The sequence below is a fragment of the Streptomyces sp. bgisy159 genome (genome assembly GCF_965341775.1).
Taxonomy (GTDB): domain Bacteria; phylum Actinomycetota; class Actinomycetes; order Streptomycetales; family Streptomycetaceae; genus Streptomyces.
In genome coordinates this window covers 1-57,671 of record NZ_CBDQZH010000010.1, presented here as the reverse complement: position 1 = coordinate 57,671, position 57,671 = coordinate 1, and the positions used below count along the sequence as shown (strand labels likewise).

At 73.6% G+C, this 57,671-nt stretch carries 47 protein-coding genes (1 of these 47 running past the window's edge); 9 read left to right on the top strand and 38 right to left on the bottom strand.

The annotated features are described in order from the left end of the window. Both ACSLTV_RS12600 and ACSLTV_RS12595 read left to right on the top strand, forming a co-directional pair. Positions 1 to 199, top strand: the 3' portion of a protein-coding gene (locus ACSLTV_RS12600; protein WP_432137010.1) for a TusE/DsrC/DsvC family sulfur relay protein. It extends 119 nt beyond the left edge of the window; the window shows 199 of its 318 coding nt (coding positions 120-318); the start codon falls outside the window, past its left edge; its stop codon occupies positions 197 to 199. A gap of 29 nt (positions 200 to 228) precedes the next feature. Continuing rightward, positions 229 to 702, top strand: coding sequence for a DsrE/DsrF/DrsH-like family protein (locus ACSLTV_RS12595; RefSeq protein ID WP_432137011.1), 474 nt, complete (start codon positions 229 to 231; stop codon positions 700 to 702). A 1-nt stretch (position 703) separates the two neighbouring features. On the opposite strand, the gene ACSLTV_RS12590 is transcribed toward ACSLTV_RS12595, so the two are convergent. The 13 genes from ACSLTV_RS12590 to ACSLTV_RS12530 all read right to left on the bottom strand — a co-directional run bounded on the left by ACSLTV_RS12590 (position 704) and on the right by ACSLTV_RS12530 (position 14,417). Beyond that, positions 704 to 1,564 carry a sulfite exporter TauE/SafE family protein gene (locus ACSLTV_RS12590; protein WP_432156239.1) on the bottom strand — a complete coding sequence of 287 codons (861 nt, stop codon included), beginning with the start codon at positions 1,562 to 1,564 and terminating at the stop codon, positions 704 to 706. Beyond that, entirely contained in the window at positions 1,561 to 2,142 is a 582-nt protein-coding gene (locus ACSLTV_RS12585) for a rhodanese-like domain-containing protein (RefSeq protein ID WP_432137013.1), read from the bottom strand. The genes ACSLTV_RS12590 and ACSLTV_RS12585 overlap by 4 nt, the downstream gene beginning before the upstream one ends. Positions 2,143 to 2,278: 136 nt before the next feature. Further along, positions 2,279 to 3,661 carry a rhodanese-like domain-containing protein gene (locus ACSLTV_RS12580; protein ID WP_432137014.1) on the bottom strand — a complete coding sequence of 461 codons (1,383 nt, stop codon included), beginning with the start codon at positions 3,659 to 3,661 and terminating at the stop codon, positions 2,279 to 2,281. 128 nt (positions 3,662 to 3,789) lie between these two features. Next, positions 3,790 to 5,019 carry an FAD-dependent oxidoreductase gene (locus ACSLTV_RS12575; protein WP_432137015.1) on the bottom strand — a complete coding sequence of 410 codons (1,230 nt, stop codon included), beginning with the start codon at positions 5,017 to 5,019 and terminating at the stop codon, positions 3,790 to 3,792. A gap of 52 nt (positions 5,020 to 5,071) precedes the next feature. Next, positions 5,072 to 5,398: a rhodanese-like domain-containing protein gene (locus tag ACSLTV_RS12570; RefSeq protein ID WP_432137016.1), complete on the bottom strand. Its 327-nt coding sequence runs from the start codon at positions 5,396 to 5,398 to the stop codon at positions 5,072 to 5,074. Between the two features lie 174 nt (positions 5,399 to 5,572). Continuing rightward, positions 5,573 to 7,873: a beta-L-arabinofuranosidase domain-containing protein gene (locus tag ACSLTV_RS12565; RefSeq protein ID WP_432137017.1), complete on the bottom strand. Its 2,301-nt coding sequence runs from the start codon at positions 7,871 to 7,873 to the stop codon at positions 5,573 to 5,575. Positions 7,874 to 8,010: 137 nt separating this feature from the next. After that, complete coding sequence (locus ACSLTV_RS12560) at positions 8,011 to 9,759, bottom strand: ABC transporter ATP-binding protein (RefSeq protein ID WP_435612174.1); 1,749 nt, start codon at positions 9,757 to 9,759, stop codon at positions 8,011 to 8,013. Positions 9,760 to 9,926: 167 nt separating this feature from the next. Beyond that, entirely contained in the window at positions 9,927 to 10,364 is a 438-nt protein-coding gene (locus ACSLTV_RS12555) for a lasso peptide biosynthesis B2 protein (RefSeq protein WP_432137018.1), read from the bottom strand. Continuing rightward, positions 10,361 to 10,615: a lasso peptide biosynthesis PqqD family chaperone gene (locus tag ACSLTV_RS12550; protein WP_432137019.1), complete on the bottom strand. Its 255-nt coding sequence runs from the start codon at positions 10,613 to 10,615 to the stop codon at positions 10,361 to 10,363. The genes ACSLTV_RS12555 and ACSLTV_RS12550 overlap by 4 nt, the downstream gene beginning before the upstream one ends. A gap of 31 nt (positions 10,616 to 10,646) precedes the next feature. After that, on the bottom strand, positions 10,647 to 12,485 hold the full coding sequence (locus ACSLTV_RS12545) for a lasso peptide isopeptide bond-forming cyclase (protein ID WP_435612121.1): 1,839 nt from the start codon (positions 12,483 to 12,485) through the stop codon (positions 10,647 to 10,649). A 25-nt stretch (positions 12,486 to 12,510) separates the two neighbouring features. Beyond that, on the bottom strand, positions 12,511 to 12,621 hold the full coding sequence (locus ACSLTV_RS12540; RefSeq protein WP_019759430.1) for a keywimysin-related RiPP: 111 nt from the start codon (positions 12,619 to 12,621) through the stop codon (positions 12,511 to 12,513). 489 nt (positions 12,622 to 13,110) lie between these two features. Next, entirely contained in the window at positions 13,111 to 13,623 is a 513-nt protein-coding gene (locus ACSLTV_RS12535) for a hypothetical protein (RefSeq protein WP_432137021.1), read from the bottom strand. 263 nt (positions 13,624 to 13,886) lie between these two features. Then, positions 13,887 to 14,417: an SRPBCC family protein gene (locus ACSLTV_RS12530; protein WP_435612120.1), complete on the bottom strand. Its 531-nt coding sequence runs from the start codon at positions 14,415 to 14,417 to the stop codon at positions 13,887 to 13,889. A gap of 335 nt (positions 14,418 to 14,752) precedes the next feature. Between ACSLTV_RS12530 and ACSLTV_RS12525 the strand changes: the two genes are divergently transcribed. Further along, entirely contained in the window at positions 14,753 to 15,439 is a 687-nt protein-coding gene (locus ACSLTV_RS12525; RefSeq protein ID WP_432137023.1) for a phosphatase PAP2 family protein, read from the top strand. Positions 15,440 to 15,658: 219 nt separating this feature from the next. Here the strand turns inward: ACSLTV_RS12525 and ACSLTV_RS12520 are convergent, their stop codons facing one another. From ACSLTV_RS12520 to ACSLTV_RS12415, 22 genes are all read right to left on the bottom strand, one after another. Next, positions 15,659 to 16,990, bottom strand: a complete 1,332-nt coding sequence (locus tag ACSLTV_RS12520; RefSeq protein WP_432156235.1) for a glutamate-1-semialdehyde 2,1-aminomutase — start codon at positions 16,988 to 16,990, stop codon at positions 15,659 to 15,661. A gap of 5 nt (positions 16,991 to 16,995) precedes the next feature. Further along, the gene (locus ACSLTV_RS12515; RefSeq protein ID WP_432137025.1) at positions 16,996 to 17,547 is read right to left on the bottom strand and encodes a dTDP-4-dehydrorhamnose 3,5-epimerase family protein; all 552 of its coding nucleotides are present in this window, start codon (positions 17,545 to 17,547) and stop codon (positions 16,996 to 16,998) included. Next, positions 17,544 to 18,767, bottom strand: coding sequence for a polysaccharide pyruvyl transferase family protein (locus ACSLTV_RS12510; protein WP_432137026.1), 1,224 nt, complete (start codon positions 18,765 to 18,767; stop codon positions 17,544 to 17,546). Before ACSLTV_RS12510 ends, ACSLTV_RS12515 begins: the two co-directional genes overlap by 4 nt. Next, positions 18,764 to 19,711, bottom strand: a complete 948-nt coding sequence (locus ACSLTV_RS12505; RefSeq protein ID WP_432137027.1) for a glycosyltransferase family 2 protein — start codon at positions 19,709 to 19,711, stop codon at positions 18,764 to 18,766. Before ACSLTV_RS12505 ends, ACSLTV_RS12510 begins: the two co-directional genes overlap by 4 nt. Further along, positions 19,708 to 21,015 carry a hypothetical protein gene (locus ACSLTV_RS12500; RefSeq protein ID WP_435612119.1) on the bottom strand — a complete coding sequence of 436 codons (1,308 nt, stop codon included), beginning with the start codon at positions 21,013 to 21,015 and terminating at the stop codon, positions 19,708 to 19,710. The genes ACSLTV_RS12505 and ACSLTV_RS12500 overlap by 4 nt, the downstream gene beginning before the upstream one ends. Continuing rightward, complete coding sequence (locus ACSLTV_RS12495; RefSeq protein WP_435612173.1) at positions 21,012 to 22,265, bottom strand: DUF4910 domain-containing protein; 1,254 nt, start codon at positions 22,263 to 22,265, stop codon at positions 21,012 to 21,014. The genes ACSLTV_RS12500 and ACSLTV_RS12495 overlap by 4 nt, the downstream gene beginning before the upstream one ends. A gap of 50 nt (positions 22,266 to 22,315) precedes the next feature. Continuing rightward, on the bottom strand, positions 22,316 to 23,341 hold the full coding sequence (locus ACSLTV_RS12490; protein ID WP_432137029.1) for an NAD-dependent epimerase/dehydratase family protein: 1,026 nt from the start codon (positions 23,339 to 23,341) through the stop codon (positions 22,316 to 22,318). Positions 23,342 to 23,344: 3 nt separating this feature from the next. Next, positions 23,345 to 23,992, bottom strand: coding sequence for a PIG-L deacetylase family protein (locus tag ACSLTV_RS12485; protein WP_432137030.1), 648 nt, complete (start codon positions 23,990 to 23,992; stop codon positions 23,345 to 23,347). After that, positions 23,989 to 24,783, bottom strand: coding sequence for a sugar phosphate nucleotidyltransferase (locus tag ACSLTV_RS12480; protein WP_432137031.1), 795 nt, complete (start codon positions 24,781 to 24,783; stop codon positions 23,989 to 23,991). Before ACSLTV_RS12480 ends, ACSLTV_RS12485 begins: the two co-directional genes overlap by 4 nt. Beyond that, positions 24,780 to 26,030 carry a class I SAM-dependent methyltransferase gene (locus ACSLTV_RS12475; protein WP_432137032.1) on the bottom strand — a complete coding sequence of 417 codons (1,251 nt, stop codon included), beginning with the start codon at positions 26,028 to 26,030 and terminating at the stop codon, positions 24,780 to 24,782. The genes ACSLTV_RS12480 and ACSLTV_RS12475 overlap by 4 nt, the downstream gene beginning before the upstream one ends. Further along, entirely contained in the window at positions 26,027 to 27,235 is a 1,209-nt protein-coding gene (locus ACSLTV_RS12470) for a glycosyltransferase (protein ID WP_432137033.1), read from the bottom strand. Before ACSLTV_RS12470 ends, ACSLTV_RS12475 begins: the two co-directional genes overlap by 4 nt. Before the next feature lies 1 nt (position 27,236). Beyond that, entirely contained in the window at positions 27,237 to 28,469 is a 1,233-nt protein-coding gene (locus ACSLTV_RS12465) for an O-antigen ligase domain-containing protein (protein ID WP_432137034.1), read from the bottom strand. A gap of 1 nt (position 28,470) precedes the next feature. Next, on the bottom strand, positions 28,471 to 29,991 hold the full coding sequence (locus ACSLTV_RS12460) for a right-handed parallel beta-helix repeat-containing protein (protein ID WP_432137035.1): 1,521 nt from the start codon (positions 29,989 to 29,991) through the stop codon (positions 28,471 to 28,473). 10 nt (positions 29,992 to 30,001) lie between these two features. Continuing rightward, the gene (locus ACSLTV_RS12455; protein ID WP_435612118.1) at positions 30,002 to 31,957 is read right to left on the bottom strand and encodes an alginate lyase family protein; all 1,956 of its coding nucleotides are present in this window, start codon (positions 31,955 to 31,957) and stop codon (positions 30,002 to 30,004) included. Next, positions 31,954 to 34,122 carry a bi-domain-containing oxidoreductase gene (locus ACSLTV_RS12450; protein WP_435612117.1) on the bottom strand — a complete coding sequence of 723 codons (2,169 nt, stop codon included), beginning with the start codon at positions 34,120 to 34,122 and terminating at the stop codon, positions 31,954 to 31,956. Before ACSLTV_RS12450 ends, ACSLTV_RS12455 begins: the two co-directional genes overlap by 4 nt. A gap of 32 nt (positions 34,123 to 34,154) precedes the next feature. Continuing rightward, positions 34,155 to 36,089, bottom strand: a complete 1,935-nt coding sequence (gene asnB / locus ACSLTV_RS12445; protein WP_432137038.1) for an asparagine synthase (glutamine-hydrolyzing) — start codon at positions 36,087 to 36,089, stop codon at positions 34,155 to 34,157. Positions 36,090 to 36,092: 3 nt separating this feature from the next. Continuing rightward, positions 36,093 to 37,646: a Wzz/FepE/Etk N-terminal domain-containing protein gene (locus tag ACSLTV_RS12440; RefSeq protein WP_435612116.1), complete on the bottom strand. Its 1,554-nt coding sequence runs from the start codon at positions 37,644 to 37,646 to the stop codon at positions 36,093 to 36,095. Then, a complete protein-coding gene (locus ACSLTV_RS12435; RefSeq protein WP_435612115.1) occupies positions 37,643 to 39,004 on the bottom strand; it encodes a Wzz/FepE/Etk N-terminal domain-containing protein in 1,362 nt (453 codons plus the stop codon). Before ACSLTV_RS12435 ends, ACSLTV_RS12440 begins: the two co-directional genes overlap by 4 nt. Continuing rightward, entirely contained in the window at positions 39,001 to 40,308 is a 1,308-nt protein-coding gene (locus ACSLTV_RS12430; protein WP_432156231.1) for a glycosyltransferase family 4 protein, read from the bottom strand. Before ACSLTV_RS12430 ends, ACSLTV_RS12435 begins: the two co-directional genes overlap by 4 nt. Then, positions 40,298 to 41,623, bottom strand: a complete 1,326-nt coding sequence (locus tag ACSLTV_RS12425) for a nucleotide sugar dehydrogenase (RefSeq protein ID WP_432137042.1) — start codon at positions 41,621 to 41,623, stop codon at positions 40,298 to 40,300. Before ACSLTV_RS12425 ends, ACSLTV_RS12430 begins: the two co-directional genes overlap by 11 nt. Positions 41,624 to 41,705: 82 nt before the next feature. Further along, complete coding sequence (locus ACSLTV_RS12420; protein WP_432156311.1) at positions 41,706 to 43,184, bottom strand: sugar transferase; 1,479 nt, start codon at positions 43,182 to 43,184, stop codon at positions 41,706 to 41,708. 550 nt (positions 43,185 to 43,734) lie between these two features. Continuing rightward, on the bottom strand, positions 43,735 to 44,460 hold the full coding sequence (locus ACSLTV_RS12415; RefSeq protein WP_432137043.1) for an NAD(P)-dependent oxidoreductase: 726 nt from the start codon (positions 44,458 to 44,460) through the stop codon (positions 43,735 to 43,737). A gap of 121 nt (positions 44,461 to 44,581) precedes the next feature. Here ACSLTV_RS12415 and ACSLTV_RS12410 point away from each other — a divergent pair, with 121 nt between their 5' ends. The 3 genes from ACSLTV_RS12410 to ACSLTV_RS12400 all read left to right on the top strand — a co-directional run bounded on the left by ACSLTV_RS12410 (position 44,582) and on the right by ACSLTV_RS12400 (position 47,004). Continuing rightward, on the top strand, positions 44,582 to 45,277 hold the full coding sequence (locus ACSLTV_RS12410; RefSeq protein WP_432137044.1) for a TetR/AcrR family transcriptional regulator: 696 nt from the start codon (positions 44,582 to 44,584) through the stop codon (positions 45,275 to 45,277). A 153-nt stretch (positions 45,278 to 45,430) separates the two neighbouring features. Next, positions 45,431 to 45,868 carry an NfeD family protein gene (locus tag ACSLTV_RS12405; protein ID WP_435612114.1) on the top strand — a complete coding sequence of 146 codons (438 nt, stop codon included), beginning with the start codon at positions 45,431 to 45,433 and terminating at the stop codon, positions 45,866 to 45,868. Positions 45,869 to 45,897: 29 nt separating this feature from the next. Then, positions 45,898 to 47,004: an SPFH domain-containing protein gene (locus ACSLTV_RS12400; RefSeq protein ID WP_435612113.1), complete on the top strand. Its 1,107-nt coding sequence runs from the start codon at positions 45,898 to 45,900 to the stop codon at positions 47,002 to 47,004. Positions 47,005 to 47,541: 537 nt separating this feature from the next. Here the strand turns inward: ACSLTV_RS12400 and ACSLTV_RS12395 are convergent. Beyond that, the gene (locus ACSLTV_RS12395; RefSeq protein WP_432137047.1) at positions 47,542 to 50,358 is read right to left on the bottom strand and encodes an ATP-binding protein; all 2,817 of its coding nucleotides are present in this window, start codon (positions 50,356 to 50,358) and stop codon (positions 47,542 to 47,544) included. Between the two features lie 151 nt (positions 50,359 to 50,509). Next, positions 50,510 to 51,361, bottom strand: a complete 852-nt coding sequence (locus ACSLTV_RS12390; RefSeq protein WP_432137048.1) for a response regulator transcription factor — start codon at positions 51,359 to 51,361, stop codon at positions 50,510 to 50,512. Between the two features lie 125 nt (positions 51,362 to 51,486). Between ACSLTV_RS12390 and ACSLTV_RS12385 the strand changes: the two genes are divergently transcribed. Next, a complete protein-coding gene (locus tag ACSLTV_RS12385; protein ID WP_432159086.1) occupies positions 51,487 to 53,157 on the top strand; it encodes an AMP-binding protein in 1,671 nt (556 codons plus the stop codon). Continuing rightward, the gene (locus tag ACSLTV_RS12380; protein ID WP_432137050.1) at positions 53,154 to 54,770 is read left to right on the top strand and encodes an AMP-binding protein; all 1,617 of its coding nucleotides are present in this window, start codon (positions 53,154 to 53,156) and stop codon (positions 54,768 to 54,770) included. The genes ACSLTV_RS12385 and ACSLTV_RS12380 overlap by 4 nt, the downstream gene beginning before the upstream one ends. An 18-nt stretch (positions 54,771 to 54,788) precedes the next feature. Here the strand turns inward: ACSLTV_RS12380 and ACSLTV_RS12375 are convergent, their stop codons facing one another. Further along, positions 54,789 to 55,124, bottom strand: coding sequence for a hypothetical protein (locus ACSLTV_RS12375; protein WP_432159087.1), 336 nt, complete (start codon positions 55,122 to 55,124; stop codon positions 54,789 to 54,791). A 778-nt stretch (positions 55,125 to 55,902) separates the two neighbouring features. Between ACSLTV_RS12375 and gcl the strand changes: the two genes are divergently transcribed. Beyond that, a partial coding sequence (gene gcl, locus ACSLTV_RS12370) for a glyoxylate carboligase (RefSeq protein WP_435612112.1) occupies positions 55,903 to 57,671 on the top strand: 1,769 nt, incomplete at its 3' end.

Here is a 57,671-nt window from a genome sequence, read left to right as displayed (position 1 = left end):
CACCCTCACCGAGCGGCACTGGCAGGTGATCCGCTTCATGCGCGACCAGTACGCCGAGAAGGGCACCGGCCCGACGGTCCGGGTGCTCGGCAAGACCTCCGGGGTCGGGGTGAAGGAGCTGTACCAGCTCTTCCCGAAGGGCCCGGCCAAGACGGCCGCGAAGATCGCCGGGATTCCCAAGCCGCGCGGCTGCATCTGAGCGCCGCCGCATCCGAGGAGGAGGACACCATGGCGGACACCGCCACCATCGAGAAGGTCTCGATCATCGTCTCCAAGGGCTCCCTGGAGGGCGTCTACCCGGCACTGATCATGGCCAACGGCGCCCGCGCGGAGGGCATCGAGGCCGATCTGTTCTTCACCTTCTTCGGTCTGGACGCCGTGACCAGGAGGCGCTGGGACCACATCAAGCTGGCCACCGTCGGCAACCCGGGCCTGCACCTGCCGACCCTGCTGGGCGGCCTGCCGGGCGTGCCCGACCTGGTCACCCGCTTCATGGCGCGCAAGATGGACAAGCTCGACATCCCGCCGATCCCCGAGTTCATCGAGATGATCTCCGACACCGGTGCCGGTCTCTACGCGTGCAAGGCCTCGGTCGACCTGTTCGAGCTGGACAAGGACGACCTGGTGGAACAGGTGCAGGGCATCATCACGGTCGGCGAGTTCTACGAGCACGCCGCCGGCGGCCAGATCATCTACACCTGAGTCACGAGCCTCGCCGCGCGTGAGCGGCCCGCTGCACGAACCGGGCGACCGGGACGCAGGCCGCGGCGGCGAGGCCGGCCCACAGCCAGGGACTGGCCGACAGGGCACGCAGCGGGCCGAAGCCGACCTGCTGCCCGAGCACGAAGACCCCCATGACGGCGACGAACCAGCCGAAGGCCCGGCGCAGCGCGTCCTGCGGCAGGCGCCCGGCGACGCGGCCGCCGAGCAGAGCGCCGACCACGGCGGTCACCGTGACGAGGGCGGCCAGGCCCCAGTCGATGTGCACACTGGCCAGGTAACCGGCCAGCCCGGCGAACGACTTCATGGCGATGACGAGAAGGGAGGTGCCGACGGCGACCGTCATCGGCAGCCCGCCGAGCAGGGCCAGCGCCGGGACGACCAGGAAGCCGCCGCCCGCGCCGACCAGACCGGTCACCAGCCCCACCACGATGCCGTCCAGCAGGACGTGTGCGACGGGGAGTTCGTGCGGAGCGGCCTTCCGCGGCCCGCGCCGGCCGCGGATCATGGCGACGGCGGTGGCGATCATCATCAGGGCGAACGCGATCAGCAGCACGGAGGCGGCGACGAACTCGGCCAGCCGCCCGCCCGCGTAGGCGCCGATCATGCCGGCCAGGCCGAACAGCAGCCCGGTGCGCCAGCGGACGCGTCCGGCGCGGGCGTGCGCGACCACCCCGGCGGCGCTGGTGACGCCGACGACGAACAGGGAGGTGGCGATGGCCTCCTTGGTCTCCACGCCGGCCAGGTAGACCAGCACGGGAACCGTCAGGATGGACCCGCCGCCGCCCAGGACACCCAGCGCGACCCCGACGAGCAGGGACGCGGCGACGACCAGGACGATCACGGAGCGCTCCGCAGCGCGGCCACGACACCGTCCAGGTCGGTGCGCGGGCCGCGGTTGTACGGCAGCTTCGACAGCAGCATCCCCATCGCGCAGGTGTTGGTGAGCGCGGCGACCGCCAGACCCCCGCCGACGGCCGTGCCGATCAGGTGCAGCCCCGGCACGAACACCCCCGCGACACCGCTGACCAGGACCAGCGAGCCGGCGACCAGCCGCACCTGCCGCTCCAGCTCCCAGCGCTCGGGCCCCCGGGTCAGGGCGCCGCCCGCCGCCTCCCAGGCCATCACACCGCCGTCCAGGATCCGCAGGTTGGGCAGCCCGGCCTCGGCCAGCGCCCGCTCGGCGCGGGCGGCCCGGGCGCCGGAGCGGCAGATGAGGACGACCTCCTCGTCTAGGTGGTGCCGGATCTCGTCGCGGTGCTCGCGCAGGGTGTCCAGCGGGACGTTGTACGAGCCGGGTATGTGGGCGGTGCGGAACTCGCCCGGCGTGCGCACGTCCAGCAGCCGGGGGCCCGAGCCCTGCTCGTGGAGGGTGCGCAGGGTGGCGGGGTCGAGACGCGGGGGGTCGGTCGGTGTCGTCACGGGGGTGTTCCTCGCTGTCGGACGGGCGGCAGAGGCCGGATGGGTGGCGCAGGACGGTTCGGGTGGCGCAGGGCGGCGCAGGACAGTACGGGGCGGCGGCCGGTGCTGCGGGCCGCCGCCCGGGGTGCGGGCCGGGTCAGGCGTCGGCGGTGGTGTGGACGGGCCAGGCGCCGTAGCCGCCGAGCAGGTCGGACACGTCGGCGCGGCCCTGGTGGCGCAGCAGGCTGGCGGCGATGGAGGAGCGGTGGCCGCCGGCGCAGTGCACCACCAGCGGGCGCCCGGCCGGGATCTCCCCGGCGCGGCGGGCCAGTTCGGCCAGCGGGATGTGCAGGGAGCCCTCGATGAAGCCGCCCTCGCGCTCGGCGTCGCCCCGCACGTCGAGGACCAGCGGCGCGTCGTCGCCGTCCAGCAGCATGCGCAGCTCGTCCGCCGTCAGCCGGCTGGCCTGCTCCATCTCGCCCGCCAGCGCCGGAAAGGCGCCCTCGGGTTCGCGCAGGTATCCGCCGACCCGGTCGAAGCCGATCCGGGCCAGCCGGGTGACGACCTCCTCCTCGCGGTCCTGCGGCGCCACGACCACCACCTCGTCGTCCGGGGTGACGACCATGCCGGCCTGCTCCGCGAACCGGCCGTCGGCGGGCACGTTGACCGAGCCGCGCAGATGACCGGCGGCGAACTCCTGCGGCGAGCGGGCGTCGACGACGACCGCGCCGGCCGCACGCCGCTCCATGAACTCCTCGGCGGACAGCGGCCGGGGGGCGGCGGCCGCGTCGAACAGGCCGTGCTCCTTGCGGTTGAGGATCGCGTCGTACACGAAGTAGGCGGGTGCCGTGGACTGGCCGGCGGTGACCAGTTCCACGAACCGCTCCTCGCTCATCGGCCGGCAGGCGTAGTTGGTGGCGCGCTGCTCGCCGATGGTGGACTGGCGCTGGGTGGAGAGGTTCTTGCCGCAGGCGGAGCCGGCGCCGTGCGCGGGGAAGACCCGTACCGCGTCCGGCAGGGCCATCAGCTTGTGGTGGATGCTGTCGTAGAGCATCGAGCCGAGCTCGTCGGCGGTCACTCCGAACGAGGCGAGCAGGTCGGGGCGGCCCACGTCGCCGATGAACAGGGCGTCGCCGGTGAGCACCCCGTAGGGGACGGAGTCGTCGGCGTGCTCGTGGACCACGATGCTGATCGACTCAGGGGTGTGGCCCGGGGTCTCCATGATCCGCAGCCGTACGTCGCCGAGGCTGATCACCTCTCCGTCGGCGAGCCGCCGGATCGGGTACTCCGCGTCGGCGCGCCGACCGTAGCCGATCCAGGCGCCGGTGCGGTCGGCGAGTTCCAGGTGCCCGGCGAGGAAGTCGGCGTGGAAGTGGGTGTTGAGCACGGCCTCGATGGTGAAACCGTGGGCCTCGGCGTCGGTGAGGTACTCCGAGACGTCCCGGCGCGGATCGACGACGACGGCCCTGCCGGTCGTCTCGTCGGCGATCATGTACGACGCCTGGGAGAGGCAGTCGAGGTAGTACTGGGCGAAGAACATGGTCCGGTGATCTCCCTCTCGGACGAACGGGTCTGTAATACCCCGGGGGGTATTAATGGGGGTCTGGTCCGCCCTGGGACGAGGGCGGGAGGGGCCGGTCCGGGCCGGGGGATGCCCGGACCGGCGGTTCAGATACGGCCGGTGAGCATGCCGTGCCAGTACACCGGCGGCAGCCCGTACCGCTTGAACACCCACATCGAGCGCCGTTCCTCGAACGGGTCGAGCAGCGGGAAGGTGGGCGTGGGGTTCAGGTCGTAGTCGAACTCGGCGAGCAGCATCCGGTCGCGGGCGGTCACCAGCGGGCAGGACGTGTAGCCGTCGTAACGGCGGGACGGGGAGCGGCCGTTCATCACGTCGAGCAGGTTGGCGGCGACCACCGGCGCCTGCTTGCGCACGGCCGCGCCGGTCTTGGAGGTCGGCAGGTTCGCCACGTCGCCCAGCGCGAAGACGGTGTCGTAGGAGGGGTGCCGGAGCGTGTGCTTGTCCGCGGCGACGAAGCCCTGTGCGCTGCCGGGGTCGGCGAGGGGGCCGCCCTTGATCCAGTCGGGAGCGCTCTGCGGCGGGACCGCATGCAGCAGGTCGTAGCGCACGGTCTCCTCGGTGCCGTTCGCGTGGTCGGTGATCACCAGCTCGCGGCGGTCGCCGTCGACGGCGGTCAGCTCCGAGCGCAGCCGCACCTCGATGCCGTACCGTGCCGCCACCTTCTCCAGCACCCGCGTCCAGGCGGGCACCTTGAAGAGGGCCGGGTCGGGGACGACCAGGATGATCCGGATGCGGTCGAGGACCTTCTCCCGGCGCCAGTGGTCGGCGGCCAGATAGGCGATCTTCTGCGGGGCGCCGCCGCACTTCAGCGGCGTCGCCGGGTGGGTGAAGACGGCCGTGCCGGACCGCATGCCCTTGATCAGCTCCCAGGTGCGCGGGGCGAACTCGGGTGCGTAGTTGCTGCTCACCCGGTCGTGGCCGACGGCCGCGGCCAGCCCCGGTACGCCGGCCCAGTCCAGCTGGAGGCCGGGGGCCACCACCAGGTACTCGTAGGCCAGCTCGGCGCCGCCGGACAGTGCCACCGTACGGGCCTCGGGGTCCACGGACAGGGCGCGCCGGCGGATCCAGCGCACGCCGTCGGGGATCACCGAGCCCTCGGGGCGCCGGGAGGCGCCGAGGGGGGCCTGGCCGCCGCCGACCAGGGTCCACAGCGGCTGGTACCAGTGGGTGTCGGAGGGCTCGATCAGGGTGATGTCGGTGACGCCGGCGCGGCGCAGCCGGGCCGCGACGCTGATGCCGGCGCTGCCGCCGCCGATCACGGCGACATGGTGACGGCCGGAAGCCGTCGCATCGGTGGGGTCGGGGGTGGCGGCCATGGCGGTACTCCTTCTGCCGTGGGGGGCTCGGTGGGGGCGCGGCGCGCGGCGGTCAGGCCGCGTGCTCGCGGGCGCCGGTCACGACCGGGCGGCCGTCGCGGACCCAGGCGCCGGTGCCGCCGGAGACGGAGCAGGCGTCGATGCCGCGGGCGGTCATCAGGTCGGCCGCGGTCCGGCTGCGGTTGCCGCTGGCGCAGATGACGTACACCGGCCGGTCGGCGGGCAGCTCGCCGCACCGGGCCGGCACGGTGTGCAGCGGCATCAGGCGGGCGCCCGGCACGTGCCCTGCCGTGTACTCCGCCGGCTCCCTTACGTCCACGACGACGCCCCCGCCGGCCCAGGCCGCCCCGAACGTCTCCTGCGTCACTTCACGAGCCATCTCGTTGCCTCCTCAAATACCCCCGGGGGTTTCCTGATGGCGAGGGTAGGACGACTCGCGGGCTCGCGTCAAATACCCCTGGGGGTATGAAGGGGGGCTTCCCGGCCACAGACGACGGCGCCCCCACCGGGAACGGTGGGGGCGCCGCGGGGCCGGGGCGGTGGCTGCCGGTCGTCAGCGCAGGACGCGCCACCGGTTGTCCGGTGTGCCGTCGTCCGAGTCCTGCACCACGAAGGCGCCGAGTGCGGTGGAGCCGTTCTGGACCGCGAGCAGTTTCCCGCTGTGCACGTTGCGGATCTTGTAGGTGCCGTCTCCCTGGTCGAGGAGGGTCCAGCGGTGGTCGGCGGTGCCGTTGTCCGACCATTGCAGAACGGTGGCGCCGGCGGTCGTGGACATGTTCAGCACGCCGAGCACCTTGCCGCTGTGTGCGTTGCGGAACCGGACGGCGTCCCCGTCGGGGATCATCTCCCAGTCGTGGTCGGCGGTGCCGTTGTCGCTCCACTGCAGGGCACGGCCGCCGTCGGCGGTGGACATGTCCTGGATGCCGAGGAGCAGGCCACTGGCCGCGTTGGCGAGGCGGACGGTGGCGCGGGCGCCGGTGTTCCAGTAGACGGTGTAGTTGTGGCCGTGCGCGTCGTGGAACGGCCCGAGGTTCACGGTGGTGCCGTTCGCGGTGGCGGTGAAGGCCAGCGCGGTGGCGCTGGTCCGCCGGACCGAGGCGGTGTCCAGCGACGGCGGGGCGGCGAGGGCCGTGTCGCCGTAGTCGCCGGACAGCACCACCGGCCCGTAGGTGACGGCGGCGACGTCCGGATCGTCGTTGGCCGGGCGGACGACGGTCCGCATGGGCAGGCGCACGGTGACGGTGTCGCCGGAAGTCCAGGCGCGGGTCAGTGTGGCGTAGCCGCCGGGTGTGGCCGGGATGTCCTGCGCCACGCCGTTGACGCTGACGGTGGCCCCGCCGGTCCAGCCGGGGATGCGGATGCGCAACGCCCAGGTCCCCCGGGTGTCGCCGGTGACCCGCAGGGTGGTGGTGTCGCTCGCCGGGTACGCGGTGGTCTGGGTGACGGTGATCCCGCGCTGGGTCCAGCTGAGCACCGAGGGTACGAACAGGTTCACCGTCAGGGTGGTGCCGGAGTGGAAGTAGACCGAGTCCATCAGCCGGGTGTGCATCTCCAGGCCCGTGCCCTGGCAGCACCAGAAGGAGGAGTAGTCGGTGCTCCAGGTGCCGCCGCCCCACGCCGGGCCGACCCCGCGCCGGCCGCCGGGGTTCAGGGGGGTGAAGTAGGTGACGTGACCGTGCGGGTCGGCCGGGTTCTGCTGCCCGGTCATCTGGTTCAGCCACGCCTGCTCGTAGTAGTCGAACAGCGCGGCCCGGTCCGGGGTCAGCGTGAACAGCTCCCGGGTCAGGGTCAGCATGTTGACCGTGTTGCAGCTCTCGCAGGTGTCCCGCCGCAGGTAGGACGCGATGGCGTTCGGCGCGCGGAAGTGCTCGGCCTGGCTGTTGCCGCCGATGGCGTACGTGTGGGCGGTGACGCACATCGTCCAGGCGTTGGCGGCGATGTCCCGGTAGCGGGTGGTGCCGGTGGCCTTGTACGCGCGGACGGCCCCGATCCACTTCGGCACCTGGGTGTTGGCGTGCAGACCCGCCAGCCGGTCCTGGTTCGCCGCCAGCGGGTCGAAGACCGCGGCGTGGTCGAAGCGCTGGGCGACGGTGAGCCACCGGGCGTCGCCGGTCTGCTGGTAGAGGTCGGCCAGGACGGCGTTCATGCCGCCGAACTCGGTGCCGAGGACGGCCTGCATCTGACCGGTGGAGAGCCGGCCGGTGCGCCGGTCCACCCAGCCCGCCAGCGCCAGCAGCACGTCCCGGGCCTGGCCGCTGCCGAGGTGCCGCCACACGTCCAGCAGCCCGGCCAGGGTCTTGTGGATCGTGTAGTACGGCACGTTGCCGTTGGACAGGGTCCGGTTCTCCAGGGCGGTGAAGTCGGACTCGGGATAGCCGGCGAGGTACCCGGCGCCGAAACCCGCGGCGCCGTTGTTCGCCTGGCACCTGGCCAGCTCCGCGACCATGTACAGGGCCTTGTCGCGGAACGCGGTGTCCCCGGTCACCGCGTACGACTGCGCCCAGGCGGTGAGGAAGTGGCCCTGGACGTGACTGCGGAACGGGAAGTCGGGCGCCTCCCAGCCGCCGGTGGGCGCCGCGCCCTGGGTGGACAGGCGATGGTTGGCGCGGAAGTTGTACAGCAGCCGGTCGACGTCGACGAACCGCAGATAGCTCTGCGTGCGGTTCTGGTTGTCCAGCCAGCGGCTCGCGGTCAGCCGGACCTGGCCGAGGTCGAAGGGGGAGGCCAGTACCCCGGCCTCGGACCGGGCCGGCGGCACGGCCGCCCGCGCGGTGGTGGGGCCGAGCGCCAGGGGCCCGGCGGCCGTGACCCCGGCGAGCTGGAGGAGGCGTCGTCTGCTGACGGAGGAGGACATGGCTGCACCTTCTTCGTGGGGGGCGTGCTCCTCAGGGCGTGTTCGTCATGTCGAACGTCGTTCGCAGAATCGTCGAGACCGTAGCGGTGTCAGGGATGACCCGTCAATGCGGCCGACGCGGGTGATCGCCCTCCGGATCAGGGCTGTCGAGGGGCCGGGTGTCCGCCCGGCCGCAGCATCTGACTCGCCGCCAGCTCGCGGTACAGGCCACTGGCGGCCAGCAGTTCCTCGTGGCGGCCGCCGGCGGCGATCCGGCCGTCGTGCAGGACCACGATGCGGTCGGCGTGCTGCACGGTGGACAGCCGGTGCGCGATGACCAGCAGCGCGCACTCCTCGGCGATGTCCTTCATGACGGTGGTCAGCGCCGACTCGTTGATCGCGTCCAGGTGGGACGTGGGCTCGTCCAGCAGGAGCAGCGAGGGGCGCGCCAGCAAGGCGCGGGCCAGGGCCACCCGCTGGCGTTCACCACCGGAGAGGGTGCTGCCCCGCTCGCCGACGACGGTGGCCAGGCCGGCGGGCAGCCGGTCGACGACCTCGTCCAGCCGGGCCAGCTCCACCACCCGCCGGATCTCCGCCTCCGGGGCGTCGGGGGAGGCGTAGGCGATGTTGTCGCGCAGGGTGCCGTGGACGACGTGCGCGTTCTGGTCCACGACGGCGATACGCCGGCGGCAGTCCTCACGGCTGAGGTCGGCGGCGGGCCGCCCGTCGAACGACAGGGTGCCCGCGTCCGGCTCGTAGAACCGCGCCACCAGGGCGAACACCGTGCTCTTGCCGGCCCCCGACCGGCCCACCAGGGCGACGTGCTGCCGCCGCGCCACGGTGAACGAGACATCCCGCAGGACCGGCCGGCCGGGGTCGTAGCCGAAGCGGACACCGCGTAGCGCCAGCGCAGGGGGCTCCGGGGCGGCGGTGGGACGCGCCGCGCCGGACCGAACGGCGGGCCGGCGGGGCGCGGTCGGCTCCACGGGCAGCCGGAGCGCCTCGTCGATGCGCTGATAGGCGCCCATCCCGCGCTGGATGAGCCCCACCGCCCGGAAGACCGAGGACAACGGCAGCACCAGGTACGACGCGTACAGCAGGAAGGCGACCAGGTCGCCGAGGGAACCGGCGTGCCCGCCCACGCGCAGCCCGCCCACCACCAGGACGATCAGGAAGGAGCCCTGGACGGCGAGTTCGACGGCTGGACTCATCACCGAGGCGAGCTTCGCCGTGCGCACCCCCGCACCGTAGGCCGCCTCGACGCGCGCGCCGATGCCCGCGGCCTCGCGCTCCTCGGCGCGGTGGACCCGGACCATCGGCAGGGCGCCCAGCGCGCGTTCCAGGTCGGCGGCGACCGCGCCGATCGAGCCCTGCATCTGCTCGGACGCCCGCCGGATGCCCGCCAGCAGCGAGGCGACCACCACGGTCGCCAGGGCCACGGTGACGGCGACCAGGAGCAGCAGCAGCGGATCGAGCCACGCCATCAGGACGATCGCCCCGGCGGCGACGAGACTGCCCGTCACCAGGTCGACGAGGGCCTGCGACACGACCTCCCGGAGCACGGTCGTGTCGGCCGTCACGCGGGAGACGAGGTCGCCGCCCCGGTGCCGGTCGTACTCGCGCATCTCCAGCCGGAGCAGCCGCCCCACCAGCCCGTGCCGCAGCTGCCGGACGACGCCCTCACCCGTCCGCTCCAGCAGGAAGCGGCCCACCGCCCCCGTGGCCGCCTCGGCGACGAACAGCCCGCCGAGGAGCGCGAGCAGCGACCACACGAGCTCTCCGCGGCCGCTCGCGTCGACCACCTGCCGCGCGATCAGCGGCTGGGCCAGCCCCAGGGCCGAGCCCACGAGGGTCAGGACGGCGGCCACGGCCATGGCGGCGCGGTGGCCCGCGGTGAGCCGGTACATCGTGGCCACCGCGGCCCAGGTGGAACCGCCGGTCGCGAGGTCCCGCGCGCGTCCGCGGCCCCTTGCCGGGCCGTCCCCACTCACGCCCGCGGCACCCGCCGCGGACCCGCCGACCGCGCGGCGGCCGCCGTCCGCCGCCCGCCCGTCGTCCGTCGCGGTCGTACCGCTCATCGGTGCGTGGGCCGGGACGGCGGGCCGACGGCCACCAGCCGGGCGAAGTAGCCGTCCGGCACGCCCTCGCCGACCGGGCGGCCGTCCGCCTCGATCCACGCGTGGGCGGTGAAGGGCGGCACGACACGAACCCCGGTGCACCAGGTCGGCCAGGTTCCGCCGAGCCGGCACAGCAGCGCCGCCCCGAGGGAACGCGGCAGGCAGCCCTTCGGCCCGGCGCAGTGCAGGCTGGCGGCGCACATGGCGTCGCGCGCGTCCTGGGCCTGCCCGGTGGTGGCCGGCGCGGCACCGCGCCGCAGCACGCCGAGCACGGCGCGGATGCGGCGGGGCGGCAGGAGGGCGATGCCGACGGCGGGGACGAGGACGAGGCGGGCGGCCAGCCGCCGGGTCAGCGGGACACCGGTGGGGCGTTCCAGTGCGCTGGGAGTCGTCATGAGGCGAGCCCCGAGCCGCGCAGCTGCGCCACGAGCGCCTCGACGTCCTCCAGGGCCTCCGCCCGGTCGACGTCGAACTCCCGGACCACGGCGTCGGCCGCTTCCGCCACCTCGCCGCCGGCCAGCAGCGTCCGCACCACCAGCGCGGCCGTCGGATTCAACTCCCAGTAGACGCCGTCTCGTTGGTCGAGCAGGACCGTGCCGTACTCGGTCTCGGCCGTGGCGACGTCGGCACCGAACCGCAGGGGCATGTGAGGGCCTTTCTGACGTTGGGGTGGCGGATCAGGACTGGGGGACGCGGGCGAGTCCGCGCAGCCACACCTCGGTGGCGATCGTCGAGTAGAGGATGGCGTCGGACAGCCCCCGGGTGGCGGGCCGCCGGGCGAGGCGGCGGAGTTCGGCACCGTCCACCAGGCCGAGTTGCTCCAGCCGCGAGCCCTCCCACAGGGCCAGCAGGTCCGCGCGGTGCTCCCGCAGGCCGTTGGAGGCGTCCATGGAGGCCGTGGCCTTGTTCGCCCGCCGCAGGCAGGGCTCGGGCACGACCCCGCGCATCGCCGCCGTCAGAACGGGCTTGTACCGCCAGGGCGTCACCCGGTCACCGGGACGTACCGCCAGACACGCCTCGACGACACGGTCGTCCAGGAACGGTGACGCCATCGGCAGACCGGCGCGGGCCGCCATCCGGTCCCACTGGCGCAGGATCCGGCCGCACACCCGGATCTGCTCCAGGTCGGCGTGCAGGCCGCGGTCCGGATGCAGCGGCCGCGCCGTGCCCGCGGCGTCCAGCAGCGCCTCGCGGGCCATCCGTTCGGCCTCGGGGGTCACCCAGCCGAACAGGCGCGGGGCCATGCCCCAGCCCAGGCCCGTCGCGACCGACGGGGGCAGGGGGTCCCGCAGCCGGCCGGCGGCCCGCGCGAGCCACGCCCCGTACGGCCGGGAGTCGGTGAGCGCCCGGGCGGTCCCGGCGAGCGGCCACTGCCACAGGGCCCGGAAACCCCGCAGCCGGCGCAGCGCGAACAGCGGGTGGGTGCGCAGCAGCCGGTGGTAGTAGGCCTCCGAGCACCAGGCCACGTGGTCGCCGCCGATGCCGGTCAGGTGCAGTCGGCTGCCCCGCGCGGCGAGGGCCGGCAGGTGGTGCAGGACCCGGGACCGGTCCATCACGCCGATGGTGGGCTCGTCGAGGAGGTCGTCGATGGTCAGCAGGTCCTCGTAGACCAGCGGGGAGGCGTCGGCGTCCCAGACGACGTGCTCGACGTCGGGCAGGTGCCGCACCGCCTCCTCGGCCCAGTGCAGGTCGGTGTCGGCCGGGTCGCGGCCCGGCCAGGTACTGGCCACCACGCGGGCCGGGGAGCGGTCGGCGAGGAAGCACACGCTGGTCGAGTCCAGGCCGCCGGACAGGTCGCAGCTGACGACGCCGCCCCGCGCGGTGCGGGCCCCGACGGCCTCCTCCAGGGCCGCGCGGATCAGCGGGGCCGCGTCGGTCAGCGGTCGCACCGGCTCCGGCGGGGTCCACCACCTGGTGTGGCGAGCGGTGCGCCCGTCCGCCGCGACGACCAGGGCGTCCTGCGGGGGCACGGCGGTGACCGCACGCCACACGGACCTCTCGGACAGCGGGTACGGGGCCGGCCACAGCAGCCGCACGGCCAGTTCCCCGGGGTCCGGGTCGATGCCGAGGGCCGCGGCCAGCGTGTCGGCGCGGGTGGCGGCCACCTGTACGCCGCCGATCCGCGCGTGGAAGACGAGCCGCTGCCCGGAGGCCGTGCCCTGGGCCCTGATCCGTCCGTCGAGGGCGGCGACGAGGTGGAAGCTGCCGGGCAGGGAGCGGGCCAGGGCGTCGAGCTCCGCGAGGTCCCGCAGCCGGGCCGCCCGGCGCCGTAGCGCCTCGGCGTCCACCGGGCAGCAGCCGACCACCGCGAGGGCGGCGGCGCCGGCGGTCGCGGCGACGACCTCGCTGTCGTGCCACCGGCCCACCAGCCAGGGTCGGCCGGACGGGTGCGGGAGGGTCCGGTCTCCGGGGCGGGTGAACGAGCGGGCCACGGCGGCGGCCTCCGCGTGGTCGGTGAAGACCGCGAAGTGCGCGTCGCCGGGGCCCGTCCCCGCACTCTCGTGCAGTTCAGTCATGACGTCGGGTCGAGACCGTCGGTCGTCAGTTCTTGCTCAGGATCAGCCGGTCGTTGCCGGAGCGCCCGAGGAGCCCCGTCTCCTTGCGGAAGGAACCGAGCCGGACGAGCGTCGGCGCTTCGTAGGCCTTCTTCATGACCACTCCTCACATGCGGGTTTCTCATCCACCTTCCTGACCGGCCGCCGATCCGGTCCGGCCGGAGCCGCCGGTCCGTTCCGGGTTCATCGGGAGCCCGGAACGGAAGGTGGGGTGACGCCATCCAGCTAGCTGCGGAGCACGGGCCCATGGCAAGAGCATGAGCAAAGCTCGCATAATATGCACAATCCCCCTCCCTGGGGGTTGTGCGCCCCCCTGTATGCGGCTGCGTGCGGCATGGCACCCCCGGCCCCGGGAGCCGGCTGCCGCGCACCGAAGCACGTGCCGGCGCGGCTCTCACGTCTGTGCCGCGCTGTGCGGGGGATGCCGGACGGGGCTCGCGGGGGGCGGCGGCGCCCGGCGCACTCGGCCTCCGGGGGAAGCGGTCTCGTCACTCCGAAAACCACGCCGCCGGACCTCGTCGTCCCGGCGGCACGCGAGAGGGCGGGCCCCGCGGGACCCGCCCTCGTCACGCCGGCCGGCGTCTGATCAGTCGATCAGCGGTGAACCGGTCAGATTCCACGTGTAGGAGCCCTTGCCGTCGCGGTCGAGGTCGTAGACGACCTTGCCGTCGGCGCTCCACTTGGCCGTCCGGTCGTGCGTGACGAACTTGGTGCAGAACTTGCCCCCGCGCTTGGAGGTGTTGATGCTGAACCGCATGTCGCAGGTACGGCTGCCCTTGACCACGTCGGAGCCGTTGACGCGCTGCTCCACCCGCACCTGGACGTCGAACCGGTCGAACTTGCGGTGGTCGTCGACGCTGCTGTCGCCGCCGTTGAACCAGTTGACGTCGGCGCTGGCCTCGTAGCCGTCGGCGACCCTCTGCACGCACAGCTCGATCTCGACGAACGTGTCGTCACCGGGCGTCGGGAACGTCTTGCTCTGGTACTTGCAGTTGAAGTCGACGGCGCTCGCGGGCGTCGCCGCGAGGGTGGTCAGCCCTCCGCAGGCGAGCAGGAACGCGGCGGCGGCGGTGGCCGGACGCCGGATGCCCAGACTCATTCGATTCCCCCTTGCTCAGACCTCCGTGCGAATCACTGGAGGATCACCTTCATGGTCAGCACGAAATGATCCACGACGGTGATCGGACCGGAGGACCGTGACCGAGGCGTTACCAACAGGCGAGCGACAACTCGGCTTCGCCCCAGGGCACTTCACGCCCTGCCCCATGATGTCGCCCAGTGCTCGGCCTCGCCGGGGAAGGCGCTGTCGTCCGCGAGGAACGCCTGGTCGCAGCGGCTCATCGTGAACACGACGGCTTGCCTTCATCCGCCTTCCTCCGCGAGTTCCTTGATGCCGCGAAGGGTGGCCTCCATCCCCGCGCGCAGCTCCTTCAGCCGGAACGCGACGATCTCCGCCTCCCGGTCCGGCCACCGCTCGACCGCCCGGGTCAGCCCGTTGCGCCCCGGCCCGAGGACGGCCGAGTGCCGCAGGCGGACGCCGTCGTCCTCGGCCTCGATCTCGAACCGCCAGGACGCCATGGCCCGCGCCGGATCCACCGTCGCCCCGCCGAAGCGCCCGTCCGCGTCCATGACGGCCCAGGCGAACACCCGTGGCTCGGCCACCTCGACCACGTGGGAGACGGTCCGCCACTCGCCGAGCATGTCGTGCCGGTTGTGGCCCTCGAACCGCGCACCCACCACGGGCCGGTCGGCGCCGTCGAGCCAGGCGACTCGCCGCAGTTCCGGGCTGAGCCGGGCCGGCAGACGGATGTCCGTCACCAGCCGCCACACCCGCGGCGCGGCCGCCTCCACGTGGACGTCGCAGGCCACCCGTGGCCCGTCGGTACAGCGCACGTCGGTCTCCCTCGATCGCGGATCTCCGTCCCGCTGATCCTCACCTCCCGGCGCCGTTTCCACAACGGCCTTCCACAGGACGGTGCCGCGGCCACCCACGAGTGGTGGCGGACGGGTGGACGAACCCGCCCCCGGGACAGCGGACGCTGTGCCAGAGTGGCGGCACACGGACCGTACGGCGACGGCCCACCGCGGGTCCTCCGCGGGCCGTGCCGCCCGGCAGGGGCAGGGGGCAGGGGCAGGTGGACACCGACCGGACAGGGGACTCCGCGCGGTCGGGCCGTGCGGTCGCGCGGCCGGCGACGACAGGGGCCGGCGCGCCGCCTCCCGGGCGGGTGACCGGCCGGGAGGCCCCCGCGGTGCTGCCTTTGCCGCTGCGCGCATGGCTCGCGCTGACGGCGGCCCTCGCCGCGCTGGTGGTCGTCGTGCTCGGGGCCGTGTACGCGGGGCACGGCGAGCCCGGCACGGTGGACGGATGGCTCGTCCCGCCGACGGCGGACAGCGTGCGGCCGCCGTGGCGGAACGTCGCCCTGGCCGTGGACTTCCTCGGGGAGCCCGGGGGAGCGGCGACGCTTCTCGGGGCCGCGGTGACCGGCTGTCTGCTTCTGCGCCGTCCGCGCGCGGCGGTGGCCGCGGTGGCCGGGACGGGCGTGACCGTGGCGGCGACCACGCTGCTCAAGTCACTGGTGGGGCGCACCATCCACGGCGACGACAACCTGTCCTACCCGAGCGGGCACACCGCCTTCCTCACCTCCGTAGCCCTCCTCGCGGCGCTGGTCGTGACCGGCCGGCTCGGCCTCGGCAGGGGGGCCGGGGCCTCGCTCGTGCTCGCCGCGGCGCTGGTCGCCGGTGCCGTCATGGGCTGGGCCCAGGTCGCCCTCGGCGCCCACTACCCCACCGATGTCCTCGGCGGCTGGTGCACCGCGCTGGCGTTGGTCCCGGCGACCGCGTGGCTGGTCGACCGGTCGGCCGACCGGAGAGCCGGCCGGCCGGCCGGCACTGGTCTGCCGGAGCGCCGCTGAGTGCGCGGTGCTGATCCCCGGTGCGGTGATCAGCCGCGCACCGCGCGGTGGAGAACGGCGCGGTCGGCAAGGCCCTGGTGGACGTCATGTCATGACGTCTGGTGCGGGTGCCGCTGCCGGTGTCCGCCCCGCCCCGACCGCCGGGCGCCCCACCGCGACCGCCGGGCGCCCCACCGCGGACGAGCGCGGTCCCTGCACGCGGCGTGCGGGGACGTCCCCTCACGCCAGGCGGCGGAACACCGGCTTCACCGGCCGCCCGCCCATCCAGGGGGTCGGATCGGCGGCGTCCAGCGCCTTCCGGTACACCGCGCACGCCTGGGCCACCACGTCGACGGTGTGCTCGATGTCCGAGTCCTGGAGCGCGCTGCTCACCACGAACGACGGGGCCAGCACCCCGCCCGTGAGGAGCCGGCGCAGGAACAGGGTGCGGTACCGCTGCGACGGCTGCCCGTTCTCGTCGAGGGTGGCGAAGACCAGGTTGCTGGCCCGCCCCCGGACGACGACGTGGTCGCCGACGCCCATACTGGCCGCGGCGTCCCGGACCCCGGCGGCCAGCCGCTCGCCGAGGGCGTGCAGCCGCGCGGTGACACCCTCCTCGACATAGGTGTCGAGGACGGCCGTCGCGGCGGCCAGCGAGTGGGTCTCCGCGCCGTGCGTGGTGGACAGCAGGAACACCCGGTCGCCGGAGTGCCGCAGCCCGCCCCGCTCCATCAGCTCGCGGCGCCCGGCCAGCGCGGAGACCGCGAACCCGTTGCCCAGCGCCTTGCCGAACGTGGAGAGGTCGGGGACGACGCCGTACAGGCCCTGGGCGCCCGCCTCGGACCAGCGCAGCCCGGTGATCATCTCGTCGAAGACGAGGACGCAGCCGTGCCGGTCGGCCAGCTCCCGCAGGCCGGCGAGGTACCCGGGCGGCGGCTCGGTGTGGGAGGCCGGTTCGAGGATGAGGCAGGCGACCGCGTCCCGGTGACGGAGCAGCAGTTCCTCCGTGGCGGCCAGGTCCCCGTAGGGGAACGCCACGGTCAGCTCGGTCGTCGCCGCCGGGACGCCCGCGGACATGGGGGTCGTGCCGATGAACCAGTCGTCGACGGAGAAGAACGGCTGGTCGGCGCAGACGGCCACCAGCGGCCGCCCGGTCACGGCGCGGGCGAGGCGCACCGCCGCCGTGGTGACGTCGGAGCCGTTCTTGGCGAACTTCACCATCTCGGCGGTCGGCACCGTGGCCAGGAAGCGTTCCGCGGCCTCGACCTCCACGACGGACGGCCGGACGAAGTTGCCGCCGCGGTCGAGTTCGCGCCGTACCGCCTCGGTCACGCGGGGGTGGGCGTGGCCGAGGCTGACCGACCGCAGGCCGGAGCCGTACTCGATGTACCGGTTGCCGTCGATGTCCCACACATGGGCGCCACGGCCGTGGCTGATGACCGGGGCCAGGCCCTCGGGGTACTGGTCGTCGCCCTTGGCGTACGTGTGCGCGCCCCCCGGGACCAGGGAGTGCAGCCGTTTGTTCGCCGCCCGCGACCGGGGCAGCAGGGGCTCTTCAGCCGTGTCGTCCACGTGACTCACCTCTTCCTTCCCTTCAGGACCTCGGCGAGGCTCGGTGCCTCCCGGTCCCGCCGGGACGCTGATGTGACCGGCAGCGGCCACGGAATGCCGAGGTCCGGGTCGTCGAAGGCGATGGTGACGTCCTCGGCCGGATCGTGGGGGCGGTCGATCCGGTACGAGGTGTCGGCGGTCTCCGTCAGCGCCTGGAAGCCGTGCGCGCACCCCGCCGGGACGTACAGGGTGACCTGGGTGTCGCCGGACAGCTCGAAGGAGGCCCGGCCCAGGTACGTCGGCGAGTCCGGCCGCAGGTCCACGACCACGTCGAAGATCCGCCCGTACGAGCACCGCACCAGCTTGGCCTCGCCGGCCCCGGAGCGCAGGTGCAGGCCGCGCAGCACTCCCCGCGCCGAGCGCGACAGGCTGTCCTGCACGAAGGCGTCCGGGTCGATGCCCACCGAGCGGACCACGTCGGCGTCGAAGGTGCGGCAGAAGAAGCCGCGTTCGTCGGCGTACGGCGTCGGCTCGAACAGGTACGCGCCGGCGATCTCCGGGACTTCGGTCGCTTTCATGGAGCCTTCCGCAGGGAGTGAGTGTGGTGGTCGGTCGCCGGGAACAGGGCCGCCGTCAAGGCCGTGAAGTGCGTCTCCAGTTGCCCGGCGGCGGTCCGGTTCCGCTCGGTGAGGGTCTGCCGCAGCTCCGCCGAGCGCTTCTCCAGCTCCCGGAACTGCTCCAGCAGCCGATCGGCGTCGACGTCGCGAGCCGGGTGGCAGAACGCGCCGAGGCCCATCCGGTCCATGAGCGCGTCGCTCTTCGCCGCATAGCTGAGCGCGAGCGTCGGTGTGCCGGCCTTCAGGGCACAGACCAGGTTGTGGTACCGGGTAGCCACCACGGCGTCGGCGGCCGCCGTCTCCTCCATCAGGTCGCCCAGCGAGGCCGCCTCGCAGACCGTGACCAGCGGCGAGTCCACCGCGTCGCGGATCGCCGCGACCACCGGCGCGTCACACTCGTCGCCGGTGAGCAGCCGGACCGGTCTGCCGTCCTCGACCAGCGCGCGCACGAACCGGGTCGTTCCGTCGAGGTAGCGCCGGTGGATCTCCTCGGCCCGGGCCCGGTCGTCGTTGCCGCCGTGGAAGTCCATGACGCCGACGCAGACCAGCCCCGGCGGGCCCGCCGACGGCGCGCCCGGCGCCGGCGCCGGCAGGGCGAACGCCAGGTCCGGGCAGACCTCGTCGCGCGCGGTGTCCACGCCCATCTCCCGCAGCGCCTCGCGGGACCGGTCGTCGCGGTACGACCGGTACGCCGCCAGCCGCGCCGACCAGCGCACCAGGGCCCGGGTCGCCCGGTCGCCGATCGGGGCGGCGCCGACACCGACCAGCGCGACCCGGGTGCCCAGCAGCCGGCCACTCGCGCAGAGCAGGAACAGCGAGTAGGGGAAACCCCAAGGCCGCAGCGGCAGCGTGGCCTCCAGGACGCCCATGCCCGGCACGATCACCACGTCGTGCCGGCGCACCCAGGCCGCGGTGCGGAACGCGTCGACCAGCTTGCCCAGCCCCTTCGCCGCGATCGCGCCCGCACGGGAGGCGGTCCGGTACTCCCCGCGGTACCAGTGCAATCGCGTCGCCGGGATCCCGAACCGTGCCGCGACCACCTCGGGCCCGCCGCACAGCGCGTCCACGACCGCGTCCGGGTGCTCGGCGCGGAGATACCCGAGCACCGCCTCCAGCGATCCGTCGTTGCCGAGGTTGCCGGAGCCCAGCAGGCCGAACACCCCGACCCGGGCGGCCGTCACGACCGCCTCCCCTCACGGCCGGCGACCAGCGCGTCGACGGAGACGGCCAGCCGGTCCGGGTCGACGGGGGCGCGGTCCTCGACCCGCTCCCCGGCACCCGGCCGGACCCGGCTGGTCATCCAGGCGGCCAGGTGGCGGTAGCAGGCGCGCCGGTCGGCCGGCGACAGCGGCGCCCGCCGGATCGCCGAGGCGAACCCCCAGACGTACTCGGCGAGCAGCCGGGGCGTCGGGTGCAGCGGACCCGCCCGGCGCGGGTCCAGGTTGACGCACCGGGAACGCTTGGACGGGTTCGCCCGCTCGGCGCGGGTGGGGTGGTCGCGACGGAAGTACAGCAGCTCCGGCACCTGGTGGAAGGGCCCGTGCAGGGTGATCTCGGCGACGAACGTGCGGTCGGCGTGGTGGTAGCTGTCGTGCGGTTTCACCCGGCGCAGCATGTCGGCCCGCATCACGCCGTAGAAGTCGTCACCGCCGGGCTCGAACAACAGGCTGCGGAAGCGCTCCGGCGCGTGCGGCGAGTCGGTGGCGAGCCCGTACTCGTACGGGACCCGCACCCGGCCCTCGCCGTCGATGACCGCCTGCCCGCTGTGTGCCAGGACCACCTCCGGCCGCTCGTCCAGCGCCTCGACGCAGCGCCGCAGCAGGTCCCGGGCGTACAGGTCGTCGTGCGAGGCCCACTTGAACAGCTCGCCGCGGCACTCGGTGAACACGTGGTTGTGGTTGGGCGCGGCGCCGATGTTGCGGGGCAGCCGGATGTACCGCACGCGTGAGTCCTTCGCGGCGTACCGGCGGCAGATGTCCTCGGTCCCGTCGGTCGAGGCGTTGTCGGAGACGACCAGCTCGAAGTCCTCGTAGGTCTGGCCGAGCAGGGCGTCGAACGACTCGGCCAGGTACTCCTCGCCGTTGTACACGGGCAGGCCGATGCTGAGCCTGGGACGGTCGGTCATGAGGTCCTCACTTCGGGAACGGAGTTGTGCCGGCGCTCGCGCAGGGCGGAGCGCAGGTGCAGCCACCACACGGCCGAGCCGCCGACGGTCGCGGCGGCGACGCCCCAGGCCGAGCCGGCCGTGCCGGCGAGAGCCGCTCCGCCGAGCCCGCCGCCGACATAGCAGGCGGAGGCGAACAACTGGCAGCGCAGGCTGCGCCGGGCCGCGCCGAGCGCGCGCAGCCCGGCCGCCGCGCCGGTGCCGAGGCCGGCGCCCGCGACGCCGAGGGTGACCGGCACGATGAGCCGGGAGGCGGAGTGCCACACGTCGCCGAGCCCGAACTCGCCGAGCCGGTCCGGCATCAGCAGCAGCGCGCCGCCCCACACCAGCGCGGCGGCGGCCTGCCCGCCGCCCAGCAGGAGGCAGAACCTGCCGAGGCGGTGCGGGGCCTGCCGCAGCACCCGTGCCGCCTCCGGGACGGTGACCAGCGAAAGACCCATCAGCACGGCGAGGAACGGTCCGAGCAGCAGCTCGGCACCCCGGACCGCACCCACCGCGCCGACCCCGGCGATCACGCCGAGGCCGTAGGCCCGCACCTGGCTCGCGCCGCTGAGGCTGACGTTCTCGACCAGGTACCGGTATCCGAGATCGCGCTGCTCGCGCAGCCACCCGCGTGCCTCGGCCGCCCGGGGCCGGATGCCGGACTGGACGTAGCCGTACCCCGCCGCCACCGTGGCGGAAGCACCCCAGGCGAGCACGAAGGCGGCCACGGTGCCCACGCGGGCCGCCAGCACCAGGGCCGGCACGAGCGCGACGCCCCACACGACGTCGTTGACGAACGCCTTCCGCCCGGCGCCGGCGGCGAAGAACGAGAACCGCCAGGCGTCCTGCAGCAGCAGCCCCGGCAGCATGACGCCGAGGCAGGCGAACGCGGGTCCCACACGGCCGCCGAGAAGCAGCCCGGTCACCAGACACGCCGCGCCGACGACTCCACCGACGCCGATCGCGGTACCCGTCGCCCGGGCCACCGCCCCTCGCCAGGAGGCGTCGGACACGCCGCTGAAGCGCACCACGAGGGGATCGGTGGCCAGCCCCCGCGCGACGTTGAGCACCACGCCGTACGTCACCCAGGCGAGGCTGAACACGCCGAACGCGGCCACCCCCAGCGAGCGGGCCACGTAGATGCCCACCGCGAAGTTGGACATGCTGGAGGCCGCCTGGTCGGCCAGCCCCCAGGACAGCCGGCCGGCGAGGGCCCGCCTGGCCGATCCGGCCGGCGGCGCCGTCGGCCGCGGATTCCCCTCCTCGGTGGTCACCGGCGTCATTCCTTGATCAACCCGGCGCCGTGCAGGGCGTCGGCCGCGGTGGCGACGGTGTCGAACGGCAGCCCGGACCGCTCGGCGACGTCCAGCAGACTGTGCTCGCCGTCGGAGAGGTTGAGCACCCAGAGCATGGCCATCTGGGCCTGCTTGGTGTCGCTGCGGCCACCGAGCGCGTCGTACAGCCCGCGCCGGCCCAACTGCGGTTCGCCGTACGGGCTGAGGTTGAGGTACGTCCGGTTGCGGTCCAGGACGTCGAACGCCTCGCGGCAGACCGCGAGGGTGTCCGCCATCGCCTCCGCGGAGACGAGGTCCAGGTCGTCCGCCGAGGTGTGGTACTCGGGATAGCCCGCGTACGGGGTCCGGGTGAGCGAGCCCACGCCCAGATCGAAGCCGGGCGAGCAGAACTGCCGCTCGTCGTATCCGTACGGAGTGAACTCGGCGACGCGGTGCGGGCGTTCGGAGGCGCTCAGCACATGCCGCATCACCCGGTCGATCTCCGCGTCGCCGCGCCTGCTCTGCTTGTACGTCAACGAGCCCGGATCCCCGGCGCAGGCCAGCACCAGGCCGTGCCTGACCCGCTCCACCCGCTCCGCGTTGCGGGCCAGCCAGGTGATCGCCCCGATGGTGCCGGGCGCGAAGAGGAACCGGTAGGTGTAGTACGGGGTCTCCTCGGCCAGCGCCCTGGCCAGGAACGTCGCGACCGCCACGCCGGCCATGTTGTCGTTGGCCAGCGACGGGTGGCAGACGTGGCAGGAGACGATCACCTCCTCCGGGACCTGTCCCGGGACCACGTGCTCGGCGTAGGTGAGGTGGCCGTCGGCGAGTGTGGAGTCGATCCGCACCTCGTACTCGCCGTCCGGCATCGCGTCCAGGGTCTCCTGCGCCAGGCAGAACCCCCACTCCGGCTTGTAGTAGCTGGTGCGGTACGGCACCCAGCCCGGTCGGTCCGGCAGGGTGTGCAGGTGCGCGCGCAGCTCGGACAGGGGCATGGTCGCCGACACCGGCACGCTGTAGCCGAGCACGTGCAGGCTGGACGCGGCGAAGTCGACGACACGGCGGCCGGCACCGTCGGCGATGTACGCGTCGCGGATGTTCCACTCCTGCGGCACCGTCCAGTCGAGCACCCGCGTCCCGGTCGGCACCTCGTGCACCCGCAGCGGGATGTACTCCCCGACGATGTCCAGGGTGGCGCGCACCCCGTCGCCGGTGATGCTGCGGCACAGCGGGTACAGCCGCTCCACCAGCGCGTACATCTCCTCGCCGAGCGCGGGCGCGGGCGCGGGCGCCGGCCGGCCGGCCGCGGTCACCGGCGCCACCGCAGGGTGTCGTCGACCGCGCCGGTCCCGGACGCCGAGCGCAGCACGGCCAGCCGGGTGAAGCGCCGCTCGAAGCCCTCGCGGGTCAGGCCGTGTTCGCGGTAGGCGTCGGCGAGTTCCAGCGCGCCCCGCTTCACCGTCCACTCGCAGTCGAAGCCGGGCACCGCGGCGCGGAACCGGGAGAAGTCGACCCGGTACGACCGCGGATCGGCGCCGGTCTCCCCGGTGATGACCACCTTCGCGCCGGACACCGCCTCGGCGACCTGCCCGGCGATCTCGGCGACCGTCACGTTGTTGGCCTCGCCGCCGATGTTGAACGCCCGGTCGTGCACCGCCTCCCGCGGCGCGGACAGCGCGGCCGTGAAGGCCCGCGCGATGTCGGCGGCGTGCACCAGCGGGCGCCAGGGCGTGCCGTCGGAGAGCACGAGGACCTCGCCGGACAGCAGGGCGTGGCCCACCAGATTGTTGAGCACGATGTCGGCGCGCAGCCGGGGGGAGTACCCGAAGGCGGTGGCGTTGCGCATGAACACCGGGGTGAAGTCGCCGTCGGCCAGGGCGTGCAGGTCGTCCTCCACCCGTACCTTGGACTCCGCGTACGGCGTCACCGGGCGCAGCGGGGCGTCCTCGGTCACGAGCTCGCCGCCCCCGGCGGCTCCGTAGACGGAGCAGGTCGACGCGTACAGGAAGCGCCGCACGCCGGCGTCGCGGGCCAGCCGGGCCAGCCGCACGGACGCGTGGTGGTTGATGTCGTAGGTGAGCTGCGGTGCCAGTGATCCCAACGGGTCGTTGGACAGGGCGGCCAGGTGGATCACGGCGTCGACGCCGGCCACGTGCTCGGCCGTGACGTCGCGCAGGTCCACCCGGTGCCCCGGCGGGTCGGCGGGCGCCGGGCCCAGCACACAGTCGGCGAACAGGCCGGAGTCGAGGCCGACGACCTCGTGTCCGGCGGCGGCGAGGACCGGGGCCATCACGGTGCCCAGATAGCCCTGGTGTCCGGTCAGCAGTACGCGCAAGGTTCAACCCCCCAGGTTGAGCGTGAGTTTGGTGACGGCGAACGCCTCTGCGTATCGCTGATGGCATTCGATGCCGCGGATCCGCGCGAGGCCCAGGAACGCCTCCCGGTCGTACCAGGGCCGGTGCCGCTGCGAGGGGTAGTGCTCCTGCAGCAGCCGCACCTTCCGCTCGGCGGTCTCCGGAGTGAGCGGCTGGTAGGCCGTGGGGCGGCCGAGATCGCCGTCCCACTTGACGATCTCGTAGCCGAGCACCAGGTGGTCGCGGAAGGCGGTCGGTATCAGCTTCGCCAGGCCGCGGTGGTCCTGGTGCGCGTCCTCGGCGCGCGGTGCCAGCACCAGGTCCGGGTCGGTGCGCCCGCGCAGCTCCTCGACCGCGGCCTTGGCCTCCTCCCAGTGCGCGGGCAGCCGGCCGTCCGGCAGCTTCAGCACGGTCAGCCGCAGGTCGGCGCCCGGGCAGAAGGCGGCGAGCGCGGCCTGCTCCTCCTGTTCCCGCTCACCGCCGCCACCTGACATGACCAGCGCGTCGACCCGGACGCCAGGCCGCCCCTGACACAGTGTCAACAGCGTGCCGCCGGCCCCGATGGCGATGTCGTCGCAGTGCGCGCCCACCGCGACGACCCGGTCCGGGCGCCCGGCCCCGAGCCGGATCACGCGCCCACCCCGGCGCCGTCGCGCTCCCACACGGCCCACGGCCGGTCGCCGCGGGCGTAGGCGGCGTCGAGCGCGGCCCGCTCCTTCACGGTGTCGGTCGGCTTCCAGAAACCGCGGTGCCGGTGCGCCACCAGCCGGCCCCGCTTCGCGAGCCGGGCGCACCCGTCGGCGACCAGGTCCCCGTTCTCCGGTATGTGGTCGAAGACCTCCTGACGGAGCACGAAGTAGCCGCCGTTCTCCCACAGGGGCAGTTCGCTCACCGCGGTGATGCCGCCCACCAGGCCGTCCTCGCCCAGCTCCACGCAGTGGAACGACGACTGCGGCGGCACCACCATCATCGACGCGCCCGCGTCGCGCCGCGCGAACCGGTCGATCATCTCCGGCAGCGGGGCGTCGGTGAGCACGTCGGCGTAGTTGGCGAGGAACATCTCGTCCCCGTCCAGGTGGTGCCGGACGCGGCGCAGCCGCTCGCCGATCGGCGACTCGACGCCGGTCTGCGCGAAGGTGATCGTCCAGTCCGAGATGTCGGTGGACAGCAGCTCGGTCCGGCCGGCCCGCAGCACGAAGTCGTTGGACGTCGTCTCCTCGTAGTTGAGGAAGAAGTCCTTGATGTGGTGGGCCCCGTACCCGAGGCACAGGATGAACTCCGTGTGCCCGAAGTGCGCGTAGTAGCGCATGACGTGCCAGATCAGCGGCCTCGGGCCGACCATCGCCATCGGCTTGGGCACGTCGTCGGAGGTGCCGTTGCGCATCCGCATCCCGTAACCGCCGCAGAACAGGACGACCTTCATGCTGTGACCTTTCGGGACGCGACCTCGACAATGCTCAGTTCCGGGATGGGGAAGACCAGCCGGCCGCCCCACTCGTGCACGTACGACAGCTGCTCGACCAGTTCGGCCCGCAGGTTCCACGGCAGGACGAGGACGTAGTCCGGCCGGTCGGCGGCGATCCGCTCGGGCGGCAGGACCGGAATCCGGGTGCCCGGGGTGAACCGCCCGTGCTTGTAGGGGTTGCGGTCGACGGTGTAGGGGAGCAGGTCGGGCCGGATGCCGCAGTGGTTGAGCAGGGTGTTGCCCTTGCCCGGGGCGCCGTAGCCGACGACCGTCTCGCCGCGATCGGCCGCCTCGATCAGGAACCGCAGCAGGTCCCGGCGCACCTTGGCCACCCGCGCGGAGAACGCGGTGTATCCGGACAGCTCCTGGAGTCCGGCCGCCTTCTCCCGGTCCAGTACGTCGGTCACCCGCCGGGTCGGCTCGCCGGCCACCTCGGCGGGCCGGGCCCACAGCCGCAGGGAACCGCCGTGCGTGGGCAGCAGCTCCACGTCCACCAGCGCGAGGCCGCCGCTCGCCAGCGCCCGTATCGCGGACGCCACCGTGTAGTACTGGAAGTGCTCGTGGTAGATCGTGTCGTACTGGTTCTCCTCGATCAGCGTCAGCAGGTGCTGCACCTCGACGGACACCCAGCCGTCGTCGGCGACCAGCGCGCGCAGCCCCCGGGTGAACCCGGTCACGTCGGGGATGTGCGCGTACACGTTGTTGGCCACGACCAGGTCCGCCGGCCCGTGCTCGGCGCGGACGGCCGAGCCGGTGTCCGGGTCCAGGAACGCCGTGAGCGTGGGCACCCCCGCCTGACGTGCCGCGCCGCCGACGTTCACCGAGGGCTCGATGCCCAGACAGCGCATCCCGCGGTCCACCACGTGTCTCAGCAGGTAGCCGTCGTTGCTCGCGACCTCGACCACGAAGGCGTCGGGACCGAGACCCAGCCGCCGCACGGCGTCGGTGACGAACGTGCGCGCGTGCTCCACCCAGGAGGTCGAGTAGGAGGAGAAGTACGCGTACTGCGTGAACGTCTCCTCCGGCGTGATCAGCGGCGGGATCTGCGCCAGCCAGCACTCGGTGCACACCCGCAGGTGCAGCGGGTACGTCGGTTCCGGCTCGTCCAGCCGGTCCGCGGCGAGAAAGCTCTCACACGGCGGGGTCGCCCCCAGGTCGACGACGCTCGCCGGCGCCGCCGAGCCGCAGAGTCGGCATCGTGTCATGTACTGCCCCCCATTGATTCCGTCCGATCCGCGATCGCGGTGCGGTATCCCTCCACCAGGCGCTCCAGCCCGACGGCCGGGCTGAAGCCCTGCTCGTACCGGCGCCGGGCCGCCCGGCCCATCTCCCGGCCCAGGGCGGGCCCTTCTGCGATCCGGCGCAGGCACGACGCGAGCGAGGCGGCCTCGCCCGGCCGGTGCAGCAGCCCGGTCACCCCGTCCTCGACGAGTTCGACGAACGCCCCGTGACCGGCGGCGACGGCCGGGACCCCCGCCGCCATCGCCTCCACGACCACCAGGCCGAACGCCTCCAGCCACGTCGACGGCGCCACCACGGCGACCGCCCGCGCGACGGCCCGCCGGCACTGCTCCGGGTCGTACAGGCCGGCGAAGCGCACGTCGTCCCGGCCCGCCGCCCAGGCGGCCACCTCGCGCTCCAGGGGCCCCGCGCCCGCGATCACGAGCGGCACGCCCACCCCGCCGTCGGCGGCGAGCTCGTCCCACGCGGCCATCAGCAGCCGTACCCCCTTGGCCTCCGCGAGCCGCCCCAGGTAGAGCACGTGCTCGCCCGCGCCCTCCCGGCGGACGCCCGGATCGGGCACGAAGTTGTGCTTCACCGACAGCCGTTCGGCCGGCATGCCGGCCCGCACCAGGACGTCGCGCTGCGCCCCCGAGATGCAGAAGAACCGCTCCACCCCGGACCACCACCGCCGCCGGTTCACCGACAGGCTGACCGCGAGCGGCACCGTCGCCAGCCGGGAACCGCGGTAACAGCCGTGCCGGACGGCGGGCAGGGGCGTGGCCCCGACGCACTCGGCGCACGGTCGGCCGTCCCGCTGCAGCGTGCCGGGCGGGCAGACCTGGGTGTAGTTGTGCAGCGTGGCCACGGTGGGCACGCCGGCGTCGGCGCAGGCGGCCAGCACGGCCGGCGACAGCAGCGGGAAGACGTTGTGGACGTGCACCACGTCCGGGCGCTCGGCGCGCAGCCGGGCGGCCAGCTCCCTGCGGACCGCCGGGTTCCACGGCACCAGCAGCGGGATCGCGGCCTTGGCCGGCAGGGACCGGGCGGCGATCTCGTCGCTGCGCCGCTCGAACACCCCGACCCGGTGGCCGGCCCCGCGCAGCAGCGCCACCTCCTGGTCGACGACCCTGTTCTCGCCGCTCGGCTGCGCCGATGCGTAGTGGTTGTGCACCACGAGGACGTGCACGCTAGATCACCTCCGGTTTCCGGGCCCATCGCGGGACGCGCCGCCGGAGGACCTCGGGCGCCGGCGGGGCGGTGGCCGTGGCGGGTGCCGCCAGCAGCGAGGCGGCCACGGTCAGGTGCAGCAGGTACGGCGAGGCGTCACCCAGCCCGGCCTCGGTGTACGAGGCGATCGCGCAGTAGCTGATCAGGAAGATCGCGCAGGCCCTCGACAGCGACGGCGGCCGCAGCAACGCCACGGCGCCCAGCACGGCGACGAACGCCGCCACCAGCACCACGCCGGTCACCCCCTGCTCGTGGTAGACGGCCAGCCAGCTGTTGTCGATCGGCAGCCCGCCGAACGACTTGTCGCCCAGGCCCGATCCGAACAGGTACTGCGACGTCGTCCGCGGCGCGGCCAGCAGGGCGTGCCAGACCTTGGCCCGGCCGGTGAGGCTGGAGAAGTTCTCCTGGCTCTGGCCGCGCAGGAACCACGCCTGCAGCGCGGGCCCGAGCGCCACCGCGGCCACGGCCGCGCACAGCACCGCCCGGGCGAAGAACCGGCGGGCGGCGGCGCTGGTCAGGACGAGCGAGCCGATCGCCAGCGCCAGCCCCGCCAGCAGGCCGAGCGTGGCCGTCCGCGTGTGGGTCAGCGCGAGCAGCACCAGGGACGGCACGACGACCACCGCCGCGCTCCTGCGGTCGGTCTGCCGGCCCAGCAGGAGCAGCACGGTGAGCCCGATGATCACCGCGGCGTACTGTCCGATCTGTGGCGGGGTGAGCGGCCACAACGCGCCGACCAGCCGCCCGCCGTACAGCTCGGGCAGCGCGGCGCCCGGTGAGACGACCAGGCCCGCGGCCACCGATCCGAGTACCGCGAAGTACATCCGGATGTGGTGCCTGACGAACCGCGGGCCGCCGTCCCACCAGCGGCTCAGCAGCCACAGCGTGCCGACGAACAGTGCCAGCCGGGCGCAGCGGAACAGCGCCCCGAACCCGGACTGCTGCTGCACGCTGGACAGCACGGACGGCACCAGCAGCAGGGTGAGCAGGAGCAGGAAGGCGCTGGCCCGCACCCGCAGCCGGAGGTTGAGCGCCAGCGCCAGTGTGAACGCGGCGACCAGCGCACCCATGGTGACCATCTGGATGAGGGAGCGGGGCAGCGGGACGATGGTCCTCGCCCCGGCGGAGCCGAGCGTGTTGAGGACCAGCAGCCCCCAGACCGTCGCGACGGTCCTCGACGTGGAGTCCGCGGACATCTCAACCACCGTCCCGCGCACGGAAGGTGCTGCCCGCGTCCTGCCGGTACGGCGAGGCCTGCCACTCCCCGGCGTCGAGCACCCGGCTCGGGTCGTGGGCGACGAACTTCCACGGCCCGACGTACACGTTGTCGTGCCAGCGGTTGTGCTGCCCGCGCGTGATCGCCTCCGCGACCCGCTCGCCCTTGTAGGGCGACCAGTCCGGATAGGTGCCGTAGTTGGCCAGCACCGCCATGCGGTCGCACCTCACCGTGCAGTCGACGACGGACTTGTCCAGCACGAAGCGGTTGCCGTGGATGTCCACCCGCTGGGTCTTCCACCGGCAGTCGGCGTACAGCGGCGCGGCGGCGATCGCCGGCGGTGCGCACCGGTCGGTGTCGTCGACCAACAGCGTGCAGGCACCGGAGGACGTGTTGGCCGGACTGTTGCAGAACCGGTCGGCGTTCTCCCACAGGGTGATCCCGGACCAGTTGTCCTCCAGCACGTTCCGGTAGATCTCGATCTTGTCGGTGCGGGCCCGGATCCGCGGCTCGCCCCCGGACTCGGACAGGTAGACGGTCGCGAACGGGAAGGTGTCGCCGCGCTCGGCGTACCCGCGGCCCTCGACCCAGTTGTTCCGCCGGATCGTGTTACCGCGGATGACCGCGTTGTAGCTCGTCTCGTAGATCAGCGCGGCACCGTCGTTCGCCTCCAGCAGGTTGCCCTCGATGCGGAAGTCGTTGTTGTTGGTGTCCGCCCACAACCCGGCCCCGCGGTTGTCGTGCACCCAGTTGCCGCGTACGTCGGCGCCGTCGACCGCCCAGAACTTGACGCCCGCGGTGCAGCCGCAGCCCGGCCGCCGCCGCTCCCAGTCGTCCCGGTTGTTGCCCGTGATCTCGTTGCCCTCGACCACCAGGCCGGTGATGCGCCCGCCGGCCTTGTACGCGTTCATGCCGTACTGGCCGTTGCCGCGCAGGCAGCTGGCTCTGACCCGCTGGCGGGCCCCGGCCATCAGACCCGCGCCGGAGTTGTTCTGGACCGTCGCGTGCTCGATCACCCAGCCGTCGGCCGAGTCGTGGTTGACCACGCCCTCGTTCTGCGGCGCCACGAAGCCCTGCACGGTCAGGTGGCCGATGGTGACGTCGCGGGCGGTGCCGCCGAACGCGTACTGGTTGGTCCGCCGGCCGTCGAGCACCGCGCCCGGCGCGCCGAGGTAGCGGTTCCCCTCCTTGGGGACGACCTGGGCGTACCGGTCCGGTTCGAGCCGGTGCGTGCCCGGCCGCAGCCAGAAGGTGGTGTGCGGTGGGCTGTTCCGGGTCTTGGCGGCGAGGTCGCCCACCACCGCGGGGTCGACCGTCACCGCGCCCGCCGGCGCCTTGGCCGGGCCGGGCGCGGGCTCGGCGCACACCCGGGCCGCGGACGGGGACGGCGTGGCGGACGGCGCCGGCCGCGCGCCCGGCCCGCCCTCACAGCCGGCCGCCGCCAGCAGGGCCAGCGCCAGCGGTGCCGCCGACCATGCCCGGTGCCGCCTCCACAACCCCACGCCGTCCCCCCTAGCCGCGGAACCCGAGTACGGTGACGAACCCCCGCGTGCCGTCGGCGGAGCCGGTGCCGACCAGCGTGGTGGCGGGTTCCTTGCGCCCGAAACCGGGGGAGTACCAGCCCAGCGGCGGGTCCGTCTCGCCGCGGTGGGCCCGCCAGCGCAGCTGCCCGGGCAGGTCGAGCACCGCGGAGCGGTCCTCGCCGTCCCGGGTCCAGGTGAGCACGGCCCGGTCTCCCACCAGGTCCGCGGTGATCGCCGGGCCGAGGTGGAACGCCAGCCGAACCGCCCGGCCCGACCCGCCGCGCACCTCGTCCACCACCGTCAGTTCCCGGCGCTCGGCCGCCAGCTCGACCCGCCTGCGGTGCACGGCGGGCCGGTAGCCGTCGTGCTCGGCGCACCAGCGGGACACCCCCGGCCCGGCCGGGTCCGCCACCAGGACCCGGCTGCGGGCGTGCCGCGTCCACAGGAACGGGCCGCCGGAGACGGACTGGTCGCCGTCGTCCAGTTGCAGGGTGCTGTGGCCGAGGGTCGACCGGAAGTACCGCCGCCACTCCGGCTGCCCGTGGTAGCAGTACGTCCCCGGATCGGCGAGCACGTCGACCCCGTCGTGCCGGACCTCCAGGGACAGAGCGTCCGCGTGGGCGTGCGCGGCGATGGACAGGAAGCCGTGCGGGCCGCCGTCGCAGCGGCACCAGATGCCGTCCGGACCGCGCAGGACGGTCATCCCCGCGTCGGCGAAGTGGCCCGGCCGACGGGACGGGCGGGTCACCGACGGCGTCGTGGGCCTGATGAGCGCGGCCAGCAGCGGCGTGCGCACATCGGTGCCGGTCACCTCCGGCCACCAGGCGAGCCGGCCGAACACGGCGTCCCCGGTGGCCAGCAGCGAGGCCCAGCGGTCGGTGCCCGCGCCGTCGACGACCAGGCCGTGGCCGTCGTCCGCGTCCCCCTGGCGCGGCGGCCGCAGCCGGTCGTCCACGACGGCCGCGAGCGCGTCGGTCATCCGCAGCAGCACCACCCGGACCGACGCCGGGACCGGCACGCCGGCGGTGTCCGCCTCGGCCACCGCGGCGAGACCGAGCTCCAGCACCAGTCCGTGGTACTCCGTGGCCAGTTCGCGGTTGAGACCGGAGCCGAAGGTGTTGCCGCGCAGATGCCGCTCCAGCGACCGCAGGGCCTCCGCCCGCCAGCGCGCCGAATCGGGGAACCAGCCGAACGCGCAGGCCGCCGCGAACTGACCGGCGGCCTCGGCGATGACGTGGTTGTTCGCCGAGGAGCCCCGGCTGGGGAAAGCGGCCAGCCAGCGCTGGTGGTGCCAGATCTGGTGCAGTGCCTTCGGGTTCTCCTCGAACAGTCCGGCCGCACCCGGCCAGCCGTCGAGCAGCCGCCTGATCCACACCCAGGACAGCAGCCGGATGCCCAGCTCGATCCCGCTGGTCCAGTGCACCCCGCGCAGCGGCGCGTTCGCCGCCCACCACGCCCGCAGGTGCTCGGCCACCCGCTCGGCGTACCGCTCGTCGCCGGTGAGCGCGTAGGCGGCGGCGAGCACGGTGAGGTACTGGTGCCGGGACAGCTCCCAGATCTGCTTGATGTCCCCGACCGCGTCCTCGTCGCGGTACGGCACGTCGAAGGCGTAGCCCCAGGGGGCCCGGCGCCCGGTCCTCGGGTCGTACCACCAGTCCGGGTCGGCGAGGTCGTCGCGGCCCACCCCGAAGTACTCCACGTGACCGGTCATCAGCCGGTCCGCCTCGGCGACGAGGCGCTTCGCGGCGTCCGGCGGCACCTCGGCCACCGTCCCCGCGGGCAGTACGGCGGTGAACCGGGCGCCGCTCACGCTCGGGCCGGCCGGCCGCGCCGACCGCCACCGCCGCCTGCGCACCGCGTCGCCCACCCGGCCGCCGACCTCCCGCGGCCCCATCCGGGACAGCCGCCGCAGGTACCAGCCCGCACTCCCCGAGCGCGCGGTCATCGCACCCCCGCCAACGTCACCGGAGCACCGCCGACCAGGCCGGCCTGCACGGCGAGGGTGGCCGCCGTGGTCGCGGCCAGCGAGCGAAGCGGCACCGGCATCGGCCCGCCGGTCCGCACGGCCCGTACGAACGCGGCCATTTCGGCGGCCTGCCCCTTGTCCCGGGCCCTGGGCAGCCGCGAACTCACCCACCGCCTGGGGCCGTGGACGGAGGCGCGGACGAAGTCGTCGAACCGCAGCACCCTGCCGTCCGCGACCAGGTCCAGGGTCTCCTTGGGGAAACCGGGCGCGCCGGTGGTGACGTAGCTGATGGTGGCGGTGGACCCGTCCGGGTAGCGCAGCACGACCTGCACGTCCTGGTGGCCGGACGTGGCGACCGCGTACACCGAGACCGGGTCGGCCTCCAGCAGCCAGCTCGCCGTGTCGATGAAGTGCCCGCCCTCACCGGCGAACCGCGAGCCCTCGCCGGACCGCAGGTACCAGCTGCCGTGCTCCAGGCGGCCCGCGTTGACCAGGTAGCGCAGGGCGGCCGGCCCGGTGCGGGCGCCGAACCGCTCCCTGGCCTCCCGCAGCAGCGGCGCGAACCGGCGGTTGAAGCCCACCTGCAGCCGGTCGTTGCCGGACTCCTCCACCGTCTTGAGCACGCCGGCCAGCTCGTCCTCGGTGAGCGCCAACGGCTTCTCCACGAAGACCGCCTTGCCGGCCAGCAGCGCCTTGCGGGTCAGTTCGGCGTGCGAGCTGTGCCGGGTGACCACGAACACCGCGTCGACGGACTCGTCGCCGAGCACGGCGTCGAGATCGGTGGTCGCCCCGGCGAAACCGAACTTGCGCTGCGCGTTGGCCCCGGACAGGGCCGTCGTGGTGACGACCGTGGCCAGCTCCACGCCGTCGCGCCCCGCCAGGTGCGGCAGCAGCATCGACGTCGCGTAGTTCCCCGCGCCGACGAACGCCAGCCGCACCGGCGTCCCGGCGGCCCGGCCCGGCTTCCGCCCGGCGGGCACCGCGGGAACGGCCACCGTGGGGGCGGGCGCCTCCGCCCGGTCGTCGGGGTAGCGGAACAGCACGGCCACGGCCTTCAGTTCGCCGTCCTGCAGACTCCGGTACGTCTCGACGGCGTCGTCGAAGTCGGCGACGTGGGAGACCAGCGGCTCCACGTCCACGCTGCCGCGGGCCAGGAGGTCGAGGAAGCACGCCAGGTTGCGGCGCTCGGTCCAGCGCACGTAGCCGATCGGGTAGTCCCGCCCCTCCAGCTCGTACGCGGGGTCGTAGCGCCCGGGGCCGTAGCTGCGGGAGAACCGGACGTCGAGCTCCTTCTCGTAGTACGCGTTCCACGGCAGGTCCAGGCGGCACTTGCCGATGTCGACGACCCGGCCGCGGTCCCGGCTCAGCCGGGCGGCCAGCTCGACGGGCTGGTTGTCGGTGCCGCCCGCGGCCAGGTACACCTGGTCCACGCCCAGGCCGCCGGTGAGTTCCGCGACGGCGCCCTGCACGGCCGCGGACGCGGGGTCGCCGCACGCCGCGGCGCCCAGGCGCTCGGCGAGTTCGCAGCGCACCGGGTCCGGGTCGGCCCCGACGACGCGGACCCCCGACGCGGCCAGCAACTGCACGACCAGCTGCCCGATCAGTCCGAGACCGATCACCAGCGCCACCTCGCCGAGTTGCGGCTCACCACGGCGGACGCCCTGCAACGCGATCGACCCGACGGTGCCGAAGGCCGCGTGCCGCGGCGCCAGGCCGTCCGGTACCCGGGCGTAGAGGTTCTTCGGCACCCAGTTCAGCTCGGCGTGCAACGCGTGCTCGTTGCCGGCGCAGGCCACGAGGTCCCCGACCGCCACGTCGTCGATGCCGGCGCCGACCTGCTCGACCACCCCGCACAGCGAGTAGCCCAGGGGCGTGTAGGAGTCCAGCTTGCCCATCACCTTGCGGTAGGTGGCGGGCACCCCGTTGGCGGCCACGCTCTGCACGACCTTGGCGACCTGGTCCGGCCGGGAACGGGCCTTGCCCAGCATCGACATACCGGCCTCGGACACCTTCATCAGCTCGGTCCCGGTGGAGATCAGCGAGTAGGCGCTGCGGACCAGCACACCGCCCGGCTTGCACCCCGGCACCGGCACGTCGAGCAGCGCCAGCTCACCGCTCCTGTAGTTCTGCACAACCTGTTTCACCCGAAGTCCTCTTGTCTCTACGCCGTTTGTCTCTAGGCCGTCAGGGAAGGGGTCCGGCCGGCCCCGGAGGTCGCGCCGCGGTACCAGTACTCGAGGGTCAGCACATGCCACAGATGCTTGGAGAAGTCCCGCTGCCCGGCGGCGTCCTGGGCGACCATCCGCGCCAGCGCGTCGCGGCGCAGGAACCCGGAACGCACCAGCAGACCGTCATCGACCACCTCCCGCACCAGCGGTGCCAGGTCCCGGCTCATCCAGGCCCGCAGCGGCGCGCTGAACAGGCCCTTCGGGCGGTAGACGATCTCCCGGGGCAGCACCGAGACGGCCGCCTCCTTCAGGACGGCCTTGCCCTGCCGCCCCACGATCTTGCGGTCCCCGGGCACCGCGAACGCCGCCCTGACCACCTCGACGTCCACGTACGGCACCCGCACCTCGGTCGACGCGGCCATGCTCGACCGGTCGGTGTAGGCGAGGTTGAGGCCCGGCAGGAACATCCGGGCGTCGCCCAGGCACATGCGGTTGACGAAGTCGTCGAGGTCGTTGTCCCGGTAGACGTCCGCGTGCTCGGTCAGCACGTCCTCGACGGCCTGGCCCAGGTCCGGATCGAGCAGGGCGAGCAGTTCGGCCCGGTCGTACATGGTGTAGCTGCGCCGGAACGCGGTCTCCTCCGGCAGATCGGCGAAGGAGAGGAACCGCTTCGCGAACCGCACCGACCGGTACCCCCGGCGTGACGTGGCGACCGGCAGCCGGTCCACGGCGGCCGACAGACCGCGCCGCAGGGGCCGCGGGACACGCTGGTAGCGCAGCGCGATCAGATTGGCCAGATGCTTGCGGTAGCCGGCGAACAACTCGTCGGCCCCCATCCCCGAGAGCATCACCTTGACCCCGGCCTCCCGGGCGGCCGAGCAGATCAGGAACGTGTTGATCGCGGCGGGGTCCCCGATCGGCTCGTCCAGGTGGTACGTCATCCGCGGCAGCAGGTCGAGCACGTCCGGGGCGATCTCGATCTCGTGCAGGTCGACGCCGAACCGCTCGGCCACCCGGCGGGCGTGGCGCAGGTCGTCCGGCATCGCCTCGTACCTGGCGTCCGCGGCACGGAAGCCGATGGTGTACGCGGAGATCCCGGGCCGCTCCCGGGCCGCCAGCGCGGTCAGGTAGCTGGAGTCCAATCCGCCGGACAGGAAGGTGGCCACCGGAACGTCGGAGAGCAGGTGGCGCCGCGTCGACTCCTCGACCACGGCGGCGATGTCCGGCGACTGCCCGGCGCGGGCCCGTTCCCGGCCCTCGGCGGCGACGTCCCGCAGGTGCCAGAACCGGCCGCGCTCCACCCGGCCGTCGGGCCGGCACCTCAGCCAGCTGCCCGGCGGCAGCTTCTCCGCCTCCCGGAACGCGCACCGCGAGTCCGGCACCCAGTAGTACAGCAGGGAGGCCACCAGCGCCGTGGGGTCCACCTCCAGCGACCCTCCGGTCACGGCGGCGAGCGCCTTGAGCTCGGAGGCGAACGCCACACCGTCGCCGCGCCGCAGCAGGAACAGCGGTTTGACGCCGAGCTGGTCGCGGGCGAGGACCAGCTCACCGGTCCGCTCGTCGAAGACCCCGAACGCGAACATGCCGCGCAGCCGGGGCAGGCAGTCCGTACCCCAGCGCCGCCAGGCCTCCAGCAGCACCTCGGTATCGGACGTGCCGCGGAAGCGCACCCCGGCGGCCGCCAGCTCGGCCCGCAGCTCCGGCGCGTTGTACAGCTCCCCGTTGTACGTGAGGGCGAGCCCGCCCGAGACCATCGGCTGGGCGCCGGTCCCGGACAGGTCGACGACGGCCAGCCGGCGGTGCCCGAGGTGCACTTCGCCGTCCCCGACGGGATGGCTGTAGCGTCCGGCCCCGTCCGGGCCGCGGTGGGCGAGGATGTCGGTGAGCCGGTCGGTGACGGCCTTCCCGTCCGGCCACCGGTACGTACCTGCGATGCCACACATGTCCTACCGCGCCTCCTGGTCGCTGTCGGGGGTTCCCGCCGCCCGCGTCGGCAGCCGCTCGGCGCGCGGCAGGCCCGCCCCCACCGCCTCGACGGCGTGGGAGGCACCCCCGCCGTTGGCCCGGGCGGGCCGCTCGGCGCCGCCCGGGGGCGCGGTGCGCGGCCCGTCCCACAGCGTGCCGTCGGTCCGGTCCCGCGGATCGGGGTCGATCAGCACCACACCGATCACCGCGACGCGCTGCTCCGCGAGCTGCCGCGCCACGGTGTGCAGCCAGGCGGCGCTGCCGTGCCCGGCCCGTACGACGAGCACCGTCCGGGTGCCGAGGTACCGCAGGTCGGTCCACGTCGTGCCGGGCGCCACCGAGCCGACGCCGAGCCGGCGTTCCGCGGCGGGAGCGGCCGCGGCCCGCTCGCCGCTGACCACGGCCGGGTCGCCCGGCCTGCGCCGCCGGTCCGCGAGCCGCGACCCGGGCAGGCCGTCGACGACGGCCACCGGCCCGTCCGCCGCCAGCGCCCGGGCGAGGTCCAGGGCGATCGTGCCGGTGACGCGCGCGCAGCCCAGCTCCAGCAGCGACACCGGTGCCGCGCCACCGCGCACCGTACGCGCCAGGGACGTGGTGAGCCGTTCGCGTGCCGCCCGGAGCCGCCGACGCCGCCACGGCCCGGCCGGCCGGCCGGGCAGCTCCGCGACGACCGACGCGCCGAGGTGCGCCGCGATGTCCCGGCGCAGCACGGGGCGGTCCGCCACCACGGTGGCGACCGCGGCCACCGCGAGCCCGAGGACGAGCCCGAGGACGAGTCCGATCGCCGCGTCGGTGGCGGCGGCCCTGGGCAGGGAGTGCCGCACCGGGCGCGGGGCGTCGACGATCTGGGTGCCGGCGACGAGCCGGGGCATGCCGACCCGCGCCTCCGCGGCGCGCTGGCCGAAGTCGGCGATGCGCGAGGTGAGTTCGGCCCGGCGGGCGAACAGCGACTCCAGGTTCGCCGCCGCCTTCGGGCCGCTGTCCGGCGATTCTTCCCCGATCGCCTTGTTGACCTGGGCGAGTTCGTCCTGGAGCCGGTCGCGCTGGTCGAGCAGGCTCTTGGCCTCGGCGTCCGCGGCTTCCCGGATCCGCCGCACGTGGTCCGCGACGAACGCGTCGGCCAGCGCCCGGGCGCGGGCGACCGCCTCGGCGTCGCTGCCGCCCGTCACGGTGATCTGCAGCAGGTTGTTGGTCAGACCGACCCCGCCGTAGTCCCGCATGAAGTCCTCGGGGGCGTCCGGGGACCCGAGGGAGCGCAGGGCCGCGTCGGCGATCCGCGTGGTGTGCAGGAGCGCGACGTCGGTGCGGATCAGCGTGCCGGGGTCGTTCGGCTGGTCCGCCTGGTGCGCGACCAGCACCTTGGTCACCGCGGTCGGCGCGGGCGGCAGCAGCACCGCCACCGCGAGGCCGACGAGCAGGCCCAGCAGCCCCGCGGAACACCAGAGCCGGCGCCGCCTGCGGACGGCCACGACCAGCGCCTGCAGATCCACCAGGGGAGCGGCGCCCGGCCCCTGCGACGGCGTGCTCGTCGTCACCCGGACCCTCCCGTCACCTGGTCGGCGAGCGCCGGCGCGGCGGCCTGCCGGGGCCGGCCGGCGGACCCCGTCGCACGGGCCCGGACCAGGCCGGCGACGACGACGCCGACCATCTCGTGCCCGGCGTCCGCGCACGCCTCGGCGATGCCGGCGAGTTCCCCGGTGGTCCAGCGGCCCGCGCTGAGCACCACCAGGACCCCGGACTCGTGGTCGCGGTCCGGCACCATCGGCCGGTCCACCGAGACCCCCACCACCCCCGGCGGCGGATCGCCGCCGCACTCGGCCGCGAGCTCCTCGGCGGCCCGGCGGGCGACCTGGTCGCCGTCCGGGACGACCACCAGCGGCCGCCGCGGGACCGGCAGTCGGTCCCGGACGCGGGCGCACACCCGGCGGTGGCGGACCCGCAGGGCGTCGTCGTCGCCGCAGGCCCGCGGGACGGGCAGGTCCCACCGGACGTCGAGGCCCAGCAGCCGGCGGATCCGGGCCCGCGGACCCCCGTCCTCCGGCCGGTCCGCGAGCCGGTCGCCGGGCACCTCGACGGTCCCCAGCAGCGTCGAGCCGAGCGCCGTGGCGATCTCCGCCTCGGTGCGCGGCCGGCGGCTCATCCGGGCGGCGGTGAGATGACCGACGACCGCGAACAGGAAGAACAGCAGTGCCCCGCCGCCGACGAGCTGCACCCGCGTCGGCGGCGCCTCGCCGGCCGGGCGGGGCGAGGGGCCCATGACGACCATGTTGGCCTTGGTGGCGGCCGGGTCGGCCTGGTCCAGCTTGTTGATGGCCTCCTGCAGCGCGGTGCGCAGCTTCTCCAGGTCGGTGCGCGCCTGCACGCTCTCCACGGTCTGCCCCGGATCGGCCGCCTCGGCCAGCTCCGTGATGCGGCCGCTGGTCTGCACCACCATCTGCCGCAGCGCCTCCAGCCGCGCCGCCGCCTCGGGATCGGCGTTGTCCCCCACGATCCGCGCGGCGTACGCCACGAACTGCTGGGCCACCTCGTCGGAGAGCCGCTGGGCGCGCTCCGGGGTGTCGGCCGTGCCCGAGATCCTGATGATGTTGCCGTCGGCGGCCTTGGCGCTCACCCGGTCCCGCAGCTCGCGTCCGCCGACCCCGCTCCAGTCGAGCGAGGCGGCCGCGCGGTCGACCACCACCGAACTGGTCGCGATCTCCGTCTGGGTCCGCAGCTCGCGTTCCTCCCACGCACCCGGCAGCAGCACCGAGGCCGACGTCGTGTAGCGCGGTGGGAACAGCAGCGAGGAACCGTAGCCGACGAGCGCGCCCACCACGACGAGGAGGGCGAGCAGCCGCCGTCGCCGACGGACGATCCGCCCGATCGTGACCAGGCGTATGGTGTCATCGCTCAATGGCGCGGCCTCCTCCCGGCCGGTCCGGATCGCCCGTCGGCAGCCGGGCGTTCACGGCAGGCGGTGGTGTAGGCGGCGCGCAGCGAGGCCTGCGAGTTCCGCCAGGAGAGCGGTCCGCCGATCCGCTCCTGGCCGATCTTGCCCATCAGGGCCCGCTTCTCCGGGTCGTCCAGCAGTTGTGCGACGAGCCGGGCGAACGCGCTCTCGTCGTTGGCGGGCGCGTAGACGGCGGCGTCTCCGGCGGAGATTCGGGCCTCCTTCAGGTCGAACGAGACGATCGGCCGGCCCATCACCATGTACTCGAGGACCTTGTTCATGGTCGACACGTCGTTGAGCGGATTGTGCGGGTCGGGGGAGAGGCACACGTCGGCGGTGGACAGGTAGCGCACCAGGTCGGCGTCCGGGATGCGCCCGGTGAACCGCACCTGCTCCGAGAGCCCGAGCCGCCGGGACAGCTCCACCATCGCGTCGAAGGTGTCGCCGGCGCCGACGAACACCGCGTGCCAGTCGGTGCGGCCGAGTTCGTCGCGCAGCTTCGCCAGGGCCCGCAGGGCGTAGTCGACGCCGTCCTGCGGTCCCATCACCCCCAGGTAGCACAGGAGATGGGGTTTGCCGTTCTTCAACTCCGGCTCGGGCGGCACGGGATGGAACCGGTCGATGTCGGGTGCGCTGCGCACCACGAAGACATCCTCCGGCCGCCGGCCGCCACGGCGCACCGCCACGTCCCGGTAGCTCTCGTTCGTGGCGAGCACGACGTCCGCGGCCCGGTAGGTCATCCGTTCCAGCGCGCACACGGCCCGGTAGAGCAGGTCCTCGCCGCGGCCGAACCGGGAGAGGTACAGCTCGGGCACCAGGTCGTGCTGGTCGAAGACGAACCGCGCGCCCCGCCGCTTCAGCCACCGGGCCGGCAGGAACAGCAGGTCGGGCGGGTTGCAGGCGTGGACCACGTCGACCGGGCCGACCTTGCGGGCCAGCCGGACCGTGTGCCACAGCGCCGACCCGTACTCGCGCAGGTAGCCGGCCGGCCCTCCGGTGGCCGCGCGCAACGGGTAGCGGTGGATCCGCACCCCGTCGATCTCCGCCTCCGCCTCCGTGTCCCGCTTGGTGCCCCGGGGACAGATGACGTGCACGTCCCAGCCGGCGTCCCGCAGCGTCGTGCACTCCTGCCACACCCGCCGGTCGAACGGCACCGACAGGTTCTCCACGAGGATCAGCGCGCGCCGGCCCGCCCCGTCCGGGCCGGCCGTGCCGTCGGACGGGATGCCACCGGAAGGCGTGTCAGCAGCAGGCGTGTCACCAAGCAAGGCCCATGTACCCCGGTTCGGCCCGGCGCGTCTCCGCGTCGGGAAGGCGGACGAGGTCGACGATCACCGGGCCGTCGCCGTGCGGCAGCGCCGCCAGCACGGCCGGATCCCTGGTCCCCACCAGGCACACCTCGGCGTGTTCGAGCACCTCGTCGACGGAGTCCGCGAGCAGTTGCGCGAGGTGCGGCAGCCGGGTCTCGATGTACTCGCGGTTGGCGCCGAGCAGCCGGGACAGGCTCACGTTGGCGTCGTAGATCTTGAGGTCGTAGCCCTTGCCGAACAACCGCTCCGCCAGCTCCACGAGCGGGCTCTCGCGCAGGTCGTCGGTGCCGGGCTTGAAGGACAGCCCGAACAGGCCGGCCCGGCGCTTGCCGGTGCGCTCGACCAGCTCCACCGCGCGCTGCAGGTGGTCGGAGTTGGAGGGCAGCACGTGGGCGAGGATGGGCACCGAGACGTCGGCCCGCCGCGCGGCGTGGACCAGGCTGCGCAGGTCCTTGGGCAGGCAGGAGCCACCGAAGGCGAAGCCGGGCCGCAGGTAGGCGGGGCTGATGTTCAGCTTGCGGTCGGCGAGGAACACGTCCATCACCTGGTGCGAGTCCACGCCGAGCGCCTGGCACACCGCGCCCAGCTCGTTCGCGAAGCCGATCTTCAGGCCGTGGAAGGCGTTGTCCGCGTACTTGATGGCCTCGGCCGTCGGGACCGGCACCCGGAACACCTCGCCGGGCAGGCCGTCGTACAGCGCGAGCACCATGTCACCGCTGGCCGGGTCGAGTTCGCCGACGACGGTCTTGGGCGGGTCGTAGAAGTCCCGCACGCTGGTGCCCTCGCGCAGGAACTCCGGGTTGACCGCGACCCCGAGGTCCACACCCGCGGTGCCGCCGACGTACTTCTCCAGGATCGGCACCAGCAGGTTCAGGCAGGTGCCCGGGAGCATGGTGCTGCGGTAGACGACCGTGTGCCGCCCGCCGCTTCCGCCGCGGTCCGCGAGGGCGGCCCCGATCTGCTCGGTGACCCGCTCCAAGTAGGTGGTGCACAGGCTGCCGTTGGGTTCCGACGGCGTGCCCACGCAGACCAGCGAGACCTCGCTGTGCGCGATCGCGTCCCGGACGTCGGTGGTGGCGCGCAGCGCCCCGGTCCCGACGACCTCGGCGACGAGCTCGCCGATCCGCTCCTCGACCACCGGGGCCCGGCCGGCGTTGACCAGGTCGACCTTCACCTGGTTCACGTCCACCCCGATGACCTCGTGCCCCATGCCGGCCAGGCACGCGGCCGACACGCAGCCCACGTAGCCGAGCCCGAAAACACTGACTCTCATGACCCGTTCCTCCCCCCAGGCAGGCCTCCTGGCCTGCGGTCCGCGCACCGCCGGGACCGTCGAGCGGCAGTCCCCCCGCGCATCAGTAGGCGCCTTGCCCGTAGAGCACCGCACGCAGCGTCTTCCACAAGATCACCGCGTCCAGGGCGAGCGACCAGTCCTCCACGTACCGCAGGTCCAGCCGGACCGCCTCCTCCCACGAGAGATCGCTGCGCCCGCTGATCTGCCACAGGCCGGTGAGTCCGGGCTTGACCAGCAGCCGCCGCCGGATGTCCGGGTCGTACGCGGCGCACTCCTCCGGCAGCGGAGGCCGCGGACCGACGAGCGACATCGATCCGGTGAGCACGTTGAACAGCTGCGGGAGTTCGTCGAGCGAGTACCGGCGCAGTACCGCTCCCACGCGGGTCACCCGTGGATCCCGGCGGAGCTTGAACAGCGGGCCGGCGCCCTCGTTCCGGTCGGCCAGCGCCTCCCGCGCCCGGTCGGCGTCGGCGACCATGGTGCGGAACTTCCAGATGGTGAACTCGTGGCCGTCCTTGCCGACCCGCGACTGGCGGTAGAACGCCCCGCCCCGGCTGTCCGCCAGCACGAGCAGCCCGATGAGCGCCATCAGCGGCGCTAACAGCATCAGCAGAATCGTTGCGCCTACCCGGTCGACGACCCCCTTGACCGCCCGGCGGGCACCGGTGAACGTCGGCATGCTGACCCGCAGCAGAGGGATCCCGAGCACGGCGTCGACGTGCAGCCGAGGACCGGCCACCTCCATCAGCACCGGGGCCACCACCATCTCGGCCTCGCTGCCTTCGAGGTTCCAGGCCAGCCGTTGCAGCCGGTCCGGTGACCAGTGCGGGTCCGGGGTGACCGCCACGACCCGGTAACCGTCGTGGCGGACGTGCTTGGCGACGTCCCCCAACTCCCCGACGACAGGCACCCCGTCCAGGTGGTCGCCGTCGATGCCGCGTCCGTCCGTCGTGCACACCGCGTCCACCCGCCAGCCGAGGTGGGGGAACTTGCGGGTCCGGCCGATCAGGTCGCGCAGGGTGTCCGGGCTCCCGGCGGCGAGCACCGGTCTGAGGCACCGCCCTTCCTGGCGCTGCCGGTGCAGCCGGATACGCAGCAGGTACCGCGCGGTCATGGTGACGAGCGCGATCGCGGGGATCGCGACGAAGATCCAGAGCTTGATGTTGCGCGAGGTCAGGGCGATCCCGCCGAGCGCCAGGACGACGGTCGCCGTGAACAGCGAGCGTCCGAGCCGGCGGAATTCCTCGGCGCCCTGGCCGAGCACCGGCGGTGCCCACGACCGGTTCACCGCCAGCGCCCCCAGCACCAGCAACTCGGTGCCGAAGGCGAGGATCACCCATTTCTCGTGCCAGTTGGCCGCGTCGCGGGCCCCGAAGAAGTTGCCGATGGCCGCCACGACGACGGCCGTGGCCACGGTGTCGCCGGCGATCACGGTACGGCGGTACCGCTGCTCCCAGTCGGTCGCGGTCCGGCTGACAGTCCCGTTCGCCGGCCTGCCGCGCGCCGACGGAAACGGGTTGACCAATCCCCCCTGTTGCACAAGGACCCCCCAGGTCACCAGTGGTTCGAGGTGTTCGTCTGGCACGCATGTCCTCCGGGAGGCACCCCTGCCTCCCGCACCGCGCTCTTCCTCCCCCGGGAGGCCCCCGCCTCCCGCCATGACAGATGTGCCGGCGCTACGTGAACAACCCGCCCTGGCGGCAGCCGAATACGCGTGCCCTGCCGGGCTTTCGAGGCGCGCGGACCCCGTGCGGACTTCGGGCGCTCCCCGCACCCGAGGCCCTGTTGGGGGCTCCGCGTGTTGATCGATCGCTGGCTGTGAATGGCGCCGGACCTGTAGATCATTTACTGGGCGCTTCCCGCCCGAACGGCTGAAGCACGGTCAATCTAGACCATCGGGGCCTGTGTGTAGAGAGGATGTGTGGAATTTGTGGTCAGAACAGTGATCGGCGAGCCACGGAGCGTCTACCCGGACGCCCGGGTCGGCGATGGTTTCCCGCTGTTCCTGCACTACGACGTGCCGGACACGTCCGGCGGGCGCCGCACGCCCGATGTGATGTCGGCCGAATCCGTACGGTCGGCCCGGCCCGTCACGGCACCCGGGGCGAGGCCGCGGAACCGCTCGCGTGGGCGAGGGCGCCGGCGGTGCGGCAGCCGACGATCGCCGGGGCCTCCTGGACGAGCGTGTCGTCGGTGAGCGCCTCCACCATGAACAGCGCGAAGTCCACCCGGCGGGTCAGGTTGCCGGACAGCACCGGGTCGCCCACGTGCCGGCTCCACACCGGCAGCCCCTGGCTCTCGCCCTCCTCCAGATCGCTGCCGCGCACCACCGTCCACCGGGTGTCGCTGGCGAACACCCTGCGGCAGGCCTCCACCTGATCGTCGATGTCGACGGCGCGGACGAGTCGGGCCAGGCGGGCGACGATCCGGACGGCCGTCCTGAACCGCCACGAGTACCGGTCCTTGCCGTCGCGCGTGATGTGCCAGCCGCACGAGAAGACCAGGCGCGCGCCCGGCCGTGCGTGGTCCAGCACTGCCTGGGCCGTGCCCGAGGAGTACTGCTGCACGCCCCACGGCACGAGCACCGTCAGCACCCCGTCGCAGCCGGCGACCGCGCGCCGGATCACCTCCGGGTCGTTCGTGGGGCCGGGCACGACGGTCATCCGGTCCCGGAACGCCGCCAGCTTCGGCACGCTGCGCTCCCGGCACACGCCGACCACCTCGTACCCGCGGTCCAGCGCGTGCCGGACCATGTACTGCCCGAGCTTCCCCGAGGCTCCGACGATGCAGACCTTCTTCACGCGATCCGTGCTCATGGCACAACCCCTTCCGCCGCAGTGTCGACCTTATGGTGTAAGGCACGGTAGCCTTATGTCGTAAGGCAATCAAGGGGCGCCGGGAGGCGCGGGGCCGAGGGGTATGGAGAAGGAGCGACGAATGCCGGAGACGGGCAGAGGCCGGCGCGGGGCGTCGGAGCGCACCCCGCTCAGCCGTGAACGCGTGATCCGCACGGCGGTGGCGCTCGCGGACCGGAAGGGGTCGGCCGCGCTGAGCATGCGCGCCATCGCCGAACCACTGGGCGTCGAGGCGATGTCCCTCTACCACCACGTCGCCGGCCGCGAGGACATCCTCGACGGCATGGTGGACGCGGTGTTCGACGAGATCGAGCTGCCCGAGCTGTCACCGGGCGACCCGGACTGGAAGGGTGCCATGCGCCGCCGCGCGGACTCCGTCCGCGCCACGCTGCGCCGCCATCCGTGGGCCCTCGGCCTGATGGACTCCCGCTCGCGGCCCGGCCCGGCGACCCTGCGCCACCACGACGCCGTCCTCGGCGTGCTGCGCGCCTCCGGGTTCTCCGTCCCGATGGCCGGCCACGCCTTCTCGCTGATCGACAGCTACCTGTACGGCTTCGTGCTCCAGGAGCTGAGTCTGCCGTTCGGCGACGCGGCGGAGCTGGAGGAGGTCGCGGGCGCAATCCTCCGGGAGATGCCCGCCGACGCCTACCCCCACCTCGCCGAACTCGCCACCGAACACGCCCTCAAGCCCGGCTACGACTACGCGGACGAGTTCGACTTCGGCCTCACCCTCATCCTCGACGCCCTGCGGCCCGACGAGGATGCGGCCGGGAACTGAGCCGCGCCGGCGCGGGCCGCCCGCCGACCGGGCACCCGCCCCGTCGGCCGGCGCGCGGGCCGGCGGCGGCCGAGAATCCCGGTGGCCGTCCCTGCCCGCCCGCGCCACCGGGAGGTAACTTGGTGGGGGAGGCCTCATCGGGAGGGCGATGCGATGCCGTGGTTCGTGTGGCTGGCCGCCGCCGCGGCGCTGGGCGTCGCGGAGTTCTTCACCCTGACCCTGGTCTTCGGACTGCTGGCGGGCGCCGCGCTGGTCGCGGCCGTGGTCGCCGGTACGGGCATCGGCCTCCTCGGCCAGCTGGTGGCCCTCGCGGCGGCGGCGGTGGGAGGCCTCGCCCTCGTCCGCCCCCTCGCGCTGCGGCACCTGGAGCAGCAACCCCTCACCCGCGAGGGCAGTGACGCGCTGATCGGCAGGCGGGCCGAGGTCGTGCAGGAGGTGACCGCGACCCGCGGCCTGATCAAGCTCTCCGGCGAGGAGTGGTCCGCCCGCGCCTTCGACGAGAGCCTGGTGATCCCGGCGGGAACACTGGTGGACGTCATGGAGATCGAGGGCGCCACCGCCCTCGTCTACCCCCGCGAACTCCTTCCGTGAGCGGCTGAACACCTAGCGACGGAGGCACTGTGGACCCAGTCGTCATCCTCACCCTCGTGGCGGCCCTGGTCGTCGTCTTCTTCGTGGCCTCCGCCGTGCGCATCGTCCCGCAGGCGCGCCGCTACAACATCGAGCGGTTCGGCCGGTACCGCCGGACCCTGCAGCCCGGCCTGAACCTGGTCCTGCCGGTGGCGGACCGGGTCAACACCAAGCTCGACGTGCGCGAGCAGGTCTACTCCTCCGACCCAAGGCCGGTGATCACCGAGGACAACCTCGTGGTGAACATCGACACCGTGCTCTACTACCAGATCACCGACCCGCGGGCGGCCGCCTACGAGGTCGCCGACTACCTCCAGGCGATCGACCAGCTCACCGTGACCACGCTGCGCAACGTGATCGGCAGTATGGACCTGGAGGAGACCCTCACCTCGCGCGAGGAGATCAACTCACGTCTGCGCGCCGTCCTCGACGACGCCACCGGCAAGTGGGGCATCCGGGTCAACCGCGTGGAGATCAAGGCCATCGACCCCCCGAACACCATCAAGGAGGCGATGGAGAAGCAGATGCGGGCCGAACGTGACAAGCGCGCGGCCATCCTGCACGCCGAAGGGGAGCGACAGGCCAAGATCCTCACCGCTGAGGGCACCAAGCAGAAGGACATCCTGGAGGCCCAGGGCACCCAGCAGGCCATGATCCTGCGGGCGGACGGCGAGGCCAAGGCGGTGGAACTCGTCTTCCAGGCCGTCCACCGCAACAACGCCGACGCGAAGGTCCTGGCCTACAAGTACCTCGAGACGCTTCCGCACCTGGCGGGCAGCGACAACAACACCTTCTGGGTCATCCCCGGAGAGCTGACCGAGGCCGTCCGGACCGTCACCAGGGCCTTCGGTGACCAGTCGACGGCAGGCCCCGTCGAACCCGCGCCCGCCGAGCAGCAGGCCGGAGGCGACGGCACGTCGCAGGACAGCCGGACCCCGGCGCTGGAAGCGGGCTCGACGGCGTCCCTCGACGCCGCCGCGCTCGCCGACCGGGCCGAGAAGCAGGCCGCCGCCGCGGTGAAGGACGCCAAGGCGGAGGCCGAGGCCGCGAAGTCACCCCAGCGGCCGCACGGCATGGGGCACGGCCGGCGCACCTGATCCGGAGCCCGGCCGGGCGCCCCCGCGTGCGCAGGGACCACGTACAGGCTCAGGCACGGTCTCGGCGAGCGTGGCCGGGGAGGAGACACCCGGGCCGGCGGACCGCCGGCCGGTACGTACGAGCAGGGCGCACGGGGCGCACACCGGCGGGCGTTCGTGACCGTCCCTCCCCACCGGACCCGACCGGCACCCGGCGGTCCCCGACATGGAGAGGGGGCGCTGCGGGCCGCTCGTGGAGGCCCGCAGCGCCCCCTGGTTCATCACCTGAGGGGTGCTCAGGAGTCGTGCCCTGGGCGGAGGCGGTCGTGGGAGTCCGTGTCCGACGGCACGTACCGCCACCCCTCGCCCGGGAAGTCGTCCCTGCCAGGACGCCCCCGATGACGGGGGGCCGCCGCTGTCGCCCTGGCAGGTGTCCACGTCCACGGTAGGACTCGGCCGCCGCCCTCCCAATGAGGGAACTCCCTAGGGGGAGGCGGGCAGGGAAAACCCTCGGTGGCCCGTCGGGGGCCGAGCCGGGGCGGTCGCCCCGCGCGCCCCTCACTTCGCGCGGTGCCCCGCCGCCAGCCGGACGATGTCCACCCGGGAACGGATGCCGAGCTTGCGGTAGACCCTGGTCAGGGTCGCCTCGACGGTCTTGACGCTGATGAACAGGCGAGCCGCGATCTCCCGGTTGGTGGCGCCCTCCATGACCAGCGAGGCCACCTGACGCTCCATCGACGCCAGCCCCTTCAGCGCGTCCGCGGCGGGCGCCGGCACGGCCACCGCCGCGGCCTGCGGCCGTGCCGCCGTGGCCGCCGCCTCGACGTGCCGCAGCCACGGCAGGGCCCGGCAGCGCCGGAACAGCCGCGCCGCCTCGTCGTACGAGGTCGGCCCCGGCCGCACGGTGCGCAGCCGGGCCAGCGCGAACGCGGCCCGCGCCTCCTCCAGGCCGTAGCCCAGCCCGGCCAGCCGCTCCTGCGCGGACGTCAGCTGGGTCAGCGCCGCCTCGTGCTCGCCGCGCGCCGCCCGCACCAGCGCCTCCGCCCGGTCCAGGACGGCGAGCACGCTCGCCCGGCCGAGCCGCAGCGCGTGCTCGCGGGTGACGTCGATCAGCTCCTGCGCCTCGCCCGGCTCACCCGCGCGCACCAGGGCCTCGGCGAGGTCGCCCTGCCAGCGCCCGCGCGCCGGGTCGGTGATGCGCAGGCCGCGCTCCAGCTCGCGCACCCGGCGCAGCGAGCCGACCGCGCCGGCGGCGTCCCCGGCCACGAGCTGGGCGTAGCCGAGCGCGGCCAGGGCGAGCGAGAGGTACATCTGGTCGCCGTCCTCCTCGGCGCGCTCGGTGGCCTCCCGGGCCAGCGCCAGCGCCCGGTCGACATCGCCGCCGGACGCCTCGGCGAGGGAGGCGAGCATGGCGGAGGCGCCCATCCCGATCCCGGTGTCCCGGGCCAGCCGCAGGCTCTCCCGGGCGAGATCCAAAGCGCGGCCGCAGTGCCCGGCACGTAGTTCGACATCGGCGAGGAAACGCTGGAAATGGACTTCGCTCTCCACCATGCCGCGCCGGCGCACCTCGCGCAGCAGCGCGGTGACGGTGGTGCGTGCCTCGGACAGTTGGTCGCTCATCAGCAGCCAGCGGAAGCGCGCCATGCCGGCGCCGTTGTGGTGGCAGGCCACGTAGGGGTCCTGAGGCTCGCTCAGGGCCTTCTTGATGGTCGCGGGGGCATCGGGATGGCCCATCAGGGTTTCGGTGGACGCCTGGAAGGACAGGGCCATCAGCTCGGTGCGGCGGTCGCCGCCGCGCGCGGCCAGCTCCGCCGTGTGCGCGGCCTCCCGGCGGGCCTCGGCGAAGTCGCCCTCCATGATCAGCGCCCGCCAGGACAGCTGGTAGTGGACCAGGCCGAGCAGCTCCGGGTCGTCGCCGGCGTCGGCCAGCATCTGCGGGAAGGCGGTGTCGACGTCTCCGAGCGCCTGCCCGGCCGACTCGACGACCACCATCCAGGCCCGCACCCGCTCGGCCGGCGCGGTCGCCCGGGTCAGCACGTCGTGGGCGATGTCCCGGGCGAGGTCGGTCTCGCCGGCGGTGATCGCGTCCTCCGCGGCCTCCAGCCGCCGCTCGTCCGGGCGGGGGACGTGGTCGGCGGGGGTGTGCCGGGCGGCGAGCAGACCGAGCGCGGCCGCCACCGAGGGCGCCCCGCGGTCCCGGGCCAGCGCCGCCGCCTCGGCGAGCCGGGCGGCCACGTCGGGGTCGGTGCCGGTGGTGGCCAGCGCCAGATGGCGGGCGCGTTCGATCGGGTCGGAGGCGGCGGTGGACAGTGCCGCGTGCACGGTCCGGCGCTCCTGGGCGGGGGCCTCCGCGTACAGCGCGGCGGAGATCAGCGGATGCGCGAAGCGGACGGCCGGCCCCTCGGGTTCCGTGGCGAGCAGGCCCAGCGAGGCCGCCTGGGCGGTCTCCGCCTCGGCGTTCTCCCGGCCGGCCGCGTGCAGCAGCGCCAGTGTGGGGCGGGCGCCCGCGCTGGCCACCAGCAGGGTGCGGCGGGCCTCGGCGGAGAGCATGTCGAGGCGGCTGAGCACCAGCGCGCGCAGCGAGGTCGGCACCGGCAGCGGTTCGCCGGGCCGCGGCGGGGTCGGGTTCTCGCCCAGGGCGCGGCCCAGCTCCAGGGCGAACAGCGGGTTGCCGCCGCTGGTGCGGTGGATCTCGCGGACCGTGGAGCGCGGCAGGTCGGTGTACCCCTGGTGGTCCAGCAGCGCGGACACCTGGGCGCGGGAGAGCGGGGTGAGCCGGACCGCGAGGGTGTCCGGCGGGGAGGAGCGCAGATGACGGTCGTACTCCTGGCCCTCGGTGCGCACCGCGCACAGCAGCTGCACGGGAGTGTCGCCCAGGCGGCGGGCGGCGAAGCCGAGGAGCTCGGCGCTGGCCGGATCCAGCCACTGCAGGTCGTCGGCGACGATCAGCACCGGGCCCCGGTCGGCCAGCGCGCGCAGCGCCGACAGCACGGCGAGCCGCAGGGCGAGGCCGTCGCGCTGCAGGGTGGACTCGCCGCGCCCGGTGAGGGCCGACTCCAGGGCGGTGCGCTGGGCCGCGGGGAGCCTGCCGGACACCTCGTCGAGGGCCAGGCCGAGCAGATCGGCCAGCGCCAGGAACGGCAGGTGGGATTCGGACTCGGTCGCCGAGCAGCGCAACACGGTGCGCGCTGATGCGCCGTAATCCGTGGCCAAAGCGCGCAGGACGGTCGATTTCCCTATTCCGGCCGGGCCGTGCAGGAGGACGCTGCCGCCGCGTCCGAGCTGCTCACGGGCGGCCGTGAACAGCTCGTCCCTGCCGATGACCAGGTCGGGGCGGCCTCGGGTGGGCTCCTGGAAGTCCCGTCGCACGGTCACCGCTGCCCTCCCTGTGTCCTGTTCCGGCCAAATTCTAGGCAACGTCTCTTTGAAATTCTGAGCCGCGGCGTGGTGAGGGATATTACAAGTGCGCCCATTGACGGCATATTCGTATTCCTGGAGGGGGTCGGTGAACGGCTGCGTGCCGCCGCTACGGCAGCAGGCCCGTCCTGCGGGCCGACGCGACCGCCTCCCCCCGGGTGTGGGCGCCCAGCTTCCGCATCGCCGAGCGGAGGTAGCCCTTGACCGTCTCCGCGCGCAGCCCCAGCCGCTCGGCCGCCGCCGCGTTCGTCGCGCCCGACGCCACGCACGCCAGCACGTCCACTTCGCGGGGCGAGAGCACCGCCCCGCTGTCCCCCTCGTGCGCCGGGGCGCCCGACGCGGTCAGCAGGCCGCAGGCGGCCAGCAGCTCCGCCCGCAGCGCCGGGTCCGTGATCCGCGGGGCCAGGGCCCTGAGCGCCGTGTGCGCCTCGCGCACCTGCTCCCAGTCGGCCGGCGAGCCGCCCCCGTCCTCGGCCGGCCGCGGCCGGGCCGCCGCCAGCAGGCCGCTCACCTCGTCCCGTACCACCAGCGCCTGCTCGATGTCCCGGGCCACGTCGACCGCGGCGGCGATCGTGCGGTCGCCCAGCGGCTGGGCCGTGCGCAGGGCGCCGTACAGCACACCGCGCACCCGGCGCCGCACCACCACCGGCACCGCCAGCACCGAGCGCAGACCCTCCTCCGCCACGGGGGTGTCGTACTCGTGGCTGATCTGCCGGGACAGCGAGTAGTCGGTCACCGCGCACGGGCGGGCCAGGGCCAGGGTCCGGCCGCCCAGGCCGTTTCCGGCGGACACCGCCAGCCCGCGCAGCGCGAGCGTCGCCGCGCCGTTCAGCTCGCTGATCCGCATCCTGCGCTGCCCGGGTTCGGCCAGGCCGCCGAAGGCCACCGGCAGCCCGGTCGTCCGCCGCAGCCGCGCCAGCGCGCCGCGTATCTCCATCGCTCCGGACGCGTCCGCTGCCACTCGTTCGCCCTTTCCCGCGGCCCACCCGCCGCGCACACCCCCGTTCGGGGGTAGTGAGACCCGCATCACGGATTACACGATGGCAGAGAGCCGCCCGGCAATGGCCCGGTACAGAAGGAGCACAGATGGTTACGGCGACGGAGAGCTTCCGCGGGGCACGGGACTTCCTGCTGGCCCACCGCGAGGACTACGAGACCGCCTGTGAGGGCTTCGCATGGCCCCGGCCCGACCGGTTCAACTGGGCCCTCGACTGGTTCGACGTCATCGCCGAGGGCAACGACCGCACCGCGCTGCACATCGTCGAGGAGGACGGCGCCGAGACCCGGGTGACGTTCGCCGAGATGGCCGAGCGCTCCGACCGGGTCGCGAACTGGCTGCGCGAGCGCGGGGTCGCCGCCGAGGACCGGATCATGGTCATGCTCGGAAACCAGGTCGAGCTGTGGGAGACCGCGCTCGCCGCGATGAAGCTGCGCGCCGTCGTCATCCCCGCCACCCCGCTGCTCGGCCCCGCCGACCTGCGCGACCGTGTCGAGCGGGGCCGGGTCCGGCAGGTGATCGTGCGCGCCGGGGACACCGCCAAGTTCGACGAGGTGCCCGGCGGCTACACCCGGATCGCCGTCGGCGGCGCGCCCGAGGGCTGGCACCGCTACGAGGAGGCGTACGCCGCCCCGGCCGGCTTCACCCCCGACGGGCCGACCCTCGCCGACGACCCGCTGATGCTGTACTTCACCTCCGGCACCACCGCCCGGCCCAAGCTGGTCGAGCACACCCACACGTCGTATCCGATCGGCCACCTGGCCACCCTGTACTGGATCGGCCTCAAGCCGGGCGACGTCCACCTCAACATCTCCTCGCCGGGCTGGGCCAAGCACGCCTGGTCCAACCTCTTCGCCCCGTGGAACGCGGAGGCGACCGTCTTCATCCACAACTACACCCGGTTCGATCCGGCCCGGCTGATGGCAGAGATGGACCGCGCGGGCGTGACCACCTTCTGCGCGCCGCCCACCGTGTGGCGGATGCTGATCCAGGCCGACCTCACCCAGCTCGCCACCCCGCCCCGGGAGGCCGTCGCGGCCGGCGAGCCGCTCAATCCCGAGGTCATCGAGCAGGTCCGCCGGGCCTGGGGAGTCACCGTCCGCGACGGCTTCGGGCAGACCGAGACCGCCGTCCAGGTCGCCAACACGCCCGGCCAGCCGCTGAAGACCGGCGCCATGGGCCGGCCCAGCCCCGGCTACCGCGTCGAACTCCTCGACCCGGTCACCGGCGCCCCCGGCGCCGCCGAGGGGGAGATCGCCCTCGACCTCGCCTTCCGCCCGGTCGGCCTGATGGCCGGCTACCACGGCGACGCGGACCGTACGGCCGAGGCGATGGCCGGCGGCTACTACCGCACCGGTGACGTCGCCTCCCGCGACGAGGACGGCTACCTGACGTACATCGGGCGCAGCGACGACGTCTTCAAGGCCTCCGACTACAAGATCAGCCCGTTCGAGCTGGAGAGCGCCCTGCTGGAGCACGAGGCGGTCGCCGAGGCCGCCGTCGTCCCCGCCCCCGACGAGCTGCGGCTCGCCGTGCCGAAGGCGTACATCGTGCTCTCGGACGGATGGGAGCCCGGACCGGACACCGCCAAGGTGCTGTTCGAGCACTCGCGCCGGACGCTCGCCCCGTACAAGCGCGTCCGCCGGCTGGAGTTCGCGCCCCTGCCCAAGACCGTCTCCGGCAAGATCCGCCGCATCGAACTGCGCGAGGCCACGGCGGCGGGCTCGGACGCGGAGTACCGCGAGGAGGACTTCCGGTGAGCGGACAGCTGTCGTACACCCACGGAACCGGCGACACCGCCCTGCTCGGCGACACCATCGGCGCCGACCTCGACCGGGCCGTGGCCACCTGGCCGGACCGCGAGGCACTGGTCGACGTACCGTCCGGGCGGCGCTGGACCTACGCCGAGTTCGCCGCCGACGTGGAGCGGCTGGCGTGCGCACTGCTGGCGAGCGGGGTCGCCAAGGGGGATCGGGTCGGCATCTGGGCGGTCAACTGCCCCGAGTGGGTGCTCGTCCAGTACGCCACCGCCCGCATCGGCGCGATCATGGTGAACATCAACCCGGCGTACCGCACCCACGAGGTCGAGTACGTCCTCGGCCAGGCGGGCGTCTCCCTGCTGTTCGCGTCGCTCGCGCACAAGAGCAGCGACTACCGGGCGATGGTCGAGGAGGTCCGGGGCCGCTGTCCCGGGCTGCGGGAGGCCGTCTACTTCGGCGACCCCGGCTGGGACGCGCTGATCGCGCGCGGCACGCCGGACCGGACGGCCGAACTGCGTGCCCGCGAGGCCGAGTTGTCCTGCGACGACCCCATCAACATCCAGTACACCTCCGGCACCACCGGCTTCCCCAAGGGAGCCACCCTCTCCCACCACAACATCCTCAACAACGGTTACTTCGTGGGGGAGTTGATCGCCTACAGTGAGCAGGACCGGATCTGCGTCCCGGTCCCGTTCTACCACTGCTTCGGCATGGTCATGGGAAACCTGGCCGCCACCTCGCACGGCGCCTGCATGGTGATCCCCGCCCCGTCCTTCGACCCGGCGGCGACCCTGCGCGCGGTCGAGCGGGAACGCTGCACCTCCCTCTACGGCGTCCCGACCATGTTCATCGCGGAGCTGAACCTTCCCGACTTCGCGGCGTACGACCTGTCGTCGCTGCGCACCGGCATCATGGCGGGCTCGCCCTGCCCGGTGGAGGTGATGAAGCGGGTGGTCGCCGAGATGCACATGGCGGAGGTCTCCATCTGCTACGGCATGACCGAGACGTCCCCCGTCTCCCTGCAGACCCGCAGGGACGACGACCTGGAGCACCGCACCGGCACCGTCGGCCGGGTGCTCCCGCACATCGAGGTCAAGGTCGTCGACCCGGTCACCGGGGTCACCCGGCCGCGCGGCACGGCGGGCGAGTTGTGCACCCGCGGCTACAGCGTGATGCTCGGCTACTGGAACGAGCCCGAGAAGACCGCCGAGGCCGTGGACGCCGGACGCTGGATGCACACCGGTGATCTCGCGGTGATGCGCGAGGACGGTTACGTCGAGATCGTCGGCCGCATCAAGGACATGATCATCCGGGGTGGGGAGAACATCTACCCGCGCGAGGTGGAGGAGTTCCTCTACACCCACCCGAAGATCCGCGACGTCCAGGTCGTCGGCGTACCGCACGAGACGTACGGCGAGGAGGTGCTGGCCTGTGTCATCGCGCAGGACCCGGCCGACCCGCCCACCCTCGACGACGTGCTGGCCTTCAGCCGCGGCCGGCTCGCGCACTACAAGATCCCGAGCCGGGTGCAGGTGCTCGACACTTTCCCGATGACCGTCTCCGGGAAGGTGCGCAAGATCGAACTGCGGGAGCGGTACGGCTCACGCTCCTGAACGCCGACCGCGCGCCGGTCAGGGCCGGCCCTGCGCACGGCGGTGCAGGGCGGCGGCCGGTCCGTTGACCGGCTGCACGGTGCCCGCCAGGTCCAGCAGGAACAGCGGGACGCCGAGCGCGTCGGCGGCGGCGCGGGCCTCACCGGTGTGCCCGGACAGGGAGATGTGGAGGCAGCGGGCCGACTCCGTCATCGCCGTCAGCCACAGGCACTCCACGTCCCGCGCCGACGCGGGCCGCCGCCCCGGGTCCACCTGCACCACCAGCCCCCGCGCGGCGAGCCCGATCCCCGAGGTGGGCCGCTGGTCGGCCCGTCGCACGTCGCCGTGCCCGAGCCGCCGCAGGTACAGCACCACGACGGTGACCGCGTCGCGGGCACTGCGGATCGGACGGTCCGTCAGGGGAAGGCCGGCAGTGTCCGGTGTCCGGGGGCCGGGTACGCCGGCTCCGGCGGCCTGCGCGACCGGCGAAGGCGTCCGAGGGCCCGGCCCGGGGTCCGTTGCGGGGCCCGGGGCGGGTGCGCGAGGGTCCGGTTCCGCGGCGGGTCGGTGAGGGCTCGGGTCTGCGGCCCGTCCATGAGGGTCCGGGGTCGCTTGCCGGGGTGGCGCGCCGGGGTTGCGGACGGGCCCGCGTTCCCCCGGATCGGCGGGAGCCGTCTCGTGCTCCACCCCGCCCGGCTCACCCGTGACCGGGATGCGCAGGACCGTGCCGCAGGGGCAGCCCAGTTCCGGGTGGGGCCAGGAGGCGGGGCGGCCGCAGGCGGGGCACGGGAGCGTGACCCACTCGTCGGACCAGGCGCGGTGGGTGACGACGGCGGGGGCGGCGCCGGCGTCCAGGGCCGGAGTGACGGGCGTGCCGCAGGCACAGGGGTACGCGGGCGCCACGTACCGGCGTTCGCGTCGGCACGCCGGGCAGCGCACCGGCACGCTCTCGGGCATCGGCCGACTCCAGGACGTCGTAGCGGATCGCGGCCCATCCTGCTCCACCCGGCCCCCGCCTGTCCGGCTCTTGACGCCCTTCCGCCACCCCACCTACATTGCTTCCAGATAGTAGAAGTTATTTTCCGCTATACGGAAGTGCTGACCGTGGGGCGCGACGGGAGAGCTCGTCCGACAGTCGAAGCAGGAGTACTCCATGGCTCGAATGACCGCCGCCCGAGCGGCAGTTGAGATCCTCAAGCGTGAGGGCGTCACCGCCGCGTTCGGTGTGCCCGGCGCGGCGATCAACCCCTTCTACGCGGCCCTCAACGCCTCCGGCGGCATCCAGCACACCCTCGCCCGGCACGTCGAGGGCGCCTCCCACATGGCCGAGGGCTACACCCGGACCCACCCGGGCAACATCGGCGTCTGCATCGGCACCTCCGGCCCGGCCGGCACCGACATGATCACCGGTCTGTACTCCGCCACCGGCGACTCCGTCCCGATCCTGTGCATCACGGGCCAGGCACCGACCGCCGTGATCCACAAGGAGGACTTCCAAGCCGTCGACATCGCCTCGATCGCCAAGCCGGTCACCAAGATGGCCGTCACCGTGCTGGAGGCCGCCCAGGTCCCCGGCGTCTTCCAGCAGGCGTTCCACCTGATGCGCTCGGGCCGCCCCGGCCCGGTCCTGATCGACCTGCCGATCGACGTCCAGATGACGGAGATCGAGTTCGACGCGGAGACCTACGAGCCGCTGCCGGTGTACCGGCCCGCCGCGACCCGCGCCCAGATCGAGAAGGCGATCGGGATGCTGAACGCGGCCGAACGGCCCCTGGTCGTCGCGGGCGGCGGGGTGGTCAACGCGGACGCCGCCGGCCTGCTCGTCGAGTTCGCCGAGCTGACGGGCACTCCGGTGGTGCCGACCCTGATGGGCTGGGGCACCATCCCGGACGACCACCGGCTGAACGCCGGCATGGTCGGCCTGCAGACCTCCCACCGCTACGGCAACGCCACGTTCCTGGAGTCGGACTTCGTCCTCGGCATCGGCAACCGCTGGGCCAACCGCCACACCGGCAAGCTGGACGTCTACACGGCCGGCCGCACCTTCGTGCACGTCGACGTCGAACCGACCCAGATCGGCAGGATCTTCGCGCCGGACTACGGCATCGCCTCCGACGCCCGGGCCGCCCTCGAACTGTTCGTCGAGGTCGCGAGGGAGCTGAAGGCGGCCGGGAAGCTGCCCGACCGTTCCGCGTGGGCCGCCTCCGTGCAGGAGCGCAGGGCCACCCTCCAGCGGCGCACCCACTTCGACGACGTCCCGATGAAGCCCCAGCGGGTGTACGAGGAGATGAACAAGGCGTTCGGCCCCGAGACGCGGTACGTCACCACCATCGGCCTCTCCCAGATCGCCGGCGCCCAGATGCTGCACGTCTACCGGCCCCGGCACTGGATCAACTGCGGCCAGGCCGGCCCCCTCGGCTGGACCGTCCCGGCCGCGCTGGGCGTGGCCAAGGCCGACCCGGAGGCCCAGGTGGTGGCCCTGTCCGGCGACTACGACTTCCAGTTCATGATCGAGGAACTGGCGGTCGGCGCCCAGCACAAGATCCCGTACGTCCACGTCCTGGTCAACAACTCCTACCTGGGCCTGATCCGGCAGGCGCAGCGGGCGTTCGACATCGACTTCCAGGTCAAGCTGGAGTTCGAGAACGTCAACTCGCCGGAGCTGGGCGTCTACGGCGTCGACCACGTCAAGGTCGCCGAGGGGCTGGGCTGCAAGGCGATCCGGGTGACCGACCCGAACGAGCTGGGCGACGCCTTCGAGCGGGCGAAGAAGCTGGCGCAGGAGTACCGGGTCCCGGTGGTCGTCGAGGCGATCCTGGAGCGGGTCACCAACATCTCGATGTCCACCACCAACGACATCGGCAACGTCGTGGAGTTCGAGGAACTCGCCACCGAGCCGGCGCACGCGCCGACGGCGATCAG

Coding starts and splice junctions, on each gene's coding strand:
- ACSLTV_RS12595 (WP_432137011.1), top strand. CDS start 229: ATGGCGGACACCGCCACCATCGAGAAGGTCTCGATCATCGTCTCCAAG.
- ACSLTV_RS12580 (WP_432137014.1), bottom strand. CDS start 3,661: ATGTTCTTCGCCCAGTACTACCTCGACTGCCTCTCCCAGGCGTCGTAC.
- ACSLTV_RS12575 (WP_432137015.1), bottom strand. CDS start 5,019: ATGGCCGCCACCCCCGACCCCACCGATGCGACGGCTTCCGGCCGTCAC.
- ACSLTV_RS12570 (WP_432137016.1), bottom strand. CDS start 5,398: ATGGCTCGTGAAGTGACGCAGGAGACGTTCGGGGCGGCCTGGGCCGGC.
- ACSLTV_RS12565 (WP_432137017.1), bottom strand. CDS start 7,873: ATGTCCTCCTCCGTCAGCAGACGACGCCTCCTCCAGCTCGCCGGGGTC.
- ACSLTV_RS12560 (WP_435612174.1), bottom strand. CDS start 9,759: ATGTACCGGCTCACCGCGGGCCACCGCGCCGCCATGGCCGTGGCCGCC.
- ACSLTV_RS12555 (WP_432137018.1), bottom strand. CDS start 10,364: ATGACGACTCCCAGCGCACTGGAACGCCCCACCGGTGTCCCGCTGACC.
- ACSLTV_RS12550 (WP_432137019.1), bottom strand. CDS start 10,615: ATGCCCCTGCGGTTCGGTGCCGACGTCGCCACGGCCGAGACCGAGTAC.
- ACSLTV_RS12545 (WP_435612121.1), bottom strand. CDS start 12,485: ATGACTGAACTGCACGAGAGTGCGGGGACGGGCCCCGGCGACGCGCAC.
- ACSLTV_RS12540 (WP_019759430.1), bottom strand. CDS start 12,621: ATGAAGAAGGCCTACGAAGCGCCGACGCTCGTCCGGCTCGGTTCCTTC.
- ACSLTV_RS12535 (WP_432137021.1), bottom strand. CDS start 13,623: ATGAGTCTGGGCATCCGGCGTCCGGCCACCGCCGCCGCCGCGTTCCTG.
- ACSLTV_RS12515 (WP_432137025.1), bottom strand. CDS start 17,547: ATGAAAGCGACCGAAGTCCCGGAGATCGCCGGCGCGTACCTGTTCGAG.
- ACSLTV_RS12505 (WP_432137027.1), bottom strand. CDS start 19,711: ATGACCGACCGTCCCAGGCTCAGCATCGGCCTGCCCGTGTACAACGGC.
- ACSLTV_RS12500 (WP_435612119.1), bottom strand. CDS start 21,015: ATGACGCCGGTGACCACCGAGGAGGGGAATCCGCGGCCGACGGCGCCG.
- ACSLTV_RS12495 (WP_435612173.1), bottom strand. CDS start 22,265: ATGTACGCGCTGGTGGAGCGGCTGTACCCGCTGTGCCGCAGCATCACC.
- ACSLTV_RS12480 (WP_432137031.1), bottom strand. CDS start 24,783: ATGAAGGTCGTCCTGTTCTGCGGCGGTTACGGGATGCGGATGCGCAAC.
- ACSLTV_RS12475 (WP_432137032.1), bottom strand. CDS start 26,030: ATGACACGATGCCGACTCTGCGGCTCGGCGGCGCCGGCGAGCGTCGTC.
- ACSLTV_RS12465 (WP_432137034.1), bottom strand. CDS start 28,469: ATGTCCGCGGACTCCACGTCGAGGACCGTCGCGACGGTCTGGGGGCTG.
- ACSLTV_RS12455 (WP_435612118.1), bottom strand. CDS start 31,957: ATGACCGCGCGCTCGGGGAGTGCGGGCTGGTACCTGCGGCGGCTGTCC.
- asnB (WP_432137038.1), bottom strand. CDS start 36,089: ATGTGTGGCATCGCAGGTACGTACCGGTGGCCGGACGGGAAGGCCGTC.
- ACSLTV_RS12425 (WP_432137042.1), bottom strand. CDS start 41,623: ATGAGAGTCAGTGTTTTCGGGCTCGGCTACGTGGGCTGCGTGTCGGCC.
- ACSLTV_RS12415 (WP_432137043.1), bottom strand. CDS start 44,460: ATGAGCACGGATCGCGTGAAGAAGGTCTGCATCGTCGGAGCCTCGGGG.
- ACSLTV_RS12410 (WP_432137044.1), top strand. CDS start 44,582: ATGCCGGAGACGGGCAGAGGCCGGCGCGGGGCGTCGGAGCGCACCCCG.
- ACSLTV_RS12405 (WP_435612114.1), top strand. CDS start 45,431: ATGCCGTGGTTCGTGTGGCTGGCCGCCGCCGCGGCGCTGGGCGTCGCG.
- ACSLTV_RS12385 (WP_432159086.1), top strand. CDS start 51,487: ATGGTTACGGCGACGGAGAGCTTCCGCGGGGCACGGGACTTCCTGCTG.